This window comes from Sphingobium sp. MP9-4 (assembly GCF_005281675.1).
In the GTDB taxonomy this organism is placed as follows: domain Bacteria; phylum Pseudomonadota; class Alphaproteobacteria; order Sphingomonadales; family Sphingomonadaceae; genus Sphingobium; species Sphingobium yanoikuyae.
Map to the genome: position 1 here is coordinate 1 of NZ_LUFI01000043.1, position 48,456 is coordinate 48,456.

Sequence of the window (48,456 nt, forward strand, 5' to 3'; positions counted from 1 at the left end):
CAACATGCCCTAAGGCCTGTGGGGATTCATCGAGAGTTGATGACGGCTGCGGCGAGGTAGATGATGGCCTCGAAGCTGCTGTCGGTTTTGCAGGCGCGCATGGCGATGCGTTTGAACTCTTTGAGTTTGCAGAAGAAGTTCTCGATCAGGTGCCGCCATTTGTACATTTCGGCGTCAAGCGGGATGGGTATGGCACGGCGCGGATGCTGAGAGATAACGATCCCGGCCCCGCGTTCGTTGAGATCGGTGATGATGTCGTTGTTGTCGAAAGCCTTGTCGGCAAGCAATGCGCCAAACTCCACGCCTTCGATCAACGGCGCAACACCGACGCTATCGAAGCGATTGCCTGGCATCAGACGGAAGTGCACCAGGTTGCCCAAGGCATCAGTGAGCGCCAGTATCTTGGTCGTCATGCCGCCTTTAGAGCGGCCAATGGCCTGGCCCGAAGTCCCCCTTTTGCGCCTTGCCCATGACGATGAACCTTGACGATGGTGGCATCGATCATGGCGTATTCCATGTCAGGCTCATGCGTCAAAGCATCGAAAATCCGCTTGAAAACGTCCGCTTCGCGCCAGTCACGGAAACGCCGGAACACCGTATTCCAGTTTCCGAACTGGGAAGGCAGGTCGCGCCACGGACTGCCCGTTCGGACAATCCACAGCACCGCCTCCATAAATAGCCGATTGTTCCTACCGCTGCGTCCGGGATCGCTGATCTTCCCCAAACAGTGCGGCTCAATCTTCGCCCATTGGGCGTCGGTCAGTACAAAGCGATCCATCCGCAGTGTGAATCACATCTGCTGGTAAATGGGAATCCTAAATCCCCACAGGCCTTAGAGCATCCGCACCATCGAGACGCTGTCCGCGCCATAACTGTCGGCGGCAACCGGCGCGTCGACGAAACCCTGTCGGCGCCAGAAGGCATCCGCGCCGTTGACGGCGGTCAGGGTGATGCGATCGAAGCCAGCGGCGCGCGCCTGCGCGATGGTGAGGTCCACGGCCGCAGCAGCAGCGCCGGTGCCGCGCGCTTCGGGCAGCAGCGCCAGATCATGAAGATAATAGCGGTCGGCCGCGTCCGGCAGCCTGCCCATCAACTGGTCGAGCGCCGGCGGTCGGTCGCCGGCCCAGGGATGGGTGACGAGGTAGCCCAGCACCTCCCCGTCCCGCTCCAGCAGGAAGCAACCCGCCGGATAGAGGCGCAGCCGTTCGGCATAGATGGCAGGCTCCTCCGTATAGGCGCCATGAACCCGGTCGGAAATGGCCGCCGCCGCGTCCACATCCTCCTGCCCCATCGGTCGCCACTGGGCGCTGCCGCTCATGCCTCGACACCCAGGGCACGGCGATTGGCCGCCAGCAATTCCTCCGACAGCGCAGGATCGTCGACCGCGCGCGCCAGCACCATCGTGCCGACCAGTTGCGCCATGCGGGCGAGCGCCGCGTCGCGATCGGCGATACCGGCATTTTGCAACGCGGCGGTCAGATCCTCGAAGCCTTCGCGAAAGGCGGCGGCGAGCGGTCCGCCCTTGCGCGCAGCGTCCGGGCCGAGCGCGATCAGCGCGCAGCCGGTTTCGGGCGCGTCGCGGTTACGGGCGCTCAGATAATCGGCAGTGATCGCATCCGGCCCGTCCTCGGCCGACAGCCGACGCCACTTGGCCGCGCCGCGCGCGAGCGACGTGGCGCAGGCTTCTGCCGCCAACGCCTCCTTCGATTCGAACTGATTGTAGAATCCGCCGTGGGTAAGGCCGCATTCGCGCATCACCTCACCAATGCCGACGCCCTCCACACCACGGGCACGAAACAGGCGCGACGCCGCATCCACCACCTTCTCGCGATTGCGCTCGGCCTGTTCACGGCTGACTTTCATGATCCTGCATCTCCAATTGGCCTCTTGATCTTATATATGATACCTATCATTTAACGCCAGTCCGTTTTCCGGCTCGAGTATCAGTTCTGGGGCCAGTCCAAGGGGAAGTCGATGCTGTCCACCATGTTCGCCCGCCGCTTGGCCGCGCGCAATGTCCATTATGGCTGGGCGGTCGCGGGCACGACCTTCCTCACCATGCTGGTGGTCGCCGGCGCGGTCGGCGCGCCGGGCGTGTTCATCGTGCCGCTGCAGAAGGAGTTTGGCTGGAGCGCGGCGGATATTTCCGGCGCGCTGGCTATCCGTTTCCTGCTGTTCGGCGGTATGGGGCCTTTTGCCGCCGCCTTCATGAACCGCTTCGGCGTGCGGCGGATGATGCTGATTTCGCTGTCTATCGTCATTGGCGGCCTGCTGCTGTCGCTTGGCATGACGCAATTGTGGCAGCTCGTCCTTCTCTGGGGCGTGGTGATCGGCGTCGGCACGGGTCTCACCGCCATGGTGCTGGGCGCGACGGTCGCCACCCGCTGGTTCAGCGAGCGGCGCGGACTGGTGATGGGGCTGCTGTCGGCCAGCACCGCGACCGGCCAGCTCGCCTTCCTGCCGCTGCTCGCGAGCATGACCGGCAGCTATGGCTGGCGCGTGGCGATGCTGCTGGTGTGTGGCGCGATCCTGGTCGCGGCCGTCGCGGTCATGCTGTTGATGCGCGATCGGCCGTCGGACCTGAACCTTGCCCCCTATGGCGAACAGGCGATCCAGCCCGTCCCCGCCCAGCCGGCCAGCCTGGGCGCGCTGCTGGCAACGCCGCTTATCGTGCTGCGCGACGTGGCGAAGGTGCCGACCTTCTGGATCCTCTTCTTCTCCTTCTATATCTGCGGCGCCAGCACCAACGGGCTGGTCCAGACCCATTTCATCTCGCTGTGCGGCGATTATGGGCTGGCGGCTGTCGGCGCGGCGTCGATGCTGGCGATGATGGGGCTGTTCGATTTTGCCGGCACTTTGGCATCGGGCTGGCTCAGCGATCGTTATGACAATCGCTGGCTGCTCTTCTTCTATTATGGGCTGCGCGGCCTGTCGCTGCTCTATCTGCCGTTCAGCGATTTCTCGATCTACAGCCTGTCGCTGTTCGCCATCTTCTATGGCCTCGACTGGGTGGCGACGGTGCCGCCGACGGTGAAGCTGACCGCGCAGCGCTTCGGTCCGGAAAAGGCCAATATCGTGTTCGGCTGGATCTTTGCCGGGCATCAGCTGGGCGCGGCGAGCGCGGCGCTGGCCGGCGGCCTGTCTCGCACCGCCTGGCAAAGCTATATGCCCGCCTTCATCGCGGCAGGCATATTGTGCCTGATCGGCGCGGCGCTGGTGCTGCTCATCAACCGGGGCCGGACGCAGACGCTGGCCACGGCCTGAAGGAATCGATGACGGCGGCGCGCAGGGGCGCTAGTTTGCGGCCCATGAAAAAAGCCAAAGCCGCGCCTAAGCCTGCCTCCGCCCAGAAACGTCGCTCCCGCTGGATCAGCATCCCCCTCAAGGTCGCCATCGGCTTTGTCGGCCTGTCGGTGGGCACCGTGGTCATCTATCGCTTCGTGCCGCCGCCGGTGACGATCACTATGCTGCTCGACCCCAATGGCATCACCAAGGAATGGAAGCGCCTGGACGCGATCGATCCGGACATGCCGCGCGCGGCGATCGCGGCGGAGGATAGCCGCTTCTGCAGCCATCATGGCTTCGACGCGGTCGCGATTGCCCAGGCGATGCGCCACAATGCCAGCGGCGGGCGCATTCGCGGCGGCTCCACGATCAGCCAGCAGACAGCGAAGAATGTCTTCCTGTGGCAGGGTGGCGGTTTCGTCCGCAAGGGCTTCGAGGCCTGGTTCACCGTGCTGATCGAGGCGATCTGGGGCAAGCGACGGATCATGGAAGTCTATCTGAACGTCGCGGAGACCGGCATCGGCACCTATGGCGTGCAGGCCGGGTCAATCCGCTATTTCGGCCATGGCGCGGGCAAGCTGAGCCGGGCGGAGGCGGCGCGGCTGGCGGCGGTATTGCCGCTGCCCAAGAAGCGCGAGGCGATCGACCCGCATGGCTTCACCCGCCGCTATGGCAACAGCATCTCCGCCCGCATCCCGGTGGTGCAGCGCGACGGGCTGGACGACTGCCTGAACTGAGGCAGCGGCCGGGCGCCCGAAAATAGGAAATCGGGCACCTAACTTCCCATATTTCCCGCACATTTCGACATTTTATTGCGCGGTCCTGATCCTATCGGAAAGCGCGCACTAACCTATCCCCGATCATAATCGAGCGGCGGCGAATAGGACATGAAAAAGGGAGGCGCGGATCGCTCCGCACCTCCCTTTTTGCCTGTCGGCGTCTGGCTTAGAAGCCGATGATCAGCGAAGCGCTGATCGCGCGCGGCGAACCGAAGTTCACGAAGGCCGAGGACGAGCTGGCGAGCGTATCCAGACCGCCGCTGAACGAGCCGACATAATATTTGTCGAACAGGTTGCTGACGTTCAGCTGGATCGCGCCCTTCTCCATGCCGACGCTGGCCAGCGAGTAGCGCAGGTCGAGGTCGACGACGGTGTAGGCACCGAACTTCGCACCGGGGAAGATCATCTTGCTGGTGCCATCGGTGAGCGTCACGCTCTGAATTTCACCGTTGATGTCGTTCAGATAGCGCGAGCTGGTCTTCTTCGCCTGGACGCCCAGGGTGAAGTCGCCCAGATTGCCCTGCAGACGGCCACCGAACAGATATTTCGGCGCGCTGCGTTCACGCTTGCCCGAGGTGCGGAGATAGGCAACGCCATCCTGCACATAGCACAGGCCGGCCAGAGCGATGTCGCTGGTCGCGGCGCAGCTGCCGGTCACGGCGTCGTTCTGGATTTCCGACTTGATGTAGGAACCGAACAGATAGGCGGTGATTTCCTTGATCGGGCTGTAGGAAATATTGGCGTCGACGCCATATTTCTTCACCGGACCCAGGTTGGTGTCGGTGCCGTTACCGTCGATGTCATAGGCAGTGACCAGACGGTTCTTGTACTTCGAGTACCAGCCGGTGACAGCAGCCTGCACCTTCGACGAGGTGTAGCGGAGGCTGGCGTCGAAGCTGTCCGAGGTTTCCGGCGCACGATAAGCGGAGTCGCTATCAACCGGGAAGATGAACGCGTTGTAAAGCGCATCGGTGCTGGGCACCGACAGGTTCTTGGCATAGCTGCCCGCGATGCTGATTTCCGGCGTGATCTTGAAGGTCGCGCCGACGTTCGGCAGGAACTTGTCATACTTCAGCTTGCGCGCCTGCGGCAGAGCCGAACCGGTCGCACGGCCGGTCGTCTCGTTGAAGCTGTAAGGATGGGTCGCGATATAGTCGGCCTGCTGGTCTTCCGGCACGCAGTTCACGAAACCACCCGAGCTGGTGGTGAAGCAATACTGGTTCAGTTCGCGCTTGAAGAAGGGCAGACGGCCACCGATCAGCACCGACAGCTTGTCCTCGAAGAACTGGCCGCGATATTCACCGGCGATCTGGTTCAGTTCGGCGATCGACTTGCGGTCACGCTTCTGCAGCGCGTTGCCGGCGGCATCCAGGACCGGATCGTTGATCGGGAACACGTCGAACGGCGTGCCACCATTGTCAAGGAAGCCAGCATAGCCGGTCTGGCGGTGACGGGCGCGATCATAGCTGTACGACAGACGGACGCGCTGGCCATCGCTGATCTCGTAAGCCAGGTTGGCGATGCCGACCCAGCGACGGGTGTTGGTCTGGCTCGGCTGGAGCAGGGTCACGCGACCCAGCACACCGTCACCGTTCAGGTCACGACCGAAATAGAAGCTGCCGCCATAGTTGCCGGTGCCGGTGAAGCCGGTCGAATCCGTGAAGAAGGTTTCGTTGGCGCTGGTGGTGCCGCCGCCATTGGCCTTCACCCACTGATAGGCGCCGTCGACCGACAGGGTCAAACGTTCAGCCAGGGTGAACTTCGAATTCGCGCGGACATTGCCGGTGTTCGAAGGGTTGAAACGACGCTCGAAATCGGTGCCGCAAGCGTTGGGGGTGCTGGTCTGGCTGACCTGGCAGGGATAGCCGCCGGCGATGTCGTAGAAACGATCGCTCTTGTCGCCGGTGAAGGCGCTGGCGCGGAAGGGCGAACCACCGAAGTTGTTGCGGTTCTGGTTATAATGGGCAGCGACCGAGATGAAGTCGCCGTTGCTGCCGATATCCTGCCAGATCTTGGCGTTATACTGCTGCTTCGACACCTTGCCATAATTGGCGAAGGCAGCATCGTTGCGAATGCGCGAAGCCGAGATCCAGGCCTTGGTGCCATGGCCGGTGAGGTCACCGGTGTTCACCACGCCGAACATGCGGAAATAGGGACGATCGCCGGCACCGTCGGCGACGATGTTGCCGTAGCTGACGCTGGCCAGAACGCCATAATCATCGCTCGGCTCAAGGGTCTTGATGTTGACGGTGCCGCCAACCGCAGCGGCGGTCGGGCTGTCGACGTCGGTCGAACCGAGGTTCACATTGACGTTCTCGATCAGTTCGGCGTCAACCTGCTGGTTGGTGTAGATCGCATAGTTGCCCGAGTCATTGAGCGGGATACCGTCAAAGGTCTGCGAGATACGGTCCGAGCTGAAGCCGCGGATGGTGAAGCTGCCGCCCGACGAACCCCAGGGATCGTTGTTGGTGAAGCTGACGCCCGGCACCAGGTTGATGATTTCGTTGACCGACTGACCCGGACGCTGCGCCTGGATGATTTCCTGGCCCAGAACGACCTTCGCCTTGGGCGAGTCAGGGATCTTCACGCCGCCAACGCCCTGGTTGACGACGGCGCCCGTCACGATGATCGAATCGAAATCGTCCGAACCGGTCGACTGCGCGAAAGCGACAGCCGGGGCAGCGACGGCGAGAATCGCGGCGCTGCACTTGAGAAACTGCTTCATTGACCCTTGTCCCTTTTTCAAGAGTGCGCCCCACGGCGCCATAACCATTTTGCTCTTCGAGCCGGCGCCGCATCTGGCGGCCACTGGCGACGCCCCTGTGATGCTATGATTGCAATTATGTTACAATGCAGGTGCGGGACTGTCACAATTGGAAGGACATCTGGGCAAGGCACTGAAAAACAGGCCGAAACATCAAACTATCATATTGATTTTATTGCATAATATGTCGAAATTTTACACCACGCCAACAGTGGTGCAATTATGCAACGGCGCAGGAAATTTTGTGCAGTGCGAAAGACTTGCACGAAAAAGGGGCCGGTGGATGGTCCACCGGCCCCTTTTGTTCCAGCCTGAACGGCGAATGAACTAGGCAGCGTCTTCCGCGCGCTTGTCCTTCTCGCTGAACACGCGAATCGGCTCCTTGGTCCCGGCGACGACATCCTTGTCGACCACCACTTCGCCAACGCCCTCCATCGAGGGCAGGTCGAACATGGTATCGAGCAGGATCGCTTCCAGGATCGAACGCAGGCCACGAGCGCCGGTCTTGCGCTCGATCGCCTTCTTCGCGATCGCGGTCAGAGCATCGTCGGTGAAGCTCAGTTCGACATTCTCCATGTCGAACAGCTTGCCATATTGCTTGACCAGCGCGTTCTTGGGCTCGACCAGGATCTTGACCAGTGCGGTCACGTCCAGATCCTCCAGCGTCGCGATCACCGGCAGACGGCCGACAAATTCGGGGATCAGGCCGAACTTCAGCAGATCTTCGGGTTCGCTCTGACGCAGCAGTTCGCCGGTCTTGCGCTCTTCGGGGGCCGCAACATGGGCGCCGAAGCCGATCGACTTGGCTTCCAGACGGTCACCGATGATCTTTTCCAGACCCGCGAACGCGCCGCCGCAGATGAACAGGATGTTGGTCGTGTCGACCTGCAGGAACTCTTGCTGCGGATGCTTGCGACCACCCTGCGGCGGAACCGAGGCGGTCGTGCCTTCCATCAGCTTGAGCAGCGCCTGCTGCACGCCCTCCCCCGACACGTCGCGCGTGATCGACGGGTTTTCGGCCTTGCGGCTGATCTTGTCGATCTCGTCGATATAGACGATGCCGCGCTGCGCCTTCTCGACATTATAGTCGGAGGCCTGGAGCAGCTTGAGGATGATGTTCTCCACGTCCTCGCCGACATAGCCGGCTTCGGTCAGCGTGGTGGCATCCGCCATGGTGAAGGGCACGTCGAAGGTCTTGGCCAGCGTCTGCGCCAGCAGCGTCTTGCCACAGCCGGTCGGGCCGACGAGCAGGATGTTCGACTTGGCCAGTTCCACCTCGCCCGGCTTGGAGCCGTGATTGAGGCGCTTGTAATGATTGTGGACCGCGACCGACAGGACGCGCTTGGCGCGCTTCTGGCCGATCACATAATCGTCAAGCACATCGCAGATTTCCTGCGGGGTCGGCACGCCGCCATCCTTCTTGCCGACGAGACCGCCCTTGGTCTCCTCGCGGATGATGTCATTGCACAGTTCCACGCATTCATCGCAGATGAAGACGGTCGGCCCCGCGATCAGCTTGCGCACCTCATGCTGCGACTTGCCGCAGAAGGAGCAGTAAAGCGTGCTTTTTGAATCGGAGCCCGTAAGCTTAGTCATTCGCCAATCTTTCCTCCCCGCCGTCGGCACCATGCCGGATCTGGCCGGGGATATTCTGGTCCAAAGGCCATCCTAGACCGGGGCACGGCGGTTTCACAAGGGGTGATATACCGCGCCCCGGTAAAGATCGCCTTTAGGCTTCCGCGGATTCCGCAGCGGCCGGGCGGCGATCGAACACTTCGTCGACCAGACCGAACGCCTTGGCTTCGTCAGCCTCCAGGAAGGTGTCGCGGTCCATCGCCCGCTCCACCGCTTCCAGCGACTGGCCGGTATATTTCACGTAGAGATCGTTGAGGCGGCGGCGAATCCGAAGGATTTCCTTGGCCTGGATCTCGATATCCGACGCCATGCCCTGAGCGCCGCCCGACGGCTGATGGACCATGATGCGGGCGTTGCTGAGCGCGATGCGCTTGCCCGGTTCGCCGGCGGCCAGCAGGAAGCTGCCCATCGAGGCGGCCTGGCCGATGCAGACGGTGCCGACCTGGGGGCGGATATATTTCATCGTGTCGTGGATCGCCATGCCCGCCGTGACGACGCCGCCCGGCGAGTTGATGTACATCCAGATGTCCTTCTTCGGATTTTCCGATTCGAGGAACAGAAGCTGGGCGACGATCAGCGAGGCCATATGGTCCTCGACCTGGCCGGTCACGAAGATGATCCGCTCGCGCAGAAGACGCGAGTAAATATCGAAGCTGCGCTCGCCACGGTTCGATTGCTCGATGACGATGGGAACCAGCGCGGCCATGGGATCATGCATGATGTTGGTCATTGTGCTCTTTCAGTCAGGTGCTTTTGCCCGACCCCCTACATCGGCACAAAACCCGACTGGTTCAAGGGGGAACCATGTGTCACCCCTACCGTTCCACAATCGTTTCAAATCGCGACAGGGGGAACAAGCCGATGGTTTCCGACGTGCATTCCGATATTCCGCCCCATGACGGCCGGGCCGGACCGGGCCTGATCGCCGCCTTCTCCTTCGGTTGGAAGGCGCTGGCGCTGCGTGGCGTGGTCTCGATCATCCTGGGCATCATCGCCCTGGCCTACCCGTTCAGCGCGCTGTTCGCGCTGACGCTGATCTTCGCGGTCTATGCGCTGGTCGACGGCATATTCTCGGCGATCAGCGCCTTTCGCCGGATGGGCCATGGCCGCCACTGGGGCGCGATGCTGCTGCGCGGGCTGCTGGGCATTGCCGTCGGCATCATCTTCATCGTCACTCCGATCGCGATGACGATCACCTATGCGCTGCTGACCGTGTTCCTGATCGCGGGCTGGGCGATCATCGCCGGCGGGCTGGAAATCATCGCCGCGATCCGGCTGCGCAAGGAGATAGAGGGCGAATGGCTGCTGGCGCTGAGCGGGCTACTCTCGCTGCTGCTAGGCCTGTTCGTCCTCTATCTGGCCCTTGCCAACCCGCATGTGTCGGTGGCCATGCTGGGCTGGGGCATCGGCTTCTATGCGCTGGTGACGGGCGTCACCCTGCTGATCCTGGCGATGCGACTGCGCCGCCGGGTTCAATCCTTCAAGGCGTAGTCGCTGGGCGCGCGGAAGGCGAGATAGGCGAGCCGCCGCACTTCGCGGCGGCCGCGCACCACCGTGTCGAGGATGAGGCCACACATGCCGCTCAGGGTCGCCAGGATCATGAGGCCGGTGACCAGGATTGCGGTCGGGAAGCGGGGCACCAGTCCGGTCTGCGCATAGGTGACGATCAGCGGCACGGCCAGGCCGAGCGCGAGCGCCGCGAGGAAAGCGGCGATGATACCGAAGAACAGGATCGGCCGCTCGATGCGATAGAGGGTGATGATCGTGCGCAGGATTCGCCAGCCGTCGCGATAGGTGGACAGTTTGCTCACCGACCCTTCGGGCCGCGCGCCATAGGCGGTCATCACTTCGGACACCGGCATCGCCAGTTCGAGGGCATGGACGCTGATCTCGGTCTCGATCTCGAAGCCGGCGGACAACACCGGGAAGCTCTTGACGAAACGGCGCGAGAAGACGCGATAGCCCGACAGGATATCGGTGAAGCTGCGGCCGAAAAGCTGCTTCAACAGGCTGGTGAGCGCCCAGTTGCCGAAGCGATGGCCACGCCGATAGGCTGCCTCGACCTGGTCGCGGCGGCAGCCCACCACCATGTCGAGATTATCCTGCAGCATGGCGGCGATCATCTGCGGCGCGGCAGCGGCCTCATAGGTCGCGTCGCCATCGGCCATGATGTAGATGTCGGCATCGACATCGGCGAACATGCGGCGCACGACATGGCCCTTGCCCTGCTGGGCCACGCGGCGAACGATCGCGCCCGCGCCGGCCGCCAGTTCGCGGCTGCCGTCGCTGCTGTTATTGTCGAAGACATAGATTTCGGCATGGGGCAGCGCGCGGCGGAAATCCTCCACCGTCTGCACGATCGCCCCGGCCTCATTATAGCAGGGCAGGATAACGGCGACGCGCGGATGACCGACGCCAATGTTCGAAAGATTGTCCATATCCATAAATTGCCCCAACCTATGCTGACCAAATATGGCCGTCGCCCGTCAGACCGGCGGCGGCAACATGTATCGCGCAACGACGGTCAGCGCCAATATGGCTGACGGCACACCCACCGTTGCCACCGCCAATGCCGAATGTCGCCGCATCATGGCCCTTATCGTCGCATCGGACAATGCGAGCGGCAGGGCCAGACAAACCGCCAATGTCGTAAAGAAGAAATAGCGCTGATCGGTCGCCACCCCGACAAGCAGGAAGGTGCCTGTATATATCAAGGCAAGCCATATCAATATCGCGCAGACACGCAGCAGCGCATCGCGCGAGACGCGCAGCGCGGCAATGATCCAAGGCAGCAGCGCCAGCGCGATGGCGACCATCATCACGGGCGAGGTCAGCGGCGAATAGCGGACCTGGTCCAGCAACCGGTTCTTGAACGATCCGCCCCGGTTGCCGGCGGTGTTCAACTTGCGCACGGCTTCGGTATGATGGACCGGCACCCAGAAATAGAGGGTCGAATTATAATGGGTCAGGCGATGGCGCAGATAGGCCAGCGGATGATGCCGGATCGCTCCAGTCCAGCGTGACGACAGCGATGCGCCCCCGCCATCCCGGATAGCCTGCTCGACATTCTTGAGCACATGGCAATTCCAGTGGGCATAGGCCAGCGTATCCCACATGATCGGGCTGTAGCAGCGATGGACATCCTGCGTCAGCGCCTGCGCGCCCGGCAGATCGGCCAGGATATCATCCCCGCCCCGCACCATGATGCCGGCGATGTCGAATATCTGCAGCGACCGGATCGCCCCGGCATCCGATGCGCCAAGGATGCGATGATTGACGATGTTGCTGGCCGGGACCAGCAGCACTCCGCCGACCGCGGACAGCGCCAGCATCAGCACAGGCCGTGCCATCAGCGCCGGCCGGCCGGCAAAGACCAGCATCGGCGCAACCAGGAACACGGCATTGTTGCGGACCAGCGCCGCCATGACGACGATCAGCAGCGCCAGCACCCAGCACAGCGTCCGGGCCGGCCGCGCGGCGACGAGCCCTTCCTGCACCGCCCCGATGATCGCCACGGCCAGCAGCAGCATCACCGCCATCATGATGTCCTTGGCGATGTTGACGCTCATCATCAGCAGCATCGGCTGGGCCGCGAGGAAGATCATGCAATAGGCGCAGAGCCACCGGCCGCGTCGCGCCGGCAGGCTGGCCAGAAGCGCAACGCCGCAGCCGTAGAAGATCGTGTCGAAGGCAAAGATCGGCCCGGTGCCCGCGCCGAACAGGGTCAGCGCTTCCCAGATCCGCGCCATCAGCGGCGGATGCCAGTCGTTGAACCGGCCGGTGACGATCTGATGATATTGGCTGTTGCTGTCGCTGTTCGGCTCACCGGGAAAGCGCAGGAGGAAGAAGGCGAGAAACAGGAACAGGCAGACGCCCACCAGGAGCCACCTGTTCATCAGCAATTGCCCAAGACCCCGACCAGAACCGCCCTTGACGACTTGCATAAGCCCTCCGCGATCAGTTCATCGCCTGATCCCTAGTTTCGGGCCTTCATCAGAATATATTGCAGCGCAAAAATAAAGATCAGGAAAAGCGCGTATGATCCCGGCGTTCGCGCCGAGGGCTGATCGCCACCCGAGACACCATGCAAAACGCCCGCCCTTCCCTGTCGGGAAGAACGGGCGTTCCGATTTGCTGGCTGGAAAGGCTTATTCAGCCTTGGCAGCGGCCTTCTTGGCCGGAGCCTTCTTCGCCTTGGGCTTTTCCTCGGCGACAGCTTCCTCAGCCGGGGCTTCGTCCTTCTTGGCGGCAGCCTTCTTGGCCGGAGCCTTCTTGGCGGGCGCTTCCTCGGCTACGGCTTCGGCCTCGGCGGGCTCGGCCTTCTTCTTGGCAGCAGCCTTCTTCGCCTTGGGCTTTTCGTCATGGTCATGGCCGCAGCCCGGACCGTGGACGTGGGGCTTCAGATCGCCATCTTCGGCTTCGATCGCGGCTTCCAGTTCCTCACGGCTGACAGCACGGTCGCTGACTTCCGCCTTTTCGAACAGGAAGTCGACGACCTTGTCCTCATAGAGGGGCGCGCGCAGCTGGGCGGCGGCCATCGGATCCTGGCGGACATACTGCACGAAACGCTCACGATCCTGCGGGCTGTACTGCTGGGCAGCCTGCATGATGAGACGGTTCATTTCATTGTCCGAAACGACGACATTGTTGGCCTGGCCGATTTCCGACAGCAGCAGGCCCAGGCGCACGCGGCGCACGGCGATGCCGCGATAATCTTCCTTCTCGGCTTCCATTTCGGCCAGAGCGGCTTCCGGATCGGCTTCGTGGCTGGCTTCATGCTGAAGCTGCTGCCAGATCTGGTTGAACTCGGCTTCCACCATGCTCGGCGGAACGTCGAAGTCGTGCGAAGCGGCCAGCTGGTCGAGCAGCTTGCGCTTCATATAGGTGCGGGTCAGGCCATTATGCTCCTGCTCGATCTGGCCCTTGAGCAGATCCTTGAGCTGGTCGAGACCTTCCAGACCCAGCGACTTGGCGAAGTCGTTGTCGAGCTTGGGCTTGTCGGCGTTCAGCACCGACTGCACGGTCACGTCGAAGGTCGCGGCCTTGCCGGCGAGGTGCGCGGCGCCATAATCTTCGGGGAAGGTGACTTCGATGGTCTTTTCTTCGCCCTTCTTCACGCCGCCGAGCTGCTCTTCGAAGCCGGGGATGAACTGGCCCGAGCCGATCTTCAGCTTCACGCCTTCGGCCGAACCGCCTTCAAACGCTTCACCGTCGACCTTGCCGACGAAGTCGATGACCAGCGTGTCGCCGTCCTTCGCCTTGTGGCTGGCGGCATATTCTTCCAGAGCCCCCTGCTGGGTGGCGATGCGGCCGGCCTGTTCCTCGACCTGCGCGTCGCTGACTTCGGCAGTCAGGCGCTCCAGCTTCAGACCGTCGATGCTCGGCGCTTCGATCACGGGCAGAACTTCCAGTTCCACCTTGACCTGCGCGTCCTTGCCAAACTCGAAGCTTTCGTCCAGCTCGACCGAAGGCTGCATCGCGGGACGCAGCTTCTGATCGGCGATCAGCTTCTGAACGCTTTCCTGGATGGAATTGTTGAGCGCGTCACGCTGCAGGCTTTCACCATGCATCTTCTTGACGAGGTTCGCCGGCACCTTGCCGGGGCGGAAGCCGGGCATCCGCACCTGCGGCGCAATCGCCAGCACTTCCTTCTCAACGCGGGCGTCGATATCCTTCGACGTGATGGTCACGGTGTAGGCGCGCTTCAGGCCCTCGTTCAACGTCTCGACAGTCTGCATCTCTTCTCTCAAACGCTTTCTTAGCTGAATCTCGTTGGCGCCGGATCAAGCCAAGCCTGACACTGGTGCGGGCGAAGGGACTCGAACCCCCACATCTTGCGATACCAGAACCTAAATCTGGCGCGTCTACCAGTTTCGCCACGCCCGCATCGGTCGCCGGTCGGCGCGGCATAGAGAAAAGCATTGGCGAGAGCAAGGGATATGGATGCATTGATGGAACCGGCATCCTTGCCCGCGCGTAGCTTCTTCTTTGCAGGAGAGCATAGCATGGCCACCCAGCCCGATCCAGCGCCCGACCCCCTGCCCCCGCCCGACCGGATCGAACCCCAGTCGCCGCCCGAAACGCCGCCGCCCGCGACTCCGGACGAGACTCCGATCAACGAGCCGCCCGAAATCATCCCTGGAGAACCCGACTATGACCAGCCCGACAGCGCGCCGGACGAGGTTCCGCCTGACATAATTTCGTAACCACGCAACAAAAGAAGGCGCCCGAAAACTTTTTTGCAACAGGGTGGAACTTTTTATGGCGGATTACGGAATATGCGTAATCACGTGCTGGACACCCCCCGGAATCCATGATTGAAATGTGACAACAAAAAGAAATTCAGGAGAGGCGCGCTGACATAAAAGGGGGTCGACGTGCATAGGGTTCGCGCCAAGCTAGAGTGGTTCAAGACCGTGATTTTGCCGCAGGAAGCTGCCTTGAGGGGCCGCCTGCGTCGCATTTTGCCCTCCACCCACGAGCTGGAGGATATGGTCGCCGAAGTTCTTGCCCGTGCCTATGCCACGGAGAACTGGGAAAATGTCACCACCGGGCGCGCCTATCTCTTCACCATCGCCCGCAACCTCGTCATCGACACCGCCCGCCGCAACAAGGTGGTGAGCTTCGAGACGATAGCCGATCTGGAATTGCTGGGCGGCGAAAACACCATCGAGGCACAGCTCCACGCCCGCGAGGCGCTCCGCCAGGTCGAAGCGATTGTCGATTCGCTGCCCACCCAGTGCCGCCGCGTCTTCATTCTTCGTCGTATCCACGAAAAATCGATGCTGGAAATAGCGGAGGAAATGTCTCTGTCCGTTTCTACTGTTGAAAAACATCTGGCCAAAGCGATCGGCATAGTTATGCGGGCCTGGGCAGAACGTGAGGAAACGGATTTCGAACGTGCAGGCGTCGGGACCAGGTTCAAACAGCGGGGACAGGGACGCGATCGCGTTGGAAGCCGCGCGCCTGCTGGCCAGGCTTAACAGCGACCCTACCCCCCAGGACGAAGACGAGATATGTGCGTGGATCGAGGCCGATCCGCGCCATGGCGTGGCCTTTGCCCGCGCCGAAGCCGCCTGGGAGGCGGCCGAGCGGCTGAAGAGCGCCGCCGCCGAAGTCAACCTGCCCCCGCTCGAAGCGATCGTCAGCGAGGAACAGCAGCGCCGCCTGTCGCGCAACATCATGATTGCCGCCGGCATCGCCATCGCCTTCTTCATCGTCGCCGCGATCGTCACCATCCGCACTTTCAGCGGCGTGGATCGCTATGAGACGGCGGTCGGCCAGATCCGCGACGTCGCGCTGGCCGATGGCTCCATCCTGCACCTCAACAGCAACAGCGAAGCAGAAGTCCGCTTCACCGACATCGGCCGCAAGGTGCGCGTGCTTAAGGGCGAAGCCTCCTTCGACGTGGCCCATGACAAGGGCCGCCCCTTCGACGTGGAGGTGCGATCGGCCCAGATCCGCGCCGTCGGCACCGCCTTCAACGTGCGCATGCGCCCGTCGGTGGTGGAACTGACCGTCACGCAAGGCACGGTCACGGTCCATTCGGGCAATAGCGGGCTGGAAAAGGTCAGCGCCGGCAGCGGTGCCGTGATCCAGTCGCGCAGCATCGACCTCACCCATCTCAGCCCCAAGCTGATCGACCAGCGCACCGCCTGGCGCGACCAGATGGTCGAGCTGGACGGGGAAACGATCGAGCAGGCGGCGAGCGAGTTCAACCGCTATCGCCGCGCGCCGATCCTGATTGGCGACGCCCGCGTCTCCTCGCTGCGGGTCGGCGGGCGCTTCCGCGTCAGCGACAGCAAGGAATTCCTCTCCGCCCTGCAACTGAGCCTGCCGATCCGCGCGGTGAATGGCGAGGATGGATCGGTGATGCTGCTTTATCGCGATGAACCCGATGGCGCCGACATCATGGCAGCACCCAGCGAATAAGGCCGGTCAGCCGAGCAGGTCGCTTACCAGTTCGGGCACAAGTTCGCTTGCCGGGCCAAGCCGGCTTTCCTCGAAATAGCTGCTGCCCGCCGACGGATCGAGATTGAGCTCCAGCGTTCGAGCGCCATAATGACGCGCCATCTGGACGAAACCGGCGGCCGGATAAACCGCGCCCGACGTGCCGATCGACACGAACAGGTCGGCCTGCGCCAGCGCTTCCTCGATCCGCTCCATATCATAGGGCATTTCGCCGAAGAAGACGATGTCAGGCCGCAGGCTGGGCGCGCCGCAACCGGCGCAGGCGCTGCCGGGCGGCAGCGGATCGGCCCAGGCCACCGCCTTGCCACAGGCGGCACAGAGGGCGGACTTCAATTCCCCATGCATGTGGAGCAGCCGGGTCGCCCCTGCCCGCTCATGCAGGTCATCGACATTCTGGGTGACGATCAGCAGGTCGCCGGGCCAGGCGCGGTCGAGCGCAGCCAAGGCTTCATGCGCCGGATTGGGTGCCACCTCCGCCAGCTTCGCCCGCCGCTCGTCATAGAAACGATGCACCAAGGCCGGATTGCGCGCCAGCGCCTGCGGCGTGCAGACATCCTCCACCCGGTGCAAAATTGGAACTCCGTTTTCGTCAGCGGTTTCCCAGTAGCTGACGGCTCCCTTGGTTCTGAACGTCGCGATGCCGGATTCGGCCGATATGCCCGCGCCGGTGAGGATGACGATGTTCTGGATATCCTGCCTCACCATTCGCGCCATTCGTCTATTTCGTCCACAAGCGCCTTCTGCCGTGCGCAATGCGCCATCTCCTCCAGCACCGCACAGATGTCTTCACGCTCCTCGGTTTCGATCACGCCACCAGCTTTTTCGTCAGCGTCATTGAACCAGATGACGGTTTTCTTGAGGATCGCCCGAACATCTGCCCTTTTCGGTTTTGGACCTAGTTCCTTGAGGGCAGCACAAGCATCGTGGATCGTTGCGCGTGCGGCTGTTGTGAACTCTTCCGGTGGGAATGGCGGTGATGGCGACCAGCGCTCGAAGGGCGTTTCGGATTGAAGCTGGTCCCATGTGAGTTTGCTCAATCGTGTGCGATATCGCTCTTCCTTTGCCGCTCGGTCAGCAGCGTCCTTGGCATTCTTCTTCTCATTTTCGATGACGAAGGCTTCACGATCGTTGGCCCAGCGCCATTCTCCCTCTGCTGCATGATTGGCAGCACGTAATGTAGAGAAGCGTGATCCCGCAGCATAAGTCGCAATCTCATGGGCGAACTGCTGCTCCCTACGGAATACGGCTTGCATACCTACGAAGCTGAATTCGTCCAGATCGCCTTCCCGCCGCCACCAATCATGGAGGACGCCGAATACAGCAGCCCTCCCGGTATGGGCAAAGCGATGCTCATTGATAATGGACGAACTTCCAACCTCAGCGATGCTCGGAGGCGTAGCCCAGATGCCGTCCAGCACAGCGACCGCGACGTGCTTATCATCAACGCCTACCACTTTAATAGCGGCATAGCGATCAGTCGCCGGTGGGGAAAATTCCGAATCTGGCCGGGTGCGGAAGGAATATATTTGCCCGCTTACCGGCTCATTCGGGAAAGGAGCAAATCCAGTGGCGTTCACAGGCACGGTTAACTTCTCCGTCCTGCCGTCTGAGACACCTCCGAAAAGCCGCGTCAGAAAATCCTTCATGCTACCTCGCAAAAACGGAGAAGACGGGCAGAGCATTCCTCCTCCACCCGATGCCCCTCCCACAAGCCATCCGGCTCGCGAAAGGTGGCAAGCCCCCTCTCGGCCGAAATGCCCGCGCCGGTGAGGATGACGATGTTGCGGATGTCGGTCGGCATGGCGGGCACCTCGGCAGCAGGCTTACGCTTTGGTCAGCATCTTCTGGGCGCTGGTCTTGATGAAGTCGGAGATCGGCCCGGACATCATCTTGAGGAACATCGGGATCGACACGGTGCCGCGCACCTTGTCCTCCTCGATCAGCAGCTTGACCGGGATGGTCTGGGCCATGGCCGAGATTTCCATGTCCAGCGCATAGTCGGACGGCCAGGTCGCGGTCATGGTGCCGCCACCGGGGATATGCTGTTCCAGCTTGGGCAGGCCCTGTTCGACCCGGCGCTTCGCCTCGTCACGGCCGAGGTCGTGGGGAATGTCGATATCCATCCTGTTTGTCCTTGTTCTGATGGTCAGTTCTGAAAGGCGATGTCGAGCGGCGGCAGGCCCGCGATGGTCGCCTGCACCGCCTGGCCGGGCGCGATCGGGCCGACGCCGGCAGGCGTGCCGGTGAAGATCAGGTCGCCGGGCGCCAGTTCCACATAGGTGGAGAGAGTGGCGATGATTTCGGGCACCGACCAGATCATGTCGGACAGGTCGCCCGACTGGCGCGGGTCGCCATCGATGCTGAGCGCAATGGCGCCGCTGGCCGGCGGCGTGCCGGGATGGATCGGGCCGATCGGCGCGGAGCGATCAAAGCCCTTGGCCATGTCCCAGGGACGCCCCGCCTTCTTGGCAACCGCCTGCATGTCGCGGCGGGTGAGGTCGATGCCGACCGCCCAGCCATAGATCAGCGCCAGCGCATCCTCGACCGCGACATCCGTGCCGCCCGCGCCGAGCGCGACCACCAGTTCGACCTCATGATGCAGATCCTGCGTGCGCGTGGGGAAAGGCAGCAATGCGCCATTCTCGACCACGGCATCGGCCGGCTTGGTGAAGAAGAAGGGCGGCGCGCGATCGGGATCGCCGCCCATTTCGCGCGCATGTTCGGCATAATTCTGCCCGACGCAGAAGATGCGGCGGACGGGGAGGCGATCGGCGCTGCCGTCGATCGGCAGGGTCGGAACGGAGAGTCGGGGAAGATCGAGCATGGCCATCTCTTAGCCATGGTCGGTCGCCTTTCCCAAGAAATTCATGGTGCCGGATGACAAAGGGCCGCCGCTCTGGCATCGCGCGCTCACTTATCTTCAAGGAACGGATCAGGGCATGACCAGCATCGGGATTTTCGGCGCCGCCGGGCGCATGGGCCGCGCCATCGCGCAGGCCGCGGCGGAAGCCGGGCTGACCGTGGCGGGCGGCACCGATCGCGACGGCAGCGGCGAGTTGGCGCCGGGCGTCGCGATCACCAGCGATCCGCTGGCGCTGGCACAGACAGCCGACGTGCTGATCGACTTTTCCGTGCCAGCCGCGCTTTCCGCCAATCTCGACGCCTGCATCGCCGCGAACAAGCCGATCCTGATCGGCACGACGGGGCTGGAAGCTGAGCATCATGCGCTGATCGACCAGGCGGCAGCCCGCATCCCGGTGCTGCAGACCGGCAATACGTCGCTGGGCGTCAACCTGCTCGCCGCGCTGGTGGAAAAGGCCGCCGCCAGCCTGGGCGACGATTGGGACATCGAGATCGTCGAGATGCATCACCGCCACAAGGTGGACGCGCCGTCGGGCACCGCGCTGCTGCTGGGCGAAGCAGCGGCGAAGGGGCGCGGCATCGCGCTGGCCGACCATAGCGAGCGCGGCCGCGACGGCATCACCGGCGCACGGGCGAAGGGCGCGATCGGCTTTGCCGCGCTGCGCGGCGGATCGGTCGCGGGCGACCATCAGGTCATCCTGGCGACCGAGGGCGAGCGGATCGAGCTTGGCCATCGCGCCGAAAACCGCAGCATCTTCGCGCGCGGCGCGATCAAGGGCGCAAGCTGGCTCGCCGGCCAGCCGGTCGGCCGCTATGACATGAAGGGCGTATTGGGGCTCTGATGCCATGAACAAGGCGCAGATCTTCGACTTTTTCAGCCGCCTGGCAGAGGCCAATCCGGCGCCGGTGACGGAGCTGGAATATGGCAATGCCTATCAGCTGCTGGTCGCTGTCACCCTGTCGGCGCAGGCGACCGATGTCGGCGTCAACAAGGCGACCCGCGCCCTGTTCCGCGAAGTCGAAACGCCCCAGCAGATGGTCGATCTGGGCGAGGATGCGCTGAAGCAGCACATCAAGACGATCGGACTGTTCAACACCAAGGCGAAGAATGTCATCGCCCTGTCCGAGATATTGGTACGCGATTTCGGCGGTGAGGTGCCGCAGGATCGCGACGCGCTGACCACCCTGCCCGGCGTCGGCCGCAAGACCGCCAATGTCGTGCTCAACACCGCCTTCGGGCAGGAAACCTTCGCGGTCGACACCCATATCTTCCGCGTCGGCAACCGCACCGGCCTGGCGCCGGGCAAGACGGTGCTGGCTGTCGAGGACAAGCTGGAAAGGCGCGTGCCCCAGCCCTTCCGCCGCGACGCGCATCACTGGCTGATCCTGCATGGCCGCTATGTCTGCAAGGCGCGCAAGCCCGAATGCTGGCGCTGCATCGTGTCGGACCTGTGCCGCTTCAAGCCCAAGACGCCGGAACCCGGCAGCGTCGCGAAAGCCGCCTGATCGCGCCGGCCAGCGGTGCTAGGATCGGTACGGAAATCAGCTCCGCGAATCGTCTTTTCAGCGCGAAGGAGAGAGACAATGTCCATCCGCCCCATTCTCACCGCCGGCCTGCTGCTGGCCTGTGGCCTGACGCCTGCTTTCGCCAAGACCAAGGACAAACCGGATCCCTATGTGCCCAGCGGCGATCCGGTCGATTGCATCTCGATAAGCCAGATCCGATCGAGCAGCGTCCGCGACGATCGCACCATCGATTTCGAGGTGAGCGGCAAGAAAATCTACCGCAACAGCCTGCCCAACAGCTGCCCCAGCCTGGGCTTCGAGCGACGCTTTTCCTATCGCACCAGCATCTCGCAGCTCTGTTCGGTCGACATCATCACCGTGCTGTTCAACGCCGGGCCGGGCCTGCAACCGGGCGCCAGCTGTGGCCTGGGCAAATTCCAGCCGATGGTGAAGGCCCCGAAATAAGTTTCGGGAACAGGTGATTTTGTGGCTGGCGCGGTTCGAAGCCCTTTGCTAAGCGCCCCTTCTGACCAGCGTCATGCACCCATAGCTCAGCTGGATAGAGCGTTGCCCTCCGAAGGCAAAGGCCAGTGGTTCGAATCCACTTGGGTGCACCAAAATCTCGCATAGATCGGCTGGCTGACGCGCAGTTTCCTATTTTAGCGTTACGGAACGCTGGCGCCGATTGGTCGATTTCTGAGCCGTGATGCGATCAACGCATGATGACGAGGCGGCCTAAACCGATCTCGCTCCGGCATCGGCAAGCGGCATTGGCGCGAACGAAAAAAGATTGTCCCCGCCCTGCTCCAGGTCGAGCAGATATTTCTTGGTTTCCATCCCGCCGGCAAAGCCGGTGAGCGCGCCGTTGCTGCCGACCACCCGGTGACAGGGCGCGATGATCGAGATCGGGTTGCGGCCATTGGCGGCGCCGACGGCACGGGTCGCGGTCGGGCGGCCGATGGCGCGGGCGATGTCGGCATAGCTCCGCGTCTCGCCGAACGGTATGTCGAGCAGCGCGGCCCAGACCTGGCGCTGGAAATCCGTGCCCTGAAAATGCAGCGGGACGGAGAAATGCCGCCGCTGGCCGGCGAAATATTCCGATAGCTGGGAAGCCGCGTCGCGCAGGACCGGATGGTCGGTTGCTTCGGACCGGGCGCCCAGGCGGACGCGGGCGGGATCATCGTCGGGCCACAGGACCGCCATCAGTCCTTCGTCACTCGCGACCAGGGTCAGGTCGCCGACCGGCGAGGGCATCGTCATACAGGCCAGGGTCATCGTCATCCTCCATGCGTCATCGCTGGAGATAGGCGATGATCCCCGCCCCCGCTTCCTGCCGCTTGCGGTCAAAGTCCGCAAGCGGCAGGCCGCATCATTTCAGGCCGCCACCCATGGCGCGATACAGTTCGATCATGTTGGTGAGCCGCGCCAGCCGCGTCGTCACCAGGCTCTGCTCCGCGCTCGACAGGGTCCGCTGCGACACCAGGGTCGGCAGGAAGCCGTCGACACCCGCGCGGAAGCGGGCCTGCGTCAGGTCATAGGCCTTGCGCGCAGCATCCCGCTGCGAGGTCTGCGCCTCGACCTGATCGGTCATCGTGCCACGCCGGGCGAGCGCATCGGCGACTTCGCGGAAGCCGGTCTGCACGCTCTTTTCATAGGTGGCCAGCATCGCGTCATAGGTCGCCCTGGCGTAACGCAGATTACCCTTGTTCCGGCCGAAGTCGAAGATCGGCAGGGTCGCACTGGGCGCCACCGACCAGGTATCGCTGCCCGACTTGAACAGGCCGGACAGGCCAAGGCTGACCGTGCCCAGCGCCGCCGTCAGCGACAGCTGCGGGAAGAAGGCCGCCCGCGCCGCACCGATATTGGCGTTGGCCGCGATCAGTTGATGCTCGGCCGACGCGATGTCGGGCCGGCGCAGCAACAGGGTCGAGGGCAGTTCCGCCGGAAGATTGTCGAGCGTGACATGGCCTTCCGGCAGGGCCGAGGGCAGATCCTCGCTGCCGAGCGTCGTGCCCGCCAGCAGGTTCAGTGCATTCTGGTCCTGCGCGACCAGCGTGGTAGCGCTGGCGATGGCGGCCCGCGCCTGGTCATAGCTGGTCTGTGCCTCGCGCACTTCCAGTTCGGACGCGATGCCCTTGTCGAAGCGGGCCTTGTTGAGGTCCAGCGTCTCCTTGAACGCGGTCGCCAGCGTCCGCGCGATCGACAGCAATTCCTGATCGGCGGCCATGTTCACCCAGGCCGTCGCCACTTCCGCCACCAATGCGGTCTGGGCCGCATTGCGGTTTTCGACCGAGGCGAAATATTGCTCCTGCGCCGCCTTGGTCAGGTTGCGCACCCGGCCGAACAGATCGATTTCCCAGGCAGAGATGCCGACCTGCGCCTGATAGACGTCGGTGTTCAGGCGCTGGCTCTGGCCGAACTGGACCAGCGGCTGTTCCGAATAGGTCGCCGTGCCGGTGGCCCCGACGGTCGGCAACAGATCGGCCCGCTGCACCTTATATTGCGCCCGTGCCTGCTCGACATTGGCCACCGCAATGCGCAGGTCGCGATTGTTGGCGAGGCTCGTCTCGATCACCCGCACCAGGCGCGGATCGGTGAAGAAATCGCGCCAGGCGGTATCGGCCGGCACGATCGCCGCGCCGCCGTCCGCCGCGGCCGCATAGGCCGGCCCCTGGGGGCTGGCCTGCGGCACCGGCAGTTCGGGGCGGGCATATTTGGGCGCCATGTCACAGGCGGCCAGCGTCAGCGCCAGAGAGGCGACCGACATTGCTTTGATATTACGCAACATTCTTATGCCTCCTGCGGTGCGTTCGGCGTTTCGCCGTCGGCGTTACGCTGTTCTTCCCCTTCATGATGTTCGCGGAACAACCGCTTCACCACGGTGAAGAAGACCGGCACGAAGAAGATGGCGAGGACGGTGGCGGACAGCATGCCGCCGACCACGGCCCAGCCGATGGCGTTCTGGCCACCCGCGCCCGCGCCCTTGGACACGGCCAGCGGCAGCACGCCGAAGATGAAGGCGAAGCTGGTCATCAGGATCGGCCGCAGACGCAGCTTGCCCGCTTCCAGCGCCGCCTTGGCGGGCGGCAGCCCTTCGCGCATCTTCTCTTCGGCAAATTCCACGATCAGGATCGCGTTCTTCGCCGACACGCCGATGGTCGTGATCAGGCCCACCTGCAGATAGATGTCGTTGTTGAGGCCCGCCAGCGTCGCCGCGATCACCGCGCCGAGCACGCCCAAGGGCACGACCAGCATGACCGCAATCGGCACCGACCAGCTTTCATACAGCGCAGCCAGGCAGAGGAAGACGATCAGCATCGAGAGCGCATAGACATAGGGCGCCTGTCCACCGGAAGTCTGTTCCTCATAGGAAATGCCGTTCCAGGCATAGCCGATACCGGCCGGCAGCTTGGCCGCGAACTCTTCCATCGCCTGCATCGCGGTACCGCTCGACACGCCGGGTGCCGGGGCGCCCTGGATGTTCATCGACGGCACGCCATTATAGCGTTCCAGACGGGCCGGGCCCTGGACCCATTCCGTGGTGGAGAAGGCGGAGAGCGGCGCCATCACGCCCGTGCTGCCACGCACATGATAGGCGTTGATCGCGTCGGCCGAGGTGCGGAACGGCGCATCGGCCTGGACATAGACGCGCTTCACACGGTCGCGGTCGATGAAGTCGTTGACATAAGATCCGCCCAGATTGGTGCTGATCGTGTCATTGACGTCCGACTGGGCGATGCCCAGCGCACCAGCCGCCGCCTGATCGACATTCAGCTTCAGCTGCGGCGTATCTTCCAGACCATTGGGACGGACCTGCGCCAGGCGCTTGTCGCCCATCGCCATGCCCAGCAACTGGTTGCGGGCTTCCAGCAGCTTCTCATGACCAAGATTGGCCTGATCGAGCAGCTGGAAGTCGAAACCGGACGCATTGCCCAGTTCCTGCACGGCCGGCGGCACGAAGGCGAAGGCCATGCCCGACGAGATCTTCTGGAACGCCATATTGGCGCGCAGGGCGATCGCGGGGACGCGGTTGTCCGCACCCGACCGTTCATGCCAGTCCTTCATGCGGGCAAAGACGATGCCGACATTCTGGCCCTGGCCCACAAAGCCGAAGCCGGCGACCGTGAACACGGCCGAGACATTCTTCTTCTCGTCGACCAGATAATGGTCGCGCATCCGGGCGAGGGCCCGCTCGGTCTCTTCCAGCGTCGTGCCCGCGGGCAGCGACACCTGGTTGATGATGATGCCCTGGTCCTCGTCCGGCAGGAAGCCGCTGGGCAGGCGCAGGAAGATGAAGGCCATGCCGACCACCACCAGGCCATAGACCAGCATGGTCCGAACCCAGCTGCGCTCGACCTTCTCGACGCCCTTGCCATAGCGCACCACGCCCTTGTCGAAGGTGCGGTTGAACCAGTCGAAGAAGCGGCCGAGGATCGAACCGATCGGCCCGTTCCAGCTATGCCCGTGCGAGGCGGGCTTGAGGATGGTGGCGCAGAGCGCCGGGGTCAGGATCAACGCGACCAGCACCGACAGGATCATCGACGACACGATGGTGATCGAGAACTGGCGGAAGATGACGCCGGTCGAGCCGCCGAAGAAGGCCATCGGCAGGAACACCGCCGACAGCACCAGGCCGATGCCGATCAGCGCGCCGCTGATCTCGTCCATCGACTTCTTGGCTGCTTCCTTGGGGCTGAGCCCTTCATCCTGGATCAGACGTTCGACATTCTCGACGACGACGATCGCGTCGTCGACGAGCAGGCCGATCGCCAGCACCATGCCGAACAGGGTCAGGGTGTTGATGGTGAAGCCGGCTGCGCTGAGGATCGCCAGCGCGCCCAGCAGAACCACCGGCACCGCAATCGTCGGGATCAGCGTCGCACGCCAGTTCTGCAGGAACAGGAACATGACGACGAACACCAGCAGCACGGCTTCGAACAGGGTATGGACCACCTGCTCCACCGACAGCTTGACGAAGGTCGAGTTGTCGACCGGGAAGTCATATTTGACCCAGCTGGGGAAATTCTTCGACAGCTGGTCGACGCGCGCCTTGACCGCTTCCACCGTGTCGAGCGCGTTGGCGCCCGGTGCCAGCTTGATGCCGAAGCCCGATGCCGGATGGCCGTTGAACTTCACGCCGAAACCATAGGTTTCCGCGCCCAGTTCGACCTTGGCGACATCCTTCATCAGCACGACCGAACCGTCGCTGTTGCTGCGCAGGCGGATATTCTGGAATTCCTCCGGCGTGCGCAGGCGCGACTGGGCGGTGACGGTGGCGTTGAGCGCCTGGCCCTTGGGCGAAGGCGAACCGCCGATCTGGCCGGCCGACACCTGGGCATTCTGCGCGGTGATCGCCGACTTCACGTCGCCGGTGGTCACGCCCAGATTGGCCATCTTGTAGGGGTCGAGCCAGATGCGCATCGCATATTGCGAACCGAACAGCTGGGTATCGCCAACGCCGGTGACGCGACTCAGCGGATCCTGAAGACTGGACGCGATAAAGTCCGCCGCGTCTTCCTGGTCATGGATGCCGTCGTCGGAATAGGCCGCCATGATGAGCAGGAAGCTGGACGTGGACTTGCCCACGCGCAGGCCCTGCTGCTGCACTTCCTGCGGCAACAAGGGGGTCGCCTGCGACAGCTTGTTCTGCACCTGCACCTGCGCAATGTCAGGATCGGTGCCCTGCTCGAAGGTCAGGGTGATGTTCAGATTGCCCGACCCGTCGCTGGTGGACGAGAAATAGCGCAGATTGTCGATGCCCTTGAGCTGTTGCTCGATGATCTGCGTCGTCGTGCTTTCCAGCGTCTGGGCGTTGGCACCGGGATAGGTGGTCTGGATCGTCACCGCCGGCGGGGCGATTTCCGGGAACTGCGCGACCGGCAGCGACCGGATCGCGAGCAGGCCCGCCAGCATGATGACGATGGCGATGACCCATGCGAAGATGGGCCTGTCGATAAAATAGCGGGCCATGGCTTAGTGCGCCTCGCCCGCGTTCGACGCGCCTTGTGCAGCGGCCGGCTTCGCGCCGCCTTCAGGCGCGGTCACCTGCTGCGGCGCGCCGGGCTTCACCACCGTGCCGGGGCGCAGATTGACCAGCCCCTCGACGATCAACTGATCGCCCGGCTTCAGGCCGCTGGTGACGATCCACTTGTCGCCGATCGCGCGGTCGACGGTGACCTGGCGCATCTCGACCTTGTTGTCCTTGCCCACGACCATCGCCGTAGCCCGGCCGCGCGCGTCGCGCGAAATGCCCTGCTGCGGGGCCAGGATCGCCTGGGTGCGCTCACCCTCGATCAGCTTGGCGCGGACATACATGCCCGGCAGCAACAGGCCGTCGGCGTTGGGGAAGATCGCGCGCAGCGTGACCGCGCCCGAGCTGGAATCCACCGTCACATCGGCGAACTGCAAGCGGCCTTCACCCGGATAGACGCTGCCATTGGGCAGGATCAGCTGGATGCGGGCGCCCTGCGCCTCGCTGATGCCGCCGGCCTTCATCGCCTGCTTGAGGTCGATGATCTGCGCGGCCGACTGTGTCACGTCGACATAGACGCGGTCGGTGCGCTGGATGGTGGTCAGCGGATCGGCCTGACCGGTCTGGACCAGCGCGCCCGGCGTCAGCAGCGAACGGCCGATACGGCCCGAAATCGGCGCGCGGATGCGGGTGAAATTCTGGTTCACCTGCGCTGCCTGTACCGCGCCCTGCTGCGCCGCAACATTGGCGCGCGCCTGCTGGGCCGCGGCCGCCGCGTCATCATATTCCTGCTTCGACACCGCGTTTATGCCGACCAGATCCTTGTAACGCTGGGCCTGCAGCCCGGTCGAGCGGATCGCCGCCTGGGCATTGGCCAGCGAACCCTGGGCTTGGGCGAGCGCCGCGCGATAAGGCGCGTCCTCGATCTCGTAGAGCAGTTGCCCGGCCTGGACATTGCCGCCTTCGGTAAACAGGCGGCGGCGGATCACGCCGCTGATCTGCGGCCGGACTTCGGCCGTTTCAAAAGCCGAGATGCGGCCCGGCAGTTCGTTCAGCAACGGTGCCGACTCGGTCTTGAGCGTCACCACGCCCACGCTCGGCGGCGGCGGTGCGGGCGGCGCTTCCTGACCGCAAGCGCTCAGCGCAAGGGCCGAAACACAGGCCAGCAATCCGAAGAAGTTCCCCTTTTGCATCAATTTTCCCAATCCGATAAATATCGCAGGACCGGAATGAACGTTCATTCCGCTTGCCGCGCACCTAAGAAGCTGTCAGAGGGAATTCAAGAGAAAAACAATTTTCCGAGGGTAAAATGGTTGCAGCGCAGCATGAAAAAAGCAGTCGCGACCGTGTACTTGCAGCGGCGCGAGACCTGTTCAACAGCCATGGTTTCCACCAGACGTCCATGGCCGAACTCGCTTCCGCCGCACAGGTATCAGTGGGGCAAATATATCGGCTTTTCAAAGGAAAGGAAGATATCATCGAGGCTATCGTCCATGCCGACGCCGATCAGTGGGCGGAGGACGTCGATATCCTGCGCAAACGACTCGACAGTGGCGAGTTGAGCATCGACGATACGTTCGAGCAACTGATGTTGCACGTCATTGACGAAAAGGATGAGGCGCTGTCCTTCGACATCCTGGCCGAAAGCTTCCGCAATCCGACGGTCGGCGAGATGATCGGCACCATGTGCGGCCGTTTCCGCGACGATATTCGCGACTTTGCCTGCGCCGCCAATCCTGAGCTTTCGGGCGAGGCACTGGACGGCGCGGAGGAGATGATCCTGGCCTGCATGTTCGGCCTGGGCCATCGCAGCCTGTCGCGCCCCAATCTCAGCCCGGAGGCGTCGGCCCGGCGCGCCGCCCAGATGATCGTGGCAGGCCTGAAGGCCGTGCGCTGATCGCAGCGAAAGCCGGTTCACACCGATCGTGAACCGGCAGCGGCGGATCACTCCACCAGTTCGCCGCCCTTCACCACGTCGCTGACATGCTGCAGCAAGGTGACGTCCTTGAGCGGATCACCCTGCACCGCGACGATGTCGCCATAGCGGCCGACCGCGATCGCGCCGACATCGGCCTCCCAGCCCAGCGCCTTGGCGCCGCTGACGGTCGCCGCCTGGATCGCCTGCATCGGCGTCATACCCCATTCGACCATCTTGGCGAACTGCTTGCCATTGTCGCCATGGGGATAGACGCCGGCATCAGTGCCGAACAGCATCGGCACGCCCGCCTTCACCGCCTTGCGGAAGGTTTCGCGCTGCAACCGCCCGATCAGTTTCTCCTTGTCCAGGCTTTCCTGTTCGGTGCCATTGGCCGTGCCGGTCGCCAGGATATAATCGTCATTATAGATATCCATGTCGAACCAGGTCTTCCTGCTCGCCGCCAGCTTGATCGTCTCGTCATCGGCCAGGCTGCAATGTTCGATCGTGTCGATCCCGGCCTCGATCGCGGTGCGGATACCGTCATTGCCATGGGCATGGGCCGCAACCTTGAGGCCCAGCATATGCGCCTCGTCGGCGATCGCCTTCATCTCGTCAAAGCTCAGTTGCTGCGCGCCGACCGCGTCGCCCAGCGAGAAGACGCCGCCGGTCGCACAGATCTTGATCACGCGGGCGCCATATTTGTGCAGCCAGCGCACCTTGGCGCGGCCCTCCTGCGGGCTGTCGACCACCGAAGGTTCCTTGCGGTCCATCGAGGGCGGCAGGCCGCCGCCATCGCAATGGCCGCCGGTCGCACCGATTGCATAGCCGGCCGGAATGATCCGCGGCCCGACAATCTGCCCCTCCTCGATCGCCTGCTTGAGGCCCACATCGGCAAAATCGGCCGAACCGACATTGCGCACCGTGGTAAAACCGGCCTTCAGCGTGATGCGCGCATTCTTGACGCCCACGGCCGTCCAGAAACTGTCGGTGTAACGCAGCCCCTGATAGCCGCCTACTTCCGCCAGGCTGGTCAAATGGACGTGCATGTCGATCAGGCCCGGCAGGATGGTCTTGCCCGACAGGTCGATATGCCGAACGTCGCTGCCCCAGCGCACGGTCCGGGCGTCGGCGATGCCGGTAATGCGACCATCGGTGATGAAGATGGCCGGATGATCGACCGTCTTGCCGGCCAGCACATCGACCATATGGTCCGCGGTGACGACCACCTGCTCGGCAAGCGCCGGCGCGGCAGCCAGCGACAACAGGATGGTGGTGGCCATGGCCGATGCCCGGACAGTCTTCAACATGCGATGCAAATCCCCTTGGGCGATCGATGTCCGGGCCGCGTATGGCCGGATCATCATTGCCCCAAGCCCCTGACCTAGCGACCAAAGCCCGCCAGCATCAAGGGCAAAGATGGATGGCGGCATCGCGCCGCCCACCCCCGTTTCACCCCCGTCCACCGCAAGCCCCTGCCCTGCCCGCAACCTGTTGGCGCCCCGCCCATTGGAGGATCAATCGAGGGAGGTATTTCATGGATCTGGAAGCGAATTTCGGCCGCGCCTATTTCGAGCAGCGACGCGACCGCAATCGCCAGTTGGCGGCGCGATCGGCCACACCGGCGCTGCGCAACATGCATCTGGAATATGCGCGGCTCTACGAGCAATTGCTGCAGGCGGAGGACGCGCAAGCCGTCCAGCCGTCTATTTGGCAGCGACGCCCTGAGGCAGCACCACGGCCGACCAGCTCTTGCCCGGCACCAGATATTTGGTCGCCAGCGCCTGGATATCGGCCGGCGTGACGTTGAGCAGATCCTGGCTCATCGTCTGCATCGCCTGCACATAGCGGGGATCATGGGTCGATCCCTCCATCTGCCCCATCCAGAAGGCATTGCCGGTGCTGGCGCGCATCAGCAACTGCCGCATCGGCGCCACCGCCCGTTGCAGTTCGTCGGCGCTGATCGGCGTTTTCGCCAGATCGGCAGCCGTTTCCTTCACGACGCTGTAGAAATAATTGACCCGGTCGGGCCGCACCTGGCTGGTCACCAAGATATAGCCGCCGCTATCATAGGAGAAGGGCCAGCTATTCTGCACGCTGGGCGAATAGGCAGCGCCCTCGGTCGAGCGCAGCTTGTCGAACAGCCGGTCATTGAAGATCTGGGTCAGGATTTCGAGCTGGCGCGCCTCCTTCGTCAGCGCAAAGCCGCCCGAGGTCGGCCAGGCCATGACGGCAGCCGCCTGTTCCTTGTCACCATCATGGCGCAGGATTACCGGCTGTTCGACATGGGCGGGGAAACGCTGCACCTTGTTCGCGGCCGGCACGGGCACGTCCGGGCGAGCCGGCATCGCGCCAAAGGTCGCCGCCACGGCCTGGATCGCCTCTTCGGCCTTCACCTGGCCGAAAATCTGGATCTCGATCGGCCCCGAAGCCAGGATCGGCTCCCAGGTCTGGCGGAAGCTTTCGGGCGTCAGCGCGTTGATTTCCGCCTTGGACGGGGTGCGGAACCGCACATCCTTGTCGTGCAGCAGCCAGTTGAGGTCGCGCCCCAGCACGCCATCGGGCGCGCGCGACATCGCGTCATAAGCGACCGAGGCGCCGGTCTTCACCCGCGCGATCGGCGCGGGATCCCAGCCGGGCTGGTACAGCTTGGCGGCGAACAGGCGCAACTGGTCCTTGTAATCGGCCGGGCGCGTCACCGCCTGCAATTCGAACGCGTCATCGTCGGTCGAAAACTGCATGCCCATGCGCCGGCCATTGGTCAGGTCGTCCAGTTCCCGCTGGCCCAGCTTGCCGATGCCGCTCGCTACCAGCGCATAATCGCCAGCCCAGCTCGCCACCGGCTTGGTGGGTGAGAAGGCCTGCTGGCCATGACCGAAGCGGACATTGATGCGTACCTTCTCGGTCTCCGCATCATTGGCGAACAAGGTCAGCTTGACGCCGTTGGAGAAGGTGATGCTCTCCATCCCCTGCAACCCGACCGGCGTGCGCGACACGACGGTCGCGGGCGCACCGAATTTGGGTAGGTCGTCCATCGTCACCGCCTTGTCGGCCAGGCGGGCATTGGTCGCCGCCTTGACCGGCGCGGCCAGCGCAGCGGCCAGCTTCTGGTCCTGCCCCGCCTCGACCTTGCCGGTGATCAGCATCGCCCGGAACACCCCGGCGGAAAAGAGGCGGCGGGTGCAATCCAGTATCTTCTGCGGCGTCATCGCCGGCTTGCCGGAACGGAAGATGTCGAGCGCCGCCTGCGGGCTGACCGTGGTTTCGCGAATGTCCACTGCGCTTACCAGATCGCTCGCCTGCTTGGCCCCGGCTTCCGTGTCGGCATTTTCAACCTGGATCGCCAGCGCCGTGTCGAGCTGCGCATATTCGCGGTCGATTTCCTGCTGGGTCGGCGGCGCGGCCTTGGCATCCTCGATGATCGCGCGCACATCGGCCAGCGCCTTCTCCCAATTCTCGCCGGTGGGCGTGATGGTGATGAAGGTGCCGTCGGCCGACCGGCTGATATCCTGCTGATCGACGCCTGCCGCCAGGAAGCTGCCCCCGGCCCGTGCCGCCTGCTCCAGCCGTCGGCTGACGATCTGCAGCGCCAGCATGTCGGTCAGCTTGTCCTGATTATAGACGATCGTGTCGGCATGCGGCTTCCACGGGCGCAGCCAGGCCATGGTGAGGCCCGTCGGCGAGCCCGGCTCCACCACGACGCGGGTGGCCGGCGCCTTGGGGTCCGGCTCGCCGAAATCGGGCTGCTCGGCGCCCTTGCCGCTATCCTGCCAGCTGGCAAAATTATCCTTGAGCAACTGTTCGGCCAACGCCGGGTCGATATCGCCGGCAATCGCAATCACCGTGTTTTCAGGGCGATACCAGCGCTGATGGAAGGCTTCTGCCTTGGCCGCGGTCACCGCGTTGAGCGTTGCGACCGTGCCGATCGGCGCATGGTCAGCCAAGGCCTGGCCGGCAAAGAAATGCTGGCGACTGGCGTCGGAAATGCGCATCTGCGGACCGTCGCTCTCGCGCCGTTCGGCCAGCACCACCGCCCGCTCGGCATCGACCGCGCTGTCGACGATATTGGGGTCGGTCATCATGCCGGCCAGGATCTTCAGGCTTTCGCCAAGGCTCGTCTGATTGGCCTGCGGCAGGTCGAGCGCATAGGTGGTGCCGGTCGGCGTGGTCGCGGCATTGCTGTCGCTGCCAAAGGTGACGCCCAGCCGCTGCCAGATGCGCTTCGACTCGCCATCGGGCACATGGCGCGACCCGCGCATCGACAGATGTTCCATGAAATGGGCATAGCCCTGCTCATCGGGACGCTCCATCAGCGATCCGGCATCGATGCGCAGGCGGATCGACACCTGCCCTGGCGGCACGCCGTTGCGGCGGATGGCATAGCGCAGCCCGTTGGACAGCGTGCCGAACCGCCACGCCGTGTCGATCGGCACATCACTATTTTCGTAGAGCCAGGGGCGGATATCCGCCTGGCTGCCGCCCGGCGCGGCCTTTGCCCCGGCGACCGAAGGATCGGTTCTTGCCGCCAGCGGCAGGGGAGAGCCCGACAGAAGCAGGGCCAGAATGGTGAGCGAAGCGGCCGAACGGCGAGAGGTCAAACGCATAGGCAGGGGAGCCTAACGGCATTTTCCTGAATGACCACTGACAAAGATGGCCACGCCGCGGCATCGGAGCATTGCACACAGAAGGGGGAACCGCTCTTGCGCCCCAAGCGATGCGACAATGAAAATATGGCGCGCACGCAAAATTGCGCGCGCCAGAGCGGTTGGTCCCGGACGCTCCATGGGGGGAACGCCCGGAACGCCTCAGCTATTAGCCGCGCGGTGCGCCGGTGCGCTGGACCGCGCCCTTGTGCGTGCCGACGGCGCCACCGCCGCCACCGCGACGACGACGGAAATTCTTCTTGGCGCCGGCACCATCGCCTTCGCCACGATGCGCGCCCTCGCCACGATGGCCCCCTTCACCACGGCGAGCCTTGTCGGGCGCGCCGCGCTGGGCCTTCTGCCCTTCCTGATAGCGACGCTGGCCTTCGGCACGCTTAGCCTGCTGGGCCGGGCTCTGGCTCGGCCCCTTGCGCTGCGGCGCGGGCTTGGGAAGGTTGCGCACGGCCTCCAGGAAATTCTCTGGCAGGGGCACGATCTCGGGCTTCACCTTGGTCGCCCGCTCGATCGCCTTCAGATAAGGCCGTTCGTCATCCGCCACGAAGCTGATGGCGATACCGTCTGCGCCGGCACGCGCCGTCCGCCCGATGCGGTGAACATATTGTTCCGGCACGTTCGGGATTTCGAAGTTGATGACGTGGGACACGCCCGACACGTCGATGCCGCGCGCGGCGATGTCGGTCGCGACCAGCAGCTTGCAATGGCCGTGGCGGAACGCCTGCAGCGCGGTGGTGCGCTGTGCCTGGCTCTTGTTGCCATGGATCGCGAAGGCCTGAATGCCCGCGCCCTCCAGGAAGCGCACGACGCGGTCGGCGCCATGCTTGGTGCGGGTGAAGATCAGCGCGCGGTCGATCTCCTCGGTCTTCAGCACGATATGCAGCAGTGCCTGCTTTTCTGCCTGGTTGACGAAGGTCAGCTGCTGGCGGACGCGCTCGGCCGTGGTCGACTGCGGCGCGACGCTGACCTTGACCGGATCATTGAGGAACTGGCCGGCCAGCGCCTCGATCTCCTTGGGCATGGTGGCCGAGAAGAACAGGTTCTGGCGATCGCGCGGCAACAGCTTGGCGATGCGCTTCAGCGGGTGGATGAAGCCCATGTCCATCATCTGGTCGGCCTCGTCGAGGACGAAGATTTCCGTGTCCTTGATGGTGAAGGCGCGCTGGTCGATCAGGTCAAGCAGACGGCCGGGGGTGGCGACGACGATGTCGACGCCGGCCGACAGGGCACGGATCTGCTTGTTGACCGGCACGCCGCCGAACACGGTTTCCACCGACAGGCGCAGGAAACGGCCATAATCGCGGAAGCTCTGGGCGATCTGGGCAGCCAACTCGCGGGTCGGCGACAGCACCAGCATGCGACAGCCCTTGATCGGCGTCGGCTTGGGATTGCGCGCGAAATAGTCGAGGCTGGGCAGCGCGAAGGCTGCGGTTTTGCCGGTGCCGGTCTGGGCGATGCCGCACAGGTCGCGGCCTTCCAGCAGGACCGGAATGGCCTTTTGCTGGATCGGCGTCGGCTCGGCATATTTCTTGGCGGTCAGCGCCCTGATGATTGGCTCGGAAAGACCAAGTTCATTGAAATGCATGAGAAACTCACAAGTCGGCCGGGCGCCAACCTGTCTGCGGACGCAGCAAGGGCGCAAGGCGGGTTAGGAAACGACCCGCGTGAATAGGGAAGCCTCAAGCTTGGCGCAGACTGTCATTGGCCGGTTCCCAGGGCCTGTCAGAGCCGGGAACGATCACGCTGCCAATCGCTATCGGGCCCCAAGGGCCATGCTGCGCTGCCGCACATATGGGGCAAATGCCGCTGAAAAGCAAGCGGCCACGGGATTTCGCCCGCGGCCGCCCAACATCATGCCAATCCTTTAAAGACTGACCTCGGCATGCTTGTCGCGCAACTCCGCCCGGACATCGCCGCCGAACATCATCTTGAACACGCCGCCGATCGACAGATCGGCGCGCCAAATCTCCGCCGTGCCAAGGTCAAAGCGCAGCATCAGCAGGTTGGGATCCTGTCGTCCGCCCGGATACCAGGCCTCGATCTGCTTCGACCAATAACGGTCGATCACCGCCTCGTCGGTCTCCGGCACCAGCGTGCCGTTGATGCAGGCGAACAGATAATGATCCTTCGCCGCGAACTGCGCCATGGCCGGCCCGCCGGCGGCCAGCCGATTGTCGCGACTGGTGTAGAACCAGAAGCAATGATCGGCATCCTTGTCCAGTTGCGCGGTCATCGGCACGCTGTGCGCATGGCTGCCCTGCAACCCCACCATCAGGAACGGGCTGCTCGACAGGTCCGTCCAGAAACGCTCGCGAATATCCTTGTCGTCGCTCATCTTTCCATCTCCTTATCTGGGGCTTCACCAAAGGAAATGGCCCGACGCCGCCGAAGTTCCGTTTGACCGCTTGATCTCGCGCGCGCACGTCGCCACATAGCGGCCATGCTGATCGAGACTGAACTCACGCCCAATCCGGCGACCGTCAAATTCCTCCCCGGCCAGGCCGTCATGGGCGCCGCGGGCACCCGCGACTTCGCCAGCCCCGAAGAGGCGGAAGCCTCGCCGCTGGCTGATGCGCTGTTCGGCCTGGGTGACGTGACCGGCGTCTTCTTCGGCGCCGACTTCATTTCGGTGACGATCGCGCCGGGCGCCGAATGGAGCGACGTGAAGCCGGAAATTCTCTCGATCCTGCTCGACCATTTCTCGGCCAACATGCCGCTGTTCGCCGCCGGCACCGCCGCGGGCTTCAGCGTCCCGGCCGAGGAAGAGGCCTTCACTGATGACCCGGAAGATGCCGAGATCGTCGACCAGATCAAGGATTTGATCGAAACCCGCGTGCGTCCGGCCGTGGCCAATGACGGCGGCGACATCATCTATCGCGGCTTCGACAAGGGCACCGTCTATCTGCGCATGCAGGGCGCCTGCGCCGGCTGCCCCTCCTCCTCCGCCACGCTCAAGAACGGAATCGAGCAGCTGCTCAAACATTATGTGCCGGAAGTGACGGAAGTCCGCGCGGTCTGACGCTGCGATGACCGGATTTGGCAAATCGCCCCGGATCGATTAACCGCAGCCATATCCATATCGGCACCGCGGCCTCGGGGGAGTGAATTTGCGCATATTGGTCATCGACACCGCCACACAGGCGCTGTCCGTTGCGCTGCTGGAAGACGGCCAGCCAATCGGCCATTTTCATGAAATCGTCGGCCGCGGCCATGCCGAGGCGCTGCTGCCCGCGATCGCCGCCCTGCCCGATGGCGGGCGCGCCGACGCGATCGCGGTCGATGTCGGGCCGGGCAGCTTCACCGGCGTGCGCATCGGCATCGCCGCCGCCCGCGCTTTGGCGCTCGCCTGGTCGGTGCCGCTCCATGGCTATAGCGCCTTTTCGCTGATCGCCGCGATGGCGGCGCTCGACCATCGGGACGGCCCGGTCGCCGTCACCATCACCGGCGGCCATGGCGAACTCTTCTGGCAATTGTTCGAGACCGATGGCCGCACCGCCACGACCCAGCCCGCCTCCACGCCGATCGCCACGCTCGCGACCCAACTGGACATGGCGCAATTTTACGGCACCGGTGCTGAGGCGCTGGTCACCGCACGCGGCGATGGCACCGCGATAGCCCTCTATCCCGAAGCCGCCCGCTACAACCTGATTGCAGAGCTGCCGCCGCTTGCCCCCTCCCCGCTCTATGGCCGCGAGGCCGACGCCAAGACGATCGCGGAGCGCGCCGCTTCATGATCCCCGCCGGCCTGACGCTCGACACCTATGATGAGGGCGAGCGCAATGCGCTCGCCGACGCCATGGAAGTGATGACCCGCGCCTTCGACCCGCTGTTCGGCGAGGCCTGGACCCTGCCCCAATTGTCGGGGGTCATGACCATGCCGGGCACCTGGCTGACCGTCGCCCATGTCGATGCGGCCCCGCTCGGCTTCGCTCTGGTCCGCTCGGTGCTGGACGAATGCGAACTGCTGCTGTTGGCGGTCGATCCGCTATGGCGTGGCCGTGGGATCGGCCGATCTCTGCTGGGCCACAGCCTGACGCTGGCGCGTCGCCGTGGCATCACGTCGATGAACCTGGAAGTCCGCGCATCGAACATGGCGGTCAAACTTTATGAGACTATTGGTTTCGAATATGTACATCGTCGCCCCGGTTACTATCGGGGCAATGATGGAAAGCTTCATGACGCCTTGAGTTTTCGCATCGACATGCTTGTTTAAGGCAATCTTCTCTTGCGAAGGCAGGCCACAGGGTCTAGCCAAGATATACCGCTCTGAATCCATTTCCTCAGGCGGGTCGCACAATAGAAGCCTTTGCAGGAACCAAGAAAAATGGAAAACGAATCGGCACAGAGCGAACTGCTCGTCACTCTGACCTCCGACATTGTCGCTGCGCATGTCTCGAACAACAGTGTTGCTGTTTCCGACGTCGCAACCCTGATCCAGAATGTTCATGCCGCGCTGACCGGTCTTTCGACCCCGGCACCCGCCCCCGAAGTCAAGCCGGAACCGGCTGTTTCGGTACGCGCATCGATCAAGCCGGATTACATCATCTGTCTGGAAGACGGTAAGAAGCTGAAGATGCTCAAGCGTCACCTGATGACCCATTATCAGATGACCCCCGAAGATTATCGCGCCAAGTGGGGCCTGCCGGCCGATTACCCGATGGTCGCCCCCAATTATGCCGAACAGCGCCGCTCGCTGGCCAAGAAGATTGGTTTGGGCACCAAGCGCCGCCGGACCCGTGGCGGCAAATAAGCCCCACAACTTCGGCATTTACCTATTGCGAAAGGGGCGCATCGACGATGCGCCCCTTTTCCGTTGGAACAAAAGCGGCTAGGCAATGTCCGACTTTTCCATTTTTGAAGCGAGCCAGCCCCCCGCATGAACCGCAAGATCGACGTCGAAGCCCTTTGCCACGAAAAGGGCCTGCGCATCACCGAACAGCGCCGGGTCATCGCCCAGGTGCTGAGCGACGCGACCGATCACCCCGATGTCGAGGAACTGCACAAGCGCGCGTCCACCATCGATCCGGGCATCTCGATCGCCACCGTCTACCGCACCGTGCGCCTGTTCGAGGAAGCCGGCATTCTGGAGCGCCACGATTTTGGTGACGGCCGCGCCCGCTACGAAGCCGCCCCGGAATCGCATCACGACCATCTGATCGACGTCGAAACCGGCAACGTCATCGAATTCGTCGATCCCGAACTGGAACTGCTGCAGAAGCAGATCGCCGAAAAGCTCGGCTTCCGTCTGGTCGACCATCGCATGGAACTCTACGGCGTCGCCCTCGACCGCAAGGACTGACGCCTTGGCGCCACTGCGCCGGGCAGGCCGCATCACCGCCCTTCTGGGCAGCCTGCTGCTCTGCCTGCCCCCGCACCTCTTGTGGCGCCTGTTTCGCCGTCCATCCCCCTGGCCACGCCGCTTCCTGGGGATGGCGGCCCGCTCGGTCGGCGCCCGCGTCCGGGTGGAAGGTCGCCCGGTCGACAGCGACATGTTCCTAGTCGCCAATCATGTCAGTTGGATCGACATTCTCGCCCTCGCCGACGCCACCGGCGCCGCCTTCGTCGCCCATGACGGCATTGCCAGCTGGCCGGTGATCGGCTGGCTCGCGACCCAGAACAACACATTGTTCGTCTCGCGTGAGAAACGCGGCAGCCTGTCGGGCCAGCTCGATGCGTTGCGCGCCGCGCTCGCTGGCCATCAGCCGGTCGCGCTTTTTCCGGAAGGCACGACCAGCGACGGCAGTGGCCTGCTGCCCTTCAAGCCCTCGCTGCTCGCCGTGCTGATGCCGCCGCCGCGCGCGGTGATGATCCAGCCGGTCCATATCGACTATGGCGCGGCCACGACGGAGATCGCCTGGCACGGCGACGAACCGGCCGGCGCCAACGCCAAACGGCTGCTGGAGCGCAAGGGCCGCCTGCCCGTCACCATCCGGTTCCTGGAGCCGTTCGACCCGGCCAGTTGCGCCGATCGCAAGATATTGGCCGCCACCGCGCACCAACGTATCGCCGCAAGCATTGCCGCGCAGCTGCCACCTTCCTCTTCGGCCCAAGCGCCTGTATAGCTGGACGGCATGAATCGTAACGACGCCCCCGAACATACCGCCGGCAAGGGCCCGGCCACCTTCCAGGTCAAATCCTTCGGCTGCCAGATGAACGTCTATGATGGCGAACGCATGGCCGAAATGCTGGGCGAGCGCGGCATGACCGCTGCTGCCGATGGCGCAGAGGCCGACCTCGTCATCCTCAACACCTGCCACATCCGCGAAAAGGCGGTGGACAAGGTCTATTCCGACATTGGCCGCCTGACCCGCGAGGATGGCACGCGCCCGATGATCGCCGTCGCCGGCTGCGTCGCCCAGGCCGAAGGCGGCGAAATCCAGCGTCGCGCCCGCAATGTCGACATCGTCGTCGGCCCGCAGGCCTATCACCGCCTGCCCGACCTCATTGGCAAGGCGCAGCGCGGCGAGGATGCGGTCGACACCGACATGCCGGCCAATTCCAAATTCGCCGCCCTGCCCGGCCGCACCAAGCAGGCCCGGCCGACCGCCTTCCTGACGATCATGGAAGGCTGCGACAAATTCTGCACCTATTGCGTCGTGCCCTATACCCGCGGCGCGGAAATCAGCCGCAGCTGGTCCGCGATCTTGGACGAGGCCAGGGCGCTGGTCGATGGCGGCGTGCGCGAGATCACCCTGCTCGGCCAGAACGTCAATGCCTGGACCGGCGAGGATGATCGGGGCCGGATGCAGGGCATGGATGGCCTGGCCCGCGAACTGGCACGGCTGAGCGGACTGGAGCGCATTCGCTACACCACCAGCCACCCCAACGACATGAGCGACGGGCTGATCGCCGCCCATGGCGACGAGCCCAAGCTGATGCCCTTCCTCCACCTGCCGGTGCAATCAGGCAATGACCGTGTCCTCAAGGCCATGAACCGCAGCCACACGGTCGACAGCTATCTGCGCATCATCGAGCGCGTGCGCGAAGCGCGGCCCGACATCGCCCTGTCGGGCGATTTCATCGTCGGCTTCCCCGGCGAGAGCGACGCCGAGTTCGAAGATACTCTCAAGATCGTCGATCAAGTGCGCTATGCGCAATGCTATTCCTTCAAATATAGCCCCCGCCCCGGCACCCCGGCGGCGGAGATGGATCACCAGATCCCGGCGGCGGTGATGGACGAACGGCTGGCCCGGCTGCAGGCCGCGATCAACCGCCATCAGGTCGATTTCAACAGCGCCACGGTGGGCCGCACCACCAGCATCCTGCTCGAACGCAAGGGCCGCTATCCCGGCCAGCTGATCGGCAAAACGCCCTGGCTGCAATCCGTTCATGTCACCGCGCCCGAATATGGCATTGGCGACATGGTCGATGTCGATATCATCAGCGCCGGCCCGAACAGCCTGGCCGGCGAAATCAGCAGGAGGAAAGCCGCTTGAACCAAAGCCTCGTCATTCCCGCACAGCCGGGAAGCCATCTCCCCGACCCACGGCGCCTGCCGGTCCTTACGAGATGCATGACGAGCCAGGGAGGCTTTTGAATGGGCAAGAAACCGCACCATCCCCGCACCGACATTGCCGAGCGCGCGCGCCTGGAAGTGATGTTCGAGAAACCGCATCTTCTGGGTGCGCTGTTCGGCCAATATGATCAGAATCTGGTCGCGATCGAGAACCGGCTCGGCGTCTATATCGCCGCGCGTGGCAACAAGCTGCAGATCGAGGGCGAGGCCGAAGCCGCTGCCCGCGCCCGCGACGTGATGACCGGCCTCTACAACCGCATCGTCGCCGGGCAGGAAATCGACAATGGCGCGGTGGAAGCCGTGATCGCCATGTCGGCCGAACCGACGCTGGACGGCATCATCCGCCATGACGTCGCCGAACCGCCCAAGGTGATGATCCGCACCCGCAAGAAGACGATCGTCCCGCGCTCCGCCACACAGGTCGCCTATATGGAGGCGCTGACCCGGAACGACATCATCTTCGCGCTTGGCCCGGCAGGCACCGGCAAGACCTATCTGGCAGTTGCCCAGGCGGTCAGCCAGCTCATCACCGGCAGCGTCGACCGCCTGATCCTCTCCCGTCCCGCCGTCGAGGCGGGCGAGAAGCTCGGCTTCCTGCCCGGCGACATGAAGGAAAAGGTCGATCCTTACCTCCGGCCGATCTACGATGCGCTGCACGACACGCTGCCGGCCGAACAGGTCGAACGGCGGATCGCCAGCGGCGAGATCGAGATCGCGCCGCTCGCCTTCATGCGCGGCCGGACGCTCGCCAATGCCTTCATCGTGCTGGACGAGGCACAGAACACCACCATCGCCCAGATGAAGATGTTCCTGACCCGCTTTGGCGAAGGCAGCCGCATGGTCATCTGCGGCGATCCCAAGCAGGTCGACCTGCCGCAACCCGGCATTTCGGGCCTGGCCGACGCGGTCGCGCGGCTGGACGGGGTCGAGGGCATCGCCATGGTCCCCTTCGGCATTGGCGACGTCGTGCGCCATCCGGTGGTCGGCCGCATCGTCCAGGCCTATGAGGGGCCGGATGCCTAAATCTTCACAACGGATCTCAACATTATGATCGAAGTCGCTGTCCTTCATGAAGAAGGCTGGCCCGGCGCGGACTGGGAATTTCTCGCGCAACAGGCGGTGTCGGCCGCCATTGCGCACAGTCCCTATGCCGCCTTCGCGACCGACTCCACCCTCTATGAAGTCGCGGTCAAGCTGACCGACGACGATGAGGTGCATCAGCTCAACCGCGCCTATCGCGAGAAGGACAAGCCGACCAACGTCCTGTCCTTCCCGATGGTGCAGGAAGACCTGCTGGAAGTGACGGCCAATACCGACGATGGCGAAGTTCTGCTGGGCGATATCGTGCTGGCCGAGGGGGTCTGCGCCGCCGAAGCCGCGGAAAAGGGCATATCGGTTGCCGACCATGCCACGCATCTGATCGTCCACGGGACTTTTCATTTGCTTGGATATGACCATATGGACGACAATGAAGCCGAGGCGATGGAAGCGCTGGAAATCCGCGCACTCCTCAGCCTCGGTCTGGCCGATCCCTATGGGGATCGGGACAATGGTTGATCATGCTTATTCGGATCCGGTCCATCACCGGCTTCGACAATGTTCTGAAACAGGGGAATAGGAAGTAAGATGGCTGAAGGCAGCCCGAAGGATAGCGCCGGTTCCAAGGAAGCGGACAGTAGTAACGAGGGCGGTTTATGGAGCGGCCTGAAGTCGCTCCTGTTTGGCGAGAATGAAGCCCCCAGCCTCCGCAAGGAACTGGAAGAGGCGCTCGACGAATATGATGAGGAAGAGCAGGAAGAGGGCGCGGCCCCGCCTGCCAAGGGCGACCTGTCCGCGATTGAGCGGCAGATGGTCCGCAACCTGCTGCATTTTTCAGAACATACGGTCGACGACGTCGCCCTGCCTCGCGCCGATATCGTCGCGATCGAGGAAAAGGCGAGCTTTTCCGAACTGGCCGAACTGTTCGCCGAGGCCGGGCATAGCCGCATCCCGGTCTATCGCGAGACGCTCGATACGATCGTCGGCATGGTCCATATCCGCGATGCCTTCGCGATCCTTGCCGGCAAGGCGCCGGTGCCCGACACGCTGGCGCCGCTGATCCGCCAGCCGCTTTATGTGCCCGAAAGCATGGGCGCGCTCGACCTGCTCGCCGAAATGCGCGCCAAGCGCACCCATCTGGCCATCGTGCTCGACGAATATTCAGGCACCGAAGGCCTGCTCACCTTCGAGGATCTGGTCGAGGAAATCGTCGGCGAGGTCGAGGACGAGCATGACGACGCGCCCGAAGCCATGCTGGTGCCGCTGGAGGGCGGCATGTGGGACGCCGACGCCCGCGCCGAACTGGACGATGTGGCCGAGGAAATCGACCCGCGCCTGGGCGAGATCGAGGAAGATGTCGATACACTGGGCGGGCTCGCCTTCGTGCTCGCCGGCCGCGTCCCCGAACCGGGCGAGATCATTCTGCACGAACAGAGCGGCTGGAAGCTGGAAGTCTTGGCCAGCGACGGCCGCCGCGTCACCCGCCTGCGGCTCCACCCGCCGGTCGAACAGGAACTGGAAGCGGAAGAGGCCTGAGGGTCAAGCCTTCGCCACGGTGATGATATTCATTGGCGAGCAGACGTTCCGCCATTCCTCTCCCGTTTACAGGAGAGGGAGGGGCCCGCACCGAAGGCGTGGGAGGGTGAGGGTCTTCTGGCGTAAGCAGCCCTCATCCAACTTCGCCTAGCCGGCTTTGCCAGCAAGGCTTCGTATCCTTCTCCCGCCAGCGGGAGAAGGAGTGTTCGCAGTTGGCCGTTAGTCTCGCTGCCCTTATATCGTCGCTGCGAGTACAGCTGGGCACTTCGACATCGCTGCCATTCAACCTTCGTCTTTCGCATCGCAAAATGTTAACGGGGCATATCTAGGGCGTATCGATATTCAACCGAACGGCGGGCATGCGCAGCGAGCGATCTTCTTTCAGGCACCATCCTTATGCCGATATGGCGGTCGCCGCGCCATGGTCGCGTCTCGAACGGATAGTGTTTCTTGCCGTCTGCCTCGCGACTTTGTTCTTCGCGACCGTGACGCCTCCCTTCCAGGCACCAGACGAGAACCAGCATTATATGAAGGCGCTGGCCCTGTCGCAGGGTCATGTGGTGACGAAAGTCCATGGCGGCCGGATCGGCGCGGAACTGCCGCGTGCGGCCGTCGACCTGCATGCTTTCGATTTCCCGACCGAGCCGGACGGCCAACGCCATCGCTATGAAAAGAGCATGATCGACCGCGCTTGGTCTACCGACGCCGCCCGCCCCGGCACGCGCTTTGCCGAATTTCCCAATGTCGCCAGCTATGCGCCGACGCTCTATGCTCCCGGCGCCGTCGGCCTTTGGATCGGCGACGCGCTGGACCTGCCGCGCATCGGCGCCTTTTATGCCGGCCGTATCGCCAATGCGCTGACCGCCTTGCTGCTGCTTGTCGCCGCGCTGCGCCTCATTCCCTTCGGCCGGATGGCGCTGCTCGGCACCGCGCTGCTGCCGACCTTCTGCTATCAGATCGGCTCACTCTCGCCCGATGCGGTCATCAACGGCATCGGCTTTCTCGGCCTCGCTCTGGCGCTGCGTGTCGGCTTCATGGCGCCGCAGCGCGCCAGCACCGTCGCCACGCTGGTCACCGCGCCGCTGCTGGCGCTGGCCAAGCCGCGCCAGCCTGTCGCGCAACGCCCTGATCCTCGGCGCGATGCTGCTGGGCGCTGTAATTTTCGCTGTCTGGATGAAGGCGAACGACGGCAGCCAGGCGCTCTATCACATCACCTCGCGCAAGACCGGGGAGAGCGTGCTGACCGCCCCGCTGGCGCAGCAGCTGGCCGTGATCCTGGCCGATCCGGCCGGCTATGCCCGCATCCTCGCGTCCAGCATCATCGAACGGGCGCCAGTCTATGCGCTGCAGATCGTCGGCCGCTTCGGCTGGAACGCGATCCTGCTGCCGCTGCTCGCCTATCCGCTCGCCCTGCTGATGCTCGGCAGCGCCGTGCTGAGCGGATCGGGCGCGCGCTCCGGCCTCGGCCAGCGGCTCTGGTGGCTGGCGATCGCGCTCGGCACCGCGCTGCTGATCGAAACCGCCATGTATCTCACCGGCACGCCGCTCGGCGCCGATTATGTCCAGGGGACGCAGGGCCGTTATTTCCTGCCGCTGCTGCCGCTCGTGCTGCTGACGCTGATGCCGGCCGATCCGCTGCGCGGCGCCCGCCTGCTCTGCGCCGGCGCAGGCCTGACGCTGCTCATCATCGCGATGCTCAGCGCCTGGGACAGTTTCTGGGTCTATGGCTTCGTCACCGCCGACGGCATGCCGCCGCACAGCAGCATCGGCCGCGCCTTACTGCTGCCCTCGCCGCGCTGGTAGCCAGACCGCGCACAGCACAAGCCAGCCCAGCCCCTCGACCCATCCGGCCATCACGTCGCTCGGCCAATGCACGCCCAGCCATACCCGGCTGGCGCCGATCAGCGCGATCATCGCCCCGCCCGCGCCATAGGCCCAGCGCCGCCCGGCCAGCATCGCCAGCGCACCGAAGAACATCATGTTCCCCGCCGCATGACCGCTGGGAAAACTATAGCTGTGGACGATGTCGAGATGCGGCAGCAGGTCGGGCCGCGGCGCCGCGAAGATCTGCTTGAGGATCAGGTTGAGCAGCGTGCCGCCAATCTCCACACCGGCAAACCACAAGGCCGCCGCGCGCCGCCCGGTAAAGACCAGTGCGCCCAGCACGATCAGCGACAGGATGATGCGGATCGCCGTGCCGCCGATCGCCGAGGCGAGCCGCATGACCATCGTCACATGCCCGCCCAGCGCCGTCTCGCGCCCCTGCCCGGCCCAGCCCATCAGGCCGATGTTGAGGTCGTCGAGCAGCCCATTGCGCTGCGCCAGCGCGATTCCCAGCACGCAAAAAAGCGCGAGGATGAATATCCCCGCGCCCTTTGCCAGCATGACCTGCCGATCAGATATGGAGCGCACGCCCATAAGCGGCGAGCACGCTTTCATGCATCGATTCCGAGATGGTCGGGTGCGGGAACACCGTCTGCATCAGTTCGGCTTCGGTGGTCTCCAGCGTCTTGCCGATGGTATAGCCCTGGATCATCTCGGTCACTTCCGCGCCGATCATGTGGGCACCCAGCAATTCGCCGGTCTTGGCGTCGAACACGGTCTTGGTGAAGCCCTCGGCCTCGCCCAGCGCGATCGCCTTGCCATTGCCGATGAAGGGGAACATGCCGACCTTCACGTCATAGCCCGCTTCCTTGGCCTTGGCTTCGGTCAGGCCGACCGATGCGATCTGCGGGTGGCAATAGGTGCAACCCGGAATGTTGCGCACGTCCATCGCATGCGGGTGGACATCCTTGTTGCCCAGCGCCTGCGCGATCGCCTCGACCGTGGTGACGGCTTCATGGCTCGCCTTGTGGGCCAGCCATGGCGGCGCGGTGACGTCGCCGATCGCCCAGATGCCGTCGACATTGGTGCGGCCATAGGCGTCAGTCTTGATGTGGAAGCGCTGATCGGGCTCGACGCCAACCTCTTCCAGACCGATATTCTCGACATTGGGGACGATGCCGATCGCCACGATGACATGGCTATATTCGGCGGTGATGTCCTTGCCGGCCTTGTCCTTGATGGTCGCGGTCACGGCCTTGTCGGTCGCGGCGATCTTCTCGATCTTGGCGCCGGTCAGGATGGTCATGCCCTGCTTCTTAACCGCCTTTTCGAGGAAGGCCGAGACATCGGCATCCTCGACCGGCACGATCCGGTCCATCATCTCGACCACGGTCACGTCAGCGCCCATGTCGTTGTAGAAGCTGGCGAATTCGATACCGATCGCGCCCGAACCGATGACCAGCAACTTGGTCGGCATTTCCGCCGGGGTCATGGCGTGGCGATAGGTCCACACGCGCTTGCCGTCGGCTTTCAGCTGCGGCAGGTCGCGGGCGCGAGCACCGGTCGCGACGATGATATGCTTGGCGGTCAGCTCTTCGCTCTTGCCGTCCTTGGTGACGGTCAGCTTGCCCTTTCCGGTCAGCTTGCCATCGCCCATGTGGACGGTGATCTTGTTCTTCTTCATCAGGTGCGTGACGCCCTGATTGAGCTGCTTGGCGACGCCGCGCGAGCGCTTCACCACCGCCTCGATGTCGGCGCTGATCTTCTCGGCAACCAGGCCATAATCCTTGGCATGCTGCATATAATGGAAGATTTCGGCCGAACGCAGCAGCGCCTTGGTCGGAATGCAGCCCCAGTTGAGGCAGATGCCGCCCAGATTTTCGCGCTCCACGATCGCGGTCTTGAGGCCCAGTTGCGCAGCCCGGATGGCGGCAACATAGCCGCCCGGGCCGGAGCCGAGGACGATCAGGTCATAGGTATCAGCCATGGTCTCTCTCGTTCTTTCGATATCTTGGTCAGGCCGCGCCCTTATTGGGCAGGCAGCGGCGGCACGGAACGGGGCTGGCGATCCTCACCGATCGCCACGAAGGTGAAGGTCGCCTGGGTCACACGATAGGATCGGTCGTCGTGACGGGCACGGCGCCACGCCTCGACATCGATCTTCATCGATGTGCGGCCGACCGATTTCAGCGTCGCGAACACCGACACCTCGTCGCCGACGATGACCGGACGGTGGAAGGTCATCCCCTCCACCGCGATCGTCACCGCACGGCCGTGGCTATAACGCGCCGCAACCGAACCCGCAGCCGAATCCATCAGGCTCATCAGCCAGCCGCCGAAAATATCCCCATGGGGATTGGTATCGGCCGGCATGGCGATGACGCGCACCGCCGGGCTATGCTCCGGCGGCTGCTCGTCGATCTTCGCCATCAGGCCAGCATGCCCAGCGGATTTTCGATCAGTTCGCGGAACGCCTTCATCAGGCGAGCGCCATCGGCGCCGTCGATCGCGCGATGGTCAAAGCTGCCGGTCGCCGACATGACGGTCGCGATCTGGAGCGAGTCATCGACCACGAAGGGACGCTTCTCACCCGCGCCGATCGCCATGATCATGCCCTGCGGCGGGTTGATGACGGCTTCGAACTGCTTGATGCCGAACATGCCCATGTTCGACAGCGACGCGGTGCCGCCCTGATATTCGCTCGGCTGCAGCTTGCCGGCCTTGGCGCGATCGGCCAGGTCCTTCATCTCGTTCGAGATGGCGGCGACGCCCTTGATGTCGGCACCGGTCACGATCGGGGTGATCAGACCACCGGGGATCGACACGGCCACCGAAATATCGGCGCGCTTGAACTGCAGCATCTGGTCGCCGGCGAACTGCACGTTGCACTCGGGCACCTGCATCAGGGCCACGCCCAGCGCCTTGATCAGCAGGTCGTTGACCGACAGCTTGACGCCACGGCCCGACAGGCCGGCGTTCAGCTCGCCGCGCAGCTTCAGCAGCTTGTCGAGCTGAATGTCCACGGTCAGGTAGATGTGCGGCACCTGCTGCTTGGACTCGGTCAGGCGGCGCGCGATCGTCTTGCGCATACCGTTGAGCTTGATGACTTCGTGCGGGATGCCGAAATCCTGTGCGGCGGCAGCAACCGGCGCCGGGGCAGCGGCAGGCGCGGCAGCGGCCGGCGCAGCAGCCGGCG

General features: G+C 63.8%; 46 protein-coding genes, 2 tRNA genes and 2 pseudogenes. 23 read left to right on the forward strand and 27 right to left on the reverse strand.

Annotated elements, in window-relative coordinates:
• Positions 1 to 26: 26 nt before the first annotated feature.
• From A0U87_RS14540 to A0U87_RS14550, 3 genes are all read right to left on the reverse strand, one after another.
• A protein-coding gene (locus A0U87_RS14540; RefSeq protein WP_107917673.1) for an IS5 family transposase occupies positions 27 to 778 on the reverse strand; the annotation gives its coding sequence in 2 pieces (ribosomal slippage) (positions 27 to 448 and positions 448 to 778; 753 coding nt in all).
• 54 nt (positions 779 to 832) lie between these two features.
• Positions 833 to 1,318 carry a GNAT family N-acetyltransferase gene (locus A0U87_RS14545; protein ID WP_048938170.1) on the reverse strand — a complete coding sequence of 162 codons (486 nt, stop codon included), beginning with the start codon at positions 1,316 to 1,318 and terminating at the stop codon, positions 833 to 835.
• Positions 1,315 to 1,863 carry a TetR/AcrR family transcriptional regulator gene (locus tag A0U87_RS14550; protein ID WP_007704859.1) on the reverse strand — a complete coding sequence of 183 codons (549 nt, stop codon included), beginning with the start codon at positions 1,861 to 1,863 and terminating at the stop codon, positions 1,315 to 1,317. Before A0U87_RS14550 ends, A0U87_RS14545 begins: the two co-directional genes overlap by 4 nt.
• Before the next feature lie 111 nt (positions 1,864 to 1,974).
• On the opposite strand from A0U87_RS14550, the gene A0U87_RS14555 reads away from it, so the two are divergent.
• Both A0U87_RS14555 and mtgA read left to right on the forward strand, forming a co-directional pair.
• A complete protein-coding gene (locus A0U87_RS14555; protein ID WP_017500475.1) occupies positions 1,975 to 3,264 on the forward strand; it encodes an MFS transporter in 1,290 nt (429 codons plus the stop codon).
• Positions 3,265 to 3,308: 44 nt separating this feature from the next.
• A complete protein-coding gene (gene mtgA / locus A0U87_RS14560; RefSeq protein WP_037490228.1) occupies positions 3,309 to 4,022 on the forward strand; it encodes a monofunctional biosynthetic peptidoglycan transglycosylase in 714 nt (237 codons plus the stop codon).
• A 208-nt stretch (positions 4,023 to 4,230) separates the two neighbouring features.
• Here mtgA and A0U87_RS14565 read toward each other — a convergent pair whose 3' ends face one another.
• The 3 genes from A0U87_RS14565 to clpP form a co-directional block, all read right to left on the reverse strand.
• Positions 4,231 to 6,789: a TonB-dependent receptor gene (locus A0U87_RS14565; protein ID WP_048938171.1), complete on the reverse strand. Its 2,559-nt coding sequence runs from the start codon at positions 6,787 to 6,789 to the stop codon at positions 4,231 to 4,233.
• Positions 6,790 to 7,155: 366 nt separating this feature from the next.
• Positions 7,156 to 8,424 carry an ATP-dependent Clp protease ATP-binding subunit ClpX gene (clpX, locus tag A0U87_RS14570; protein WP_004207563.1) on the reverse strand — a complete coding sequence of 423 codons (1,269 nt, stop codon included), beginning with the start codon at positions 8,422 to 8,424 and terminating at the stop codon, positions 7,156 to 7,158.
• A 133-nt stretch (positions 8,425 to 8,557) separates the two neighbouring features.
• A complete protein-coding gene (gene clpP / locus A0U87_RS14575) occupies positions 8,558 to 9,193 on the reverse strand; it encodes an ATP-dependent Clp endopeptidase proteolytic subunit ClpP (RefSeq protein ID WP_004207564.1) in 636 nt (211 codons plus the stop codon).
• A gap of 131 nt (positions 9,194 to 9,324) precedes the next feature.
• Between clpP and A0U87_RS14580 the strand changes: the two genes are divergently transcribed.
• Positions 9,325 to 9,954 (forward strand): DUF308 domain-containing protein, encoded by a 630-nt coding sequence (locus A0U87_RS14580; RefSeq protein ID WP_010336052.1) that lies wholly within the window; start codon positions 9,325 to 9,327, stop codon positions 9,952 to 9,954.
• Here the strand turns inward: A0U87_RS14580 and A0U87_RS14585 are convergent.
• The 4 genes from A0U87_RS14585 to A0U87_RS14600 all read right to left on the reverse strand — a co-directional run bounded on the left by A0U87_RS14585 (position 9,936) and on the right by A0U87_RS14600 (position 14,349).
• Positions 9,936 to 10,907, reverse strand: coding sequence for a glycosyltransferase family 2 protein (locus A0U87_RS14585; protein ID WP_010336051.1), 972 nt, complete (start codon positions 10,905 to 10,907; stop codon positions 9,936 to 9,938). The two genes, A0U87_RS14580 and A0U87_RS14585, sit on opposite strands and share 19 nt — an antisense overlap.
• A gap of 42 nt (positions 10,908 to 10,949) precedes the next feature.
• Positions 10,950 to 12,359, reverse strand: a complete 1,410-nt coding sequence (locus A0U87_RS14590; RefSeq protein ID WP_048938172.1) for a hypothetical protein — start codon at positions 12,357 to 12,359, stop codon at positions 10,950 to 10,952.
• Between the two features lie 252 nt (positions 12,360 to 12,611).
• On the reverse strand, positions 12,612 to 14,201 hold the full coding sequence (gene tig / locus A0U87_RS14595) for a trigger factor (RefSeq protein WP_137405657.1): 1,590 nt from the start codon (positions 14,199 to 14,201) through the stop codon (positions 12,612 to 12,614).
• Positions 14,202 to 14,264: 63 nt separating this feature from the next.
• Positions 14,265 to 14,349, reverse strand: a tRNA-Leu gene (locus tag A0U87_RS14600).
• A 119-nt stretch (positions 14,350 to 14,468) separates the two neighbouring features.
• On the opposite strand from A0U87_RS14600, the gene A0U87_RS14605 reads away from it, so the two are divergent.
• From A0U87_RS14605 to A0U87_RS14615, 3 genes are all read left to right on the forward strand, one after another.
• On the forward strand, positions 14,469 to 14,669 hold the full coding sequence (locus A0U87_RS14605; RefSeq protein WP_122928138.1) for a hypothetical protein: 201 nt from the start codon (positions 14,469 to 14,471) through the stop codon (positions 14,667 to 14,669).
• Between the two features lie 171 nt (positions 14,670 to 14,840).
• Entirely contained in the window at positions 14,841 to 15,446 is a 606-nt protein-coding gene (locus A0U87_RS14610; protein ID WP_004207570.1) for a sigma-70 family RNA polymerase sigma factor, read from the forward strand.
• Complete coding sequence (locus tag A0U87_RS14615) at positions 15,415 to 16,395, forward strand: FecR domain-containing protein (RefSeq protein WP_080993612.1); 981 nt, start codon at positions 15,415 to 15,417, stop codon at positions 16,393 to 16,395. The genes A0U87_RS14610 and A0U87_RS14615 overlap by 32 nt, the downstream gene beginning before the upstream one ends.
• 6 nt (positions 16,396 to 16,401) lie before the next feature.
• On the opposite strand, the gene A0U87_RS14620 is transcribed toward A0U87_RS14615, so the two are convergent.
• The 5 genes and pseudogenes from A0U87_RS14620 to A0U87_RS14640 all read right to left on the reverse strand — a co-directional run bounded on the left by A0U87_RS14620 (position 16,402) and on the right by A0U87_RS14640 (position 19,264).
• Positions 16,402 to 17,139: an NAD-dependent deacylase gene (locus A0U87_RS14620; RefSeq protein ID WP_122928139.1), complete on the reverse strand. Its 738-nt coding sequence runs from the start codon at positions 17,137 to 17,139 to the stop codon at positions 16,402 to 16,404.
• Positions 17,133 to 18,080, reverse strand: a complete 948-nt coding sequence (locus A0U87_RS14625) for a hypothetical protein (protein WP_048938176.1) — start codon at positions 18,078 to 18,080, stop codon at positions 17,133 to 17,135. Before A0U87_RS14625 ends, A0U87_RS14620 begins: the two co-directional genes overlap by 7 nt.
• Before the next feature lie 29 nt (positions 18,081 to 18,109).
• Positions 18,110 to 18,235, reverse strand: a pseudogene (locus A0U87_RS14630) (NAD-dependent protein deacylase); the annotation flags it as partial.
• 22 nt (positions 18,236 to 18,257) lie between these two features.
• Positions 18,258 to 18,557 (reverse strand): polyhydroxyalkanoic acid system family protein, encoded by a 300-nt coding sequence (locus A0U87_RS14635; protein ID WP_004207574.1) that lies wholly within the window; start codon positions 18,555 to 18,557, stop codon positions 18,258 to 18,260.
• A gap of 23 nt (positions 18,558 to 18,580) precedes the next feature.
• Positions 18,581 to 19,264, reverse strand: a complete 684-nt coding sequence (locus tag A0U87_RS14640; protein WP_048938177.1) for a fumarylacetoacetate hydrolase family protein — start codon at positions 19,262 to 19,264, stop codon at positions 18,581 to 18,583.
• A gap of 109 nt (positions 19,265 to 19,373) precedes the next feature.
• On the opposite strand from A0U87_RS14640, the gene dapB reads away from it, so the two are divergent.
• The 4 genes from dapB to A0U87_RS14660 all read left to right on the forward strand — a co-directional run bounded on the left by dapB (position 19,374) and on the right by A0U87_RS14660 (position 21,419).
• Entirely contained in the window at positions 19,374 to 20,138 is a 765-nt protein-coding gene (gene dapB / locus A0U87_RS14645; protein ID WP_122928794.1) for a 4-hydroxy-tetrahydrodipicolinate reductase, read from the forward strand.
• A gap of 4 nt (positions 20,139 to 20,142) precedes the next feature.
• Positions 20,143 to 20,802 carry an endonuclease III gene (gene nth / locus A0U87_RS14650; protein ID WP_048938178.1) on the forward strand — a complete coding sequence of 220 codons (660 nt, stop codon included), beginning with the start codon at positions 20,143 to 20,145 and terminating at the stop codon, positions 20,800 to 20,802.
• A 78-nt stretch (positions 20,803 to 20,880) separates the two neighbouring features.
• A complete protein-coding gene (locus tag A0U87_RS14655) occupies positions 20,881 to 21,267 on the forward strand; it encodes a hypothetical protein (protein WP_048938179.1) in 387 nt (128 codons plus the stop codon).
• A gap of 75 nt (positions 21,268 to 21,342) precedes the next feature.
• Positions 21,343 to 21,419: transfer RNA gene (locus A0U87_RS14660), tRNA-Arg, on the forward strand.
• Between the two features lie 118 nt (positions 21,420 to 21,537).
• Here the strand turns inward: A0U87_RS14660 and A0U87_RS14665 are convergent.
• The 4 genes from A0U87_RS14665 to A0U87_RS14680 form a co-directional block, all read right to left on the reverse strand.
• A complete protein-coding gene (locus A0U87_RS14665; RefSeq protein WP_122928797.1) occupies positions 21,538 to 22,077 on the reverse strand; it encodes a methylated-DNA--[protein]-cysteine S-methyltransferase in 540 nt (179 codons plus the stop codon).
• 94 nt (positions 22,078 to 22,171) lie between these two features.
• Positions 22,172 to 23,590: an efflux transporter outer membrane subunit gene (locus A0U87_RS14670; RefSeq protein WP_169861320.1), complete on the reverse strand. Its 1,419-nt coding sequence runs from the start codon at positions 23,588 to 23,590 to the stop codon at positions 22,172 to 22,174.
• Positions 23,591 to 23,592: 2 nt separating this feature from the next.
• A complete protein-coding gene (locus tag A0U87_RS14675) occupies positions 23,593 to 26,772 on the reverse strand; it encodes an efflux RND transporter permease subunit (RefSeq protein WP_004207583.1) in 3,180 nt (1,059 codons plus the stop codon).
• 3 nt (positions 26,773 to 26,775) lie between these two features.
• Positions 26,776 to 27,966, reverse strand: a complete 1,191-nt coding sequence (locus A0U87_RS14680; RefSeq protein WP_048938183.1) for an efflux RND transporter periplasmic adaptor subunit — start codon at positions 27,964 to 27,966, stop codon at positions 26,776 to 26,778.
• A 116-nt stretch (positions 27,967 to 28,082) separates the two neighbouring features.
• Here A0U87_RS14680 and A0U87_RS14685 point away from each other — a divergent pair, with 116 nt between their 5' ends.
• Positions 28,083 to 28,670, forward strand: coding sequence for a TetR/AcrR family transcriptional regulator (locus A0U87_RS14685; protein WP_004207585.1), 588 nt, complete (start codon positions 28,083 to 28,085; stop codon positions 28,668 to 28,670).
• A gap of 47 nt (positions 28,671 to 28,717) precedes the next feature.
• Here A0U87_RS14685 and A0U87_RS14690 read toward each other — a convergent pair whose 3' ends face one another.
• The 4 genes from A0U87_RS14690 to A0U87_RS14710 form a co-directional block, all read right to left on the reverse strand.
• Complete coding sequence (locus A0U87_RS14690) at positions 28,718 to 29,998, reverse strand: amidohydrolase family protein (RefSeq protein ID WP_048938184.1); 1,281 nt, start codon at positions 29,996 to 29,998, stop codon at positions 28,718 to 28,720.
• A 396-nt stretch (positions 29,999 to 30,394) separates the two neighbouring features.
• Positions 30,395 to 33,292 (reverse strand): M16 family metallopeptidase, encoded by a 2,898-nt coding sequence (locus A0U87_RS14700; protein ID WP_048938185.1) that lies wholly within the window; start codon positions 33,290 to 33,292, stop codon positions 30,395 to 30,397.
• 208 nt (positions 33,293 to 33,500) lie between these two features.
• Entirely contained in the window at positions 33,501 to 34,931 is a 1,431-nt protein-coding gene (locus A0U87_RS14705) for a DEAD/DEAH box helicase (RefSeq protein WP_048938186.1), read from the reverse strand.
• A gap of 279 nt (positions 34,932 to 35,210) precedes the next feature.
• A complete protein-coding gene (locus A0U87_RS14710; RefSeq protein WP_048938187.1) occupies positions 35,211 to 35,681 on the reverse strand; it encodes a pyridoxamine 5'-phosphate oxidase family protein in 471 nt (156 codons plus the stop codon).
• A gap of 105 nt (positions 35,682 to 35,786) precedes the next feature.
• Between A0U87_RS14710 and A0U87_RS14715 the strand changes: the two genes are divergently transcribed.
• From A0U87_RS14715 to A0U87_RS27030, 12 genes and pseudogenes are all read left to right on the forward strand, one after another.
• Complete coding sequence (locus A0U87_RS14715; protein ID WP_004207592.1) at positions 35,787 to 36,365, forward strand: NifU family protein; 579 nt, start codon at positions 35,787 to 35,789, stop codon at positions 36,363 to 36,365.
• A gap of 88 nt (positions 36,366 to 36,453) precedes the next feature.
• Positions 36,454 to 37,080, forward strand: a complete 627-nt coding sequence (gene tsaB / locus A0U87_RS14720; protein ID WP_048938198.1) for a tRNA (adenosine(37)-N6)-threonylcarbamoyltransferase complex dimerization subunit type 1 TsaB — start codon at positions 36,454 to 36,456, stop codon at positions 37,078 to 37,080.
• Positions 37,077 to 37,559, forward strand: coding sequence for a GNAT family N-acetyltransferase (locus tag A0U87_RS14725; protein ID WP_004207594.1), 483 nt, complete (start codon positions 37,077 to 37,079; stop codon positions 37,557 to 37,559). Before tsaB ends, A0U87_RS14725 begins: the two co-directional genes overlap by 4 nt.
• Positions 37,560 to 37,670: 111 nt before the next feature.
• The gene (locus tag A0U87_RS14730) at positions 37,671 to 38,096 is read left to right on the forward strand and encodes a MucR family transcriptional regulator (protein WP_004207595.1); all 426 of its coding nucleotides are present in this window, start codon (positions 37,671 to 37,673) and stop codon (positions 38,094 to 38,096) included.
• 126 nt (positions 38,097 to 38,222) lie between these two features.
• Positions 38,223 to 38,645 carry a Fur family transcriptional regulator gene (locus A0U87_RS14735; RefSeq protein WP_004207596.1) on the forward strand — a complete coding sequence of 141 codons (423 nt, stop codon included), beginning with the start codon at positions 38,223 to 38,225 and terminating at the stop codon, positions 38,643 to 38,645.
• Positions 38,646 to 38,649: 4 nt separating this feature from the next.
• Positions 38,650 to 39,408, forward strand: a complete 759-nt coding sequence (locus A0U87_RS14740; RefSeq protein ID WP_048938188.1) for a lysophospholipid acyltransferase family protein — start codon at positions 38,650 to 38,652, stop codon at positions 39,406 to 39,408.
• A gap of 9 nt (positions 39,409 to 39,417) precedes the next feature.
• Entirely contained in the window at positions 39,418 to 40,782 is a 1,365-nt protein-coding gene (miaB, locus tag A0U87_RS14745; RefSeq protein WP_048938189.1) for a tRNA (N6-isopentenyl adenosine(37)-C2)-methylthiotransferase MiaB, read from the forward strand.
• A 101-nt stretch (positions 40,783 to 40,883) separates the two neighbouring features.
• Entirely contained in the window at positions 40,884 to 41,885 is a 1,002-nt protein-coding gene (locus tag A0U87_RS14750; protein WP_048938190.1) for a PhoH family protein, read from the forward strand.
• 24 nt (positions 41,886 to 41,909) lie between these two features.
• Positions 41,910 to 42,419: an rRNA maturation RNase YbeY gene (ybeY, locus tag A0U87_RS14755; protein WP_004207600.1), complete on the forward strand. Its 510-nt coding sequence runs from the start codon at positions 41,910 to 41,912 to the stop codon at positions 42,417 to 42,419.
• Between the two features lie 69 nt (positions 42,420 to 42,488).
• Positions 42,489 to 43,436 (forward strand): hemolysin family protein, encoded by a 948-nt coding sequence (locus A0U87_RS14760; RefSeq protein ID WP_048938191.1) that lies wholly within the window; start codon positions 42,489 to 42,491, stop codon positions 43,434 to 43,436.
• 404 nt (positions 43,437 to 43,840) lie between these two features.
• A pseudogene (locus A0U87_RS27025) lies at positions 43,841 to 44,479 on the forward strand (DUF2142 domain-containing protein); the annotation flags it as partial.
• 130 nt (positions 44,480 to 44,609) lie between these two features.
• Positions 44,610 to 45,239 carry a DUF2142 domain-containing protein gene (locus A0U87_RS27030; protein ID WP_276609715.1) on the forward strand — a complete coding sequence of 210 codons (630 nt, stop codon included), beginning with the start codon at positions 44,610 to 44,612 and terminating at the stop codon, positions 45,237 to 45,239.
• Here A0U87_RS27030 and A0U87_RS14770 read toward each other — a convergent pair.
• From A0U87_RS14770 to A0U87_RS14785, 4 genes are all read right to left on the reverse strand, one after another.
• A complete protein-coding gene (locus A0U87_RS14770) occupies positions 45,213 to 45,854 on the reverse strand; it encodes a phosphatase PAP2 family protein (RefSeq protein WP_048938193.1) in 642 nt (213 codons plus the stop codon). The genes A0U87_RS27030 and A0U87_RS14770 overlap by 27 nt on opposite strands.
• Positions 45,832 to 47,247 carry a dihydrolipoyl dehydrogenase gene (lpdA, locus tag A0U87_RS14775; protein WP_010336022.1) on the reverse strand — a complete coding sequence of 472 codons (1,416 nt, stop codon included), beginning with the start codon at positions 47,245 to 47,247 and terminating at the stop codon, positions 45,832 to 45,834. Before lpdA ends, A0U87_RS14770 begins: the two co-directional genes overlap by 23 nt.
• A 41-nt stretch (positions 47,248 to 47,288) precedes the next feature.
• Positions 47,289 to 47,690, reverse strand: a complete 402-nt coding sequence (locus A0U87_RS14780) for an acyl-CoA thioesterase (RefSeq protein WP_004207606.1) — start codon at positions 47,688 to 47,690, stop codon at positions 47,289 to 47,291.
• Positions 47,690 to 48,456, reverse strand: a 767-nt coding sequence (locus A0U87_RS14785; protein WP_170978402.1) for a 2-oxo acid dehydrogenase subunit E2, incomplete at its 5' end; no start/stop codon positions are given. The genes A0U87_RS14785 and A0U87_RS14780, both read right to left, overlap by 1 nt.

Excerpts from the sequence above, each read along its gene's own strand:
- A0U87_RS14580 (WP_010336052.1), top strand. The coding sequence starts at position 9,325 with ATGGTTTCCGACGTGCATTCCGATATTCCGCCCCATGACGGCCGGGCC.
- A0U87_RS14750 (WP_048938190.1), top strand. The coding sequence starts at position 40,884 with ATGGGCAAGAAACCGCACCATCCCCGCACCGACATTGCCGAGCGCGCG.
- nth (WP_048938178.1), top strand. The coding sequence starts at position 20,143 with ATGAACAAGGCGCAGATCTTCGACTTTTTCAGCCGCCTGGCAGAGGCC.
- A0U87_RS27030 (WP_276609715.1), top strand. The coding sequence starts at position 44,610 with ATGAAGGCGAACGACGGCAGCCAGGCGCTCTATCACATCACCTCGCGC.
- A0U87_RS14675 (WP_004207583.1), bottom strand. The coding sequence starts at position 26,772 with ATGGCCCGCTATTTTATCGACAGGCCCATCTTCGCATGGGTCATCGCC.
- A0U87_RS14730 (WP_004207595.1), top strand. The coding sequence starts at position 37,671 with ATGGAAAACGAATCGGCACAGAGCGAACTGCTCGTCACTCTGACCTCC.
- A0U87_RS14620 (WP_122928139.1), bottom strand. The coding sequence starts at position 17,139 with ATGGTGAGGCAGGATATCCAGAACATCGTCATCCTCACCGGCGCGGGC.
- A0U87_RS14585 (WP_010336051.1), bottom strand. The coding sequence starts at position 10,907 with ATGGATATGGACAATCTTTCGAACATTGGCGTCGGTCATCCGCGCGTC.
- A0U87_RS14770 (WP_048938193.1), bottom strand. The coding sequence starts at position 45,854 with ATGGGCGTGCGCTCCATATCTGATCGGCAGGTCATGCTGGCAAAGGGC.
- A0U87_RS14715 (WP_004207592.1), top strand. The coding sequence starts at position 35,787 with ATGCTGATCGAGACTGAACTCACGCCCAATCCGGCGACCGTCAAATTC.
- A0U87_RS14780 (WP_004207606.1), bottom strand. The coding sequence starts at position 47,690 with ATGGCGAAGATCGACGAGCAGCCGCCGGAGCATAGCCCGGCGGTGCGC.
- A0U87_RS14550 (WP_007704859.1), bottom strand. The coding sequence starts at position 1,863 with ATGAAAGTCAGCCGTGAACAGGCCGAGCGCAATCGCGAGAAGGTGGTG.
- mtgA (WP_037490228.1), top strand. The coding sequence starts at position 3,309 with ATGAAAAAAGCCAAAGCCGCGCCTAAGCCTGCCTCCGCCCAGAAACGT.
- A0U87_RS14685 (WP_004207585.1), top strand. The coding sequence starts at position 28,083 with ATGGTTGCAGCGCAGCATGAAAAAAGCAGTCGCGACCGTGTACTTGCA.
- A0U87_RS14590 (WP_048938172.1), bottom strand. The coding sequence starts at position 12,359 with ATGAACAGGTGGCTCCTGGTGGGCGTCTGCCTGTTCCTGTTTCTCGCC.
- A0U87_RS14655 (WP_048938179.1), top strand. The coding sequence starts at position 20,881 with ATGTCCATCCGCCCCATTCTCACCGCCGGCCTGCTGCTGGCCTGTGGC.
- A0U87_RS14605 (WP_122928138.1), top strand. The coding sequence starts at position 14,469 with ATGGCCACCCAGCCCGATCCAGCGCCCGACCCCCTGCCCCCGCCCGAC.
- A0U87_RS14565 (WP_048938171.1), bottom strand. The coding sequence starts at position 6,789 with ATGAAGCAGTTTCTCAAGTGCAGCGCCGCGATTCTCGCCGTCGCTGCC.
- A0U87_RS14705 (WP_048938186.1), bottom strand. The coding sequence starts at position 34,931 with ATGCATTTCAATGAACTTGGTCTTTCCGAGCCAATCATCAGGGCGCTG.
- A0U87_RS14640 (WP_048938177.1), bottom strand. The coding sequence starts at position 19,264 with ATGGCCATGCTCGATCTTCCCCGACTCTCCGTTCCGACCCTGCCGATC.
- A0U87_RS14725 (WP_004207594.1), top strand. The coding sequence starts at position 37,077 with ATGATCCCCGCCGGCCTGACGCTCGACACCTATGATGAGGGCGAGCGC.
- A0U87_RS14710 (WP_048938187.1), bottom strand. The coding sequence starts at position 35,681 with ATGAGCGACGACAAGGATATTCGCGAGCGTTTCTGGACGGACCTGTCG.
- A0U87_RS14545 (WP_048938170.1), bottom strand. The coding sequence starts at position 1,318 with ATGAGCGGCAGCGCCCAGTGGCGACCGATGGGGCAGGAGGATGTGGAC.
- clpX (WP_004207563.1), bottom strand. The coding sequence starts at position 8,424 with ATGACTAAGCTTACGGGCTCCGATTCAAAAAGCACGCTTTACTGCTCC.
- miaB (WP_048938189.1), top strand. The coding sequence starts at position 39,418 with ATGAATCGTAACGACGCCCCCGAACATACCGCCGGCAAGGGCCCGGCC.
- tig (WP_137405657.1), bottom strand. The coding sequence starts at position 14,201 with ATGCAGACTGTCGAGACGTTGAACGAGGGCCTGAAGCGCGCCTACACC.
- A0U87_RS14555 (WP_017500475.1), top strand. The coding sequence starts at position 1,975 with ATGCTGTCCACCATGTTCGCCCGCCGCTTGGCCGCGCGCAATGTCCAT.
- A0U87_RS14735 (WP_004207596.1), top strand. The coding sequence starts at position 38,223 with ATGAACCGCAAGATCGACGTCGAAGCCCTTTGCCACGAAAAGGGCCTG.
- A0U87_RS14700 (WP_048938185.1), bottom strand. The coding sequence starts at position 33,292 with ATGCGTTTGACCTCTCGCCGTTCGGCCGCTTCGCTCACCATTCTGGCC.
- A0U87_RS14690 (WP_048938184.1), bottom strand. The coding sequence starts at position 29,998 with ATGTTGAAGACTGTCCGGGCATCGGCCATGGCCACCACCATCCTGTTG.
- dapB (WP_122928794.1), top strand. The coding sequence starts at position 19,374 with ATGACCAGCATCGGGATTTTCGGCGCCGCCGGGCGCATGGGCCGCGCC.
- A0U87_RS14665 (WP_122928797.1), bottom strand. The coding sequence starts at position 22,077 with ATGACCCTGGCCTGTATGACGATGCCCTCGCCGGTCGGCGACCTGACC.
- A0U87_RS14760 (WP_048938191.1), top strand. The coding sequence starts at position 42,489 with ATGGCTGAAGGCAGCCCGAAGGATAGCGCCGGTTCCAAGGAAGCGGAC.
- lpdA (WP_010336022.1), bottom strand. The coding sequence starts at position 47,247 with ATGGCTGATACCTATGACCTGATCGTCCTCGGCTCCGGCCCGGGCGGC.
- A0U87_RS14670 (WP_169861320.1), bottom strand. The coding sequence starts at position 23,590 with ATGTTGCGTAATATCAAAGCAATGTCGGTCGCCTCTCTGGCGCTGACG.
- clpP (WP_004207564.1), bottom strand. The coding sequence starts at position 9,193 with ATGACCAACATCATGCATGATCCCATGGCCGCGCTGGTTCCCATCGTC.
- A0U87_RS14680 (WP_048938183.1), bottom strand. The coding sequence starts at position 27,966 with ATGCAAAAGGGGAACTTCTTCGGATTGCTGGCCTGTGTTTCGGCCCTT.
- A0U87_RS14635 (WP_004207574.1), bottom strand. The coding sequence starts at position 18,557 with ATGGATATCGACATTCCCCACGACCTCGGCCGTGACGAGGCGAAGCGC.
- A0U87_RS14625 (WP_048938176.1), bottom strand. The coding sequence starts at position 18,080 with ATGAAGGATTTTCTGACGCGGCTTTTCGGAGGTGTCTCAGACGGCAGG.
- ybeY (WP_004207600.1), top strand. The coding sequence starts at position 41,910 with ATGATCGAAGTCGCTGTCCTTCATGAAGAAGGCTGGCCCGGCGCGGAC.